Below are 55,382 nucleotides of genomic sequence, written 5' to 3'. Positions count from 1 at the left end.
TGAAGGGCCTGAAGATGCGCGTCGGAGGGTTCGCCGGCAAGGTCATGGAACGCCTCGGCGTCGTTCCGCAGCAGCTCGCCGGCGGCGACATCTATCCGGCTCTCGAAAAAGGCACGATCGACGCGGCCGAATGGGTCGGTCCCTATGACGACGAGAAGCTCGGTTTCTACAAGGTCGCGCCCTATTACTACTATCCCGGCTGGTGGGAAGGCGGTCCGACCGTGCATGCCATGTTCAACAAGGCAGCCTTCGACGGCCTGCCGAAGGCTTATCAGTCGCTCCTGCGGACGGCCTGCCAGGCGACCGACGCGAACATGCTGCAGAAGTACGACTATCTCAACCCGTCCGCGATCAAGCGCCTCGTCGCGGCGGGGGCGAAGCTGAGCCCGTTCAGCCCGGAAATCCTGTCGGCCTGCTTCGACGAGTCCAACAAGGTTTACGCGGAAATGGAAGCGTCGAACGCGCCATTTAAGAAGATCTGGGAATCGATCAAAGCCTTCCGCGCGGAGTATTTCCTCAACGCACAGATTGCGGAATACAACTACGACACCTTCATGATGATCCAGCAGCGGAACGGCAAGATCTGACGCTGCGCTGAGGGGCACTTTTTCGAAATTGCCCCTCATCCCGCTGCCGCGACCTTCTCCCCGTTTGACGGGGAGAAGGGACTAGCTGCAGGTGAGTTGCTTCCCATTAAGCCATTTGAGGACCGGAACATTGCCGCGGGTCCCCTTCGCCCCGCTTGCGTGCAGGCTCTCCGTGGTGGCCTTTTATGAAAGTGCGCCGATCCAGCTCACGCGACCTGCCGCTTCTTTCGAACAAAGTAAGCCAAGGCTGCAATCAGGACGGTGCCTACGATGAACAGGAATGCGGCGGCAGCAATGGCGGGGCTGATGTTCTCGCGGATCGTGGAGAACATCTGCCGTGCAACGGTTCTCTGGTTGGGACCCGCGACGAACAGCGTCAGCACCACCTCATCCAGCGAGGTCGCAAACGCGAAGACTGCTCCTGAAATGATTCCGGGCATGGCCAAAGGCAGTGTAACCGTCTTGAGGACGACCGTCGGCGACGCCCCGAGGCTGGCCGCAGCGTTTTCAAGGCGACGGTCTATGCCCTGTAGGGCGGCCGTGACGTTCACCACCACGAACGGGATGGCGATCACCGTATGAGCTACGATCACTCCCAAATAGGTATTCGCGAGCCCATACTGGGCGAACATCAACTGCATACCGACGCCCAGCACCACCGCTGGAACCACCATCGGAAGCAGGAACACCGTGCGGAAAAAACCGAACAGGAGCGATACGGATTTTCCGCGAAGCCCAAGCGAGGCGACCGTGCCCAGCACGGTGGCAAGCACCGTCGTTCCTGCTCCGATGATCAGGCTATTGATAATCGAGCGCCGCCAGGCGTCGGCAGTGAACAATTCATCGAACCACCTCAACGAAAAGTCAGGGATCGGATAGTTGAGGAACACGCTGTCGGTGAAGGCCAGCGGCAGGATCGCAAATAACGGGGCCATGAGAAAGATGACGACGGCCGAGCCGAATATCGCCTTGGACAGGGAAAGCGTCCTCATGCCCTTGCCTCCTCGGATGAGAGCCGCAGGTAGACGACGTAAAGGATGATCGTTGCGGTCAGGAGAACGATCCCGAGCGCGCCTGCCATGCCCCAGTTGGCCGCGCCCGTTGCATAGTAGGCGATCACGGCGCTGATCATCTGATCCTTTGCGCCGCCGATCAGTGCAGGTGTGATGTAATACCCAAGAGCGCTCATGAACACGAGCAGCGATCCGGACACGACGCCTCGCAGGCTGAGTGGCAAAAGCACCGAAAGGAATGATCGGAAAGGTGACGCGCCAAGTGAGGCCGCGGCTGGCATCAGATTCTTGGGAATGCCGATCAAAACACTGAAGATCGGCAATACCATGAAGGGAAGCAGGACATGGGTCATGGCGATGACGACGCCTAACCGATTAAAGATCAAAGGCAATGGCCCGTCCGTCAGGCCGATTGCCTGGAGCGTCATATTGATCAGACCATTGTCTTGCAGAATGATGTACCAGGCGGCCGTTCTGACGAGCAGCGATGTCCAAAGCGGGAGCAGAACCGCTCCAAGCAGGAGTTGACGCCTCCAGCCAGTGGTCGAGGCGGCCACCATCGCGAAGGGCAAGCCGATCAAAACGGTGCAGACGGTCACCATGCCCGCCATGACCATGGTGCGAAGCAGCGTTTCGCGGTTTGCCGAGGTACCGGCCGGCGCGTCGACCACATTGCCATTCTTGTCACGCGTCAGGTCGACAGCCGCAAGAAGATTTCGGTCGGTGACAGGCGAGCTTGCGGCGTCCTGGACTGCAATCCAGAATGCCGGGTCGTTCCATCGCCGATCGACGGAGGTGAGGTCACCGAGGCTAGGGTCATCGGCAACTGCCGTCCTGGTCTTGCTCATCAATGTTCGAAAACCCGACTTCGCGCTGTTCAGCCGTCGAACTAGGTCACCAAACAATTCGTCGTCCTGTATTCCCTGAATGTCTACGACCAGCGCTCTCTGCGCCTCCGCCGGCGGAGCGCTAGAGCGGTCCCATCCGTCGAGGGCAGCAGCTACGGTAGGTAGCGCGCGAGACGCGACGGGATCGGAAACGGCGGTCTTCATCATGGTTCCCAAAGGGACGACGAAAAAGAACAGAAGGAATAGCGCAAGGGGCGCAATCAGGACGAACGATTTGAAATGCTGCAGGAACCGGGAGCGTTGCTTCATGCGACGATCCAGCATTGTTCGGGTGAGAACGAGGCGACCGCCTCATCACCGATCCGAGGCGTGGTTGTTTTCCTGGTAGACTTGATGACGAGAGACCCGTTTGCCGCCTCGACGACGACCTGCAGGTGGTCACCGCGATAGACCACGTCAGACACCCTGACCTTCAATTCATTCCTCGACCCGTCGGAAGAACCGAGTTCGATGCGCTCGGGCCGGACCGAGACTTTCACGTGCTTGCCCGGTTCGTGCTTTGCGGCTGACGCGACCTGGAGTTGCTGGCCGCCATCGACCGCAATACCCAGCAAACCGTTTTCGGACGTCGTCACTTTGCCGCTGAGCAAGTTGGTTTCGCCAATGAATTCGGCGACGAATTGCGTCGTCGGACGGTCATAAATTTCGGAAGGCGTGCCGATCTGCTCGATCTTTCCGTGATTGAAAATGGCGATTCTGTCCGACATCGTCAGCGCTTCGGCCTGATCATGTGTCACGAAAACAATGGTCAGACCCAATCGATGATGGATATTGCGAATGTCCATCTGCATCTGCTCGCGAAGCTTTTTGTCCAGGGCCCCGAGCGGTTCGTCCATAAGGACCACTTCAGGTTCGAAGACGAGCGCTCGCGCCAGCGCTACACGCTGTTGCTGACCGCCCGACAGCTGGATCGGCCGCCTGTCGTGGAACGCCCCGAGTTGGACCATATCGAGAGCCTTGCCGACGCGATCGACGATTTCACCGCGGGACACCCGACGCATCTTGAGCGGAAACGCTACATTCTCCGCAACTGTCATATGGGGGAACAGAGCGTAGTTCTGGAAAACCACGCCCATGTTCCGTCTATGGGGCGGCAGTGCATCGACCCGCTTGCCCCTGACGGAAATTGACCCGCTGGTGGGGGCCTCGAAGCCGGCCAACATCATCAGAAGTGTAGTCTTGCCTGAACCGGATGGTCCGAGCATGCTGACAAACTCGCCCTTCTCGATAGCCAGGTCCAGTTTATCGACGACGGTCATGGCGCCGAACGCTTTGCTGACTTTGTCGAAGTGAATGAATGCGTTGCCCATCGTCACCTACGCAAAATGGAGGAGGGCCACCCCCCAAACGATCAAAGGGTTATGTTGCCCCATCGATCGGGGCAACAGAGCGGCGGTAAATTAACTGAGACGATCGCCTACTGAGCCAGCCAGGCGTTGAAACGCTGGGTGAGCTCTTCCGAGTTGTCTGTCCAGAAGTCTACGTCGAGAGCGACGGCACCATTCAGGTTCTCTTCCGTCGTCGGCAGCTCCTTCTGGAACTGCTCCGGGACGAGCTTGGTCGCACCAAGGTTCGGAAGCCCGTATGCGATATACTCCGGAAGCTTCGCCTGATTTTCGGCCTTGCTCGCGTAGGCGATGAAGTCCATGCCGGCGTCCTTGTTCGGGCTATCCTTCAGGATTACCCAGCTGTCGATTGCATAGACGCTGCCGGGGAAAACGAAACCGAACTTCTTGCCCTCGCTGCGATTGATCCCGCTGATGCGGCCGTTATATGCGGACGTCATGACGACCTGGCCGGAAGATAGCAGCTGGAGTGGTTGTGCCCCAGCGTCCCACCAGATGATATCCGCCTTCAGTTCATCTAGTTTCTTGAATGCGCGATCAACGCCGCCTTCGCCGCTCAGAACGTCGTAAACCTGGTCCGAAGGGACGCCATCTGCCATCAAGGCGAACTCAAGCGCATATTTGGGTCCCTTGCGCAGGCCGCGTTTACCCGGGAATTTCTTCGTGTCCCAGAAATCGGCCCAGGTCTTCGGACCTTCCGCCAGCTTGTCACCATCGTAGGACAGGCCGGTAGACCAGACGATATTGCCGACACCGCAGTCGCTGACGGCCGCCGGGAGATACGCCTCCTTCCCGCCCATCTTCTGCCAGTCGATCTTTTCGTAGATGCCGTCGGCGCAACCCAGAGCCAACTCTTCGGCTTCGACTTCGACGACATCCCAGTTCGGCACGCCGGCCTTCACCTTGGCCTGCAATACGCCGTATCCGCCCTCCCAGCTTTCATCGAGAACGGGCTTTCCAGTTTCCTTCCCGAATGTCTCGAAGAAGATTTTTCTTTGCGCGTCCTGGAAATTCCCACCCCAGGATACGACCGTCAGGTCGCGTGATTGCGCAGCGACGACGCTCGTCGTCAGGACGCTAGAGGCAATGACAGCAGCTTTAAGGATTTTCATCGAGCCCTCCCCATTAGTGTTTTCGACTGCACGATACAAAGCGGTTTTCAGGGGTTTGGGAAGGGCACTAACCGCTCTGGTCACTATTCTCACCACTCGGATCGAATGACGCCTGCGTCAATAGGTCGGCGGCGTAATCGCGCTCACTATTTCGCTCGGGCCATCGTGGACGTTGCGGAATCGATGCGGAAGCCGACTATCGAAATAGTAGCCGTCACCCGCGCCCAAGATACGCTTCTGGTTGCCCACCGTCACCTCGACGGCTCCGGACAGAACCATGCCGGCCTCCTGTGCCGCATGGGTGAATTCCTCGCCGGTATCTGCGCCGGTCGCGTAACGCTCATGGAGCATAAGCATCTGCCTGTTCGGATGGTCCAGACCAATGACGCGGTAGGAAATCGTGTCAGCCTTTCCAATCTCGATGAGGTCGGCCGAGGAATAAAACGGCGTATATGGAAGACTCGATTGCAGGTCGGAAAAGAAGCCGGGCAACGTCGTGCCCAGGGCGTCGAGGACCGCGCCGAGCGTGTCGATCGACGGGCTCATTCGGTCTCGCTCGATCAATGAGATCGTAGAATGTGAAATGCCCGACCGCGCAGCCAGTTCTCTGACACCCAAGTCTCGCCTCCGGCGCAGTTCACGAAGTTTGCTTCCGATTTTCGGCATTCGTCGATTCCTTAATCTGATCGGTTCGCCCCAGCATGGCACCCCCGGCGCGCGCTTCCTACGTCCGGAGATCGTCGGGTGCGCAAAGTGGTGAGAATACTGAACGGGTGGTTTGCGGGCAATTGCCCGTCTGCCGCGGTTCCACGATGCTGAGACACCACCGCACACAGGAGATTTTAATGACATCGCGTCTCGCCGCATTGAATGACAGGTTCATCCAGATCAAGAAGCCTACCCGTGACGCCGTCTCCGACACGGCTCCGGTCGAGAAGACGGTCAAGGATATCATCGCAAATGTGCGTGAGCGTGGTGACGCCGCTGTTCGCGAATACTCCGCAGCCTTCGATAAAGTGGAGCTTGAAAAGTTCGAAGTAAGCGAAGAAGAGAGGCTGAAGGCCGTAGCGGAACTCGATCCGCAGACCCGCGAAGACACCGAATTCGCGATCGCGAACGTCCGCGCCTTTGCCGAAGCTCAGCTCAAGACCATCCTCCCGCTTGAAATCGAGACACTGCCGGGTCTGCACCTCGGCCACCGCGTCATCCCGATCGAAGTCGTGGGGTGCTACGTGCCTGGCGGTCGTTATCCTCTCCTGTCGGCGCCGGTCATGACCATCGTACCGGCTAAGGTCGCCGGCTGCGACCAGGTAATCGCCTGCCTCCCGCCAAACGCACACCCGGCCATGATCGCCGGCTGCCATCTGTCAGGTGCCGATCGCATCTTCCGTGTAGGCGGAGCCCAGGCAATCGCAGCAATGGCATCAGGCACCGAGTCAATCCCGGCGGTCGACAAGATCGTTGGCCCCGGCAACGCATTCGTCAACGAAGCCAAGCGCCAGGTGTTTGGTCAAGTCGGCATCGACCAGCTTGCCGGCCCGAGCGAAATCTTCATCGTCGCCGACGAAACCGGCAACGCTGCTATGATCGCAACCGACCTCCTTGCGCAGGCAGAACACGATGTTCGCACCCGCGTCGGTCTGATCACGACCGACCGCAAGCTCGCGGAAGCTACCCTGGTCGAAGTCGAAAGGCAGTTGCAGGACCTCTCGACTGCCGATGTCGCGTCGGTAGCCTGGAAGGATTATGGGGAGATCACCGTCTGCGAAGACGAAGAAGCGATGATCGCCTATTCAGACTACATCGCAGCCGAGCATCTTCAGGTTCACACCCGTGATCCGCAGGCCACCGCCAAGAAGCTCCGCAACTACGGTTCACTCTTCATCGGCGAACTGGCCAGCGTGGTTTACTCCGACAAGTGCTGCGGCACCAATCACACCCTTCCGACCATGGCCGCTGGCCGGTATACGGGTGGGCTCTGGGTCGGCTCCTACGTCAAAATCTGCACGCATCAATGGTTGGATGAACGCGGCGTTGCCGCGGTCGCTCCTGCCGCTGTACGGCAGAGCGCTACAGAACGGCTCGAAGGCCATCGCCGCGCAGCTGCTCTGAGGCTCAGCCCCCGGCAATTCGCTGCCGATTGATCCGTCCTTCCAAATGGAATGATGCAAAGAAGCCACCCGGCCGGTGCCGGGTGGCTTCTTTGTATCGGTCAACGGTAAGCCGTCGGCCTGCTTGTGGAACGCACTTCAGTTGAACGACGGCGGTGCGCTGAGATCGGGGGCCGGGTTGTTCTGCTGCGGCGCCGTATTCGGTTGGGCCGGCTGCTGGCCAGCCCCGTCTAGCGGGCTGCCGCTTGGCAGCTGCAAGCCGCCGGGAAGACCGAGGCCGCCGCCGTTGTCGGGCAAGGTCAGGCCGCCTCCGCCGTTGCCGAAGCCCGGAACTTCGATCTTTATCGTCGACGGATCGACGCCGGTGCCGCTGCCTTTGTAATGCAGCACCATCTGCGGGAACATGAGTGTGAGCGCAATCATGATGATCTGTATGCCGACGAAAGGCACTGCGCCCCAATAGATCTGCCCCGTCGTCACCGGCTCCATCTTCTTGCCGGTCACCTTGTCGAGATAGGGCACCCGGGCTGCGACGGAGCGCAGGTAGAAGAGTGCGAAACCGAAGGGCGGATGCATGAAGCTCGTCTGCATGTTGATGCCGAGCAGCACGCCGAACCAGATCAGATCGATGCCCAGCTTGTCGGCCGCCGGTGCGAGCAGCGGCACGATGATGAAAGCGAGCTCGAAGAAATCGAGGAAGAACGCCAGAAAGAAGACGAGCACGTTGACGGCGATCAGGAAACCGATCTCGCCGCCCGGGAGCGCGGTCAGCAGATGTTCCACCCAGAGGTGTCCGTTGACGCCGTAGAAGGTGAGCGAAAAGACCCGGGCGCCGATCAGGATGAACAGCACGAAGGCGGAGAGCCGTGTCGTGGAGGCGAGCGCGGCGCGGACGACCTCCATGTTCAGCCGGCCCTTGGCCGCAGCCATGACAAGGGCACCGACGGCTCCCATGGCTCCGCCTTCGGTCGGGGTGGCGATGCCGAGGAATATGGTGCCGAGAACCAGGAAGATCAGGGCCAGCGGCGGGATCAGCACGATGATCACCTGCTGGGCCAGACGCGAAAGCGCATTGATCTTGAGCGCCCTGTCGGCGAGGGCGACCAGATAGATGAATATGATACCCACCGTCGCTCCGAGGATGTCCGCGTTTTCGCCCTGTGTCGGCGAAAGATAGACGTGGGCCGCATAGGCGATTGCGCAGGCGACCAGGAGCGCGATCGCAAGCGAGGTGACGCCGGACCCGAGCGTGCGCGCTTCCAAAGGCAGCGCCGGCATGGAGTGCCGCTTCACGAAGGTCATCAGCAGGATGTAGCCCATATAGAGCCCGGTCAGAACGAGACCGGGGATGAGGGCGCCGGCATACATGTCGCCGACCGAGCGGCCGAGCTGGTCGGCAAGAACGATCAGCACGAGCGACGGCGGGATGATCTGCGCGAGCGTGCCGGATGCAGCAATGACGCCGGTGGCGATGCGGCGGTCATAGCCGTAGCGCAGCATGATCGGCAGCGAGATCAGACCCATGGCGATCACGGAAGCCGCAACGACGCCGGTGGTGGCTGCAAGAAGCGCGCCCACGAAGATGACAGCATAGGCGAGCCCCCCGCGCACGGGACCGAAGAGCTGGCCGATCGTGTCGAGAAGGTCCTCGGCCATGCCCGATCGTTCGAGCACTATGCCCATGAAGGTGAAGAAGGGGATGGCGAGAAGCGTGTCGTTCGACATGACCCCCCAGAACCGTTCCGGCAGTGCGTTCAGCAGGGGCCAGGAAAGATTGATGGAATCCGACAAGGGCGCGAGTTCGACGCCGATGATGAAGAAGAGGAGACCGTTGGCGGCAAGCGAGAAGGCGACCGGATATCCGAGCAGCAGGAACACGATCAGCGACACGAACATGATCGGCGCCAGGTTTTCAGCGACGAACTCGATCATGAGCGGGCCTCCGGCGATACCGTGTCATCGAGTGGTGCATGTGCCGGAACGTAAGGCGTCGGATCGTCCATGTTTCCGGTCATGATCGCGATCTTCTTGATGATTTCGGATACGCCCTGCAGGGCGAGAAGAACGAAGCCGATCAGCAGGATCGCTTTCGCCGGCCATAGGATTAGCCCGCCGGCGCTCGAGGAAAGTTCGCCCGAAACATAGGACATCCGTACGTAGGGCACGAGGTAATAGAGCATGAGAAGCACGAAGGGCATCAGGAAGAAGACGTGTCCGAAGAGGTCGATCCAGTGCTGCACGCGGCGCGAGAACATTCCGTAGACGACATCGATGCGGATGTGCTCGTTCTGGCTCAGCGTGTAGGCGGCAGCGAACATGAAGGCGGCGCCGAAGAGATACCACTGCGCCTCCAGCCATGCATTGGACGACATGTTGAACACTTTTCGGATGACGGCGTTGCCGGCGCTCACGAGCACGGCCACCAGAATAAGCCAAGAGACCGCCTTGCCGATCTTTTCGGTAATGGCGTCGATCAATCGGCTGAAGCCGAGTAACGGTTTCATCGAGTTCCTCCCCGCAATGGTTTTTGTTTTTTTGCCAAGCACAGGCAGAGTGCCCATTTCAAGCCTGCTTTCAAGTGCGATGGCCGATTTTCCGGGATAGGGGCGGGGTCTCAGACGAAAGTCGAATACAGTCCACCGGCGAATGATCAAAACTTAGGCACGCAGGCGCGCTTCCCGCCGATGTTCCGCCGCAGCTTTCGTGGAAAATGAAGCCCACGCAGGGGATTTCAGGCGATTCGACAGGTGGCAATCTGCCGGGATGCCGGTCTGGGAACGCTGCGCGAAAGGTCTTGAAAAGACGGTGAGCTTGGGGCTGGATGCGGCACCGCGAAGAGGGAGATGCAAGAGATGAACGCGACGATCCGGAACCCGATCCTGCCCGGTTTCAATCCGGACCCGTCCATCTGTCGGGTCGGCGAAGACTATTACATCGCGACCTCGACATTCGAATGGTACCCCGGCGTGCAGATTCACCATTCGCGCGATCTCGTGAACTGGCGACTCGTGCGCCGTCCGCTCGAACGCGCAAGTCAGCTCGACATGCGCGGCAACCCCGACAGTTGCGGCGTATGGGCTCCGTGCCTGTCCTATTGCGACGGGCTGTTCTGGCTCGTCTATACCGACGTCAAACGCCTGGACGGCAACTTCAAGGATGCCCACAACTACATCGTGACTGCGGAAGCGGTCGAGGCTACCTGGTCCGATCCGGTCTATGTCAATTCGTCGGGATTCGATCCGTCGCTCTTCCATGACGACGATGGCCGCAAATGGTTTCTCAACATGAAGTGGAACCACCGCTCCGAAAGCTTCGGCGGCTCGCCCAAGAGCCCCGCTTTCGACGGTATCCTGCTGCAGGAATGGGACGAGCGAACCCGCAAGCTCGTGGGCCCGGCGAAGAACATCTTCGCCGGCAGTCCGCTCGGCCTCGTCGAAGGGCCGCATCTCTTCAGACGCGACGGTTGGTATTACCTGACGGTCGCCGAGGGAGGAACAGGTTACGACCACGCCGTGGGCATGGCGCGGTCCCGCACGATCGACGGACCTTACGAGATGCACCCGAATGTTCATCTCATCACATCCAAGGGTCACCCGGAGGCGGCTCTGCAACGCGCGGGGCACGGGCAATATGTCGAGACGCCGGACGGCCAAGCCTATCATACGCATCTTTGCGGCCGGCCGCTGCCGCCGCAGCGACGCTGCACGCTCGGCCGCGAGACTGCGCTGCAGAAATGCGTCTGGCGGGAGGACGGATGGCTCTATCTCGAAAATGGCGGCCCGGTTCCCGAGGTGACCGTGCCCGCGCCGGGAGCCGCAGGAACCGTCGCTGAGCGTGTCCTTTTTGAAACGGACTTCGACGAGCAGGTGCTTCCGCCGGAGTTCCAGTGGCTGCGCACCCCGGTCCCGGAGCGGATATTCTCGTTAACCGCCCGGACCGGGCATCTCCGGCTCTTCGGCCGCGAGAGCATCGGCAGCTGGTTCGAGCAGGCGCTGGTGGCGCGGCGGCAGGAACATCATTCCTTCCGCGCGGAAGCCGTCGTCGATTTCGCTCCTGACACCTATCAGCAGGTTGCGGGTCTCACGCATTATTATAACCGGCACAAGTTCCATGCCCTCGGCGTCACACGGCACGAAACCCTCGGACGTACCCTCACCGTACTCTCCTGTCCGGGCGATTTTCCGAACGGGCGGTTGACCTATCCGGTCGGCAGCGGTGTCGCCGTACCCGACGGTCCAGTTCATCTCGCCATGGAGGTGAGAGACAACGATCTCCAGTTCTTTTGGCGGGGGGCGGACCAGGCACAATGGCTGACCATCGGGCCGGTGCTCGACGCCGGCGTGATTTCGGACGAAGGTGGGCGCGGCGAGCACGGTTCCTTCACGGGGGCGTTCGCCGGCATCTTCGCTTTCGATATCTCGGGTTGCGCGATGCCTGCCGATTTCGACCGGTTCCGTTACCAGGCGCTTAGCGTTTGAATGCGGAAAGTTTATGAGAGAACTCTTATAAGCATCGGTAATCATTACTTATTTGTAATGTCAGGCTTCATATTCGGTTCAGGAAGGAAGGCTTAGTTTCGGGGGGTAATAACGAAAGGAAAACCCCATGAAACGCCTTCTGATCGCGCTCGTCGCCAGCTCGTTCCTCGCCACTCCGATGGCGCTTGCTCAGCCGGCCGGCTCCTTCGAGCTTGCGCAGGCGCATGATCGCAATCGCCACAGGCACATCGATCGTCATGTCGAGAAACGTGTCGACCGACACGTCGAGAAGCATGTCGAAAAGCGCGTGATCGTCAAAAAGCACCGCTGGGCGCGCGGCCACAGGCTGAGCCCGTCCGAGCGGCGCCACATGGCCTATGTCCGCGACTACCGTCGCTACAAGCTGCGGCCGCCGCCACGGGGCCAGCAATGGGTGCGCGTCGACAATGACTTTCTGCTGATCAGCCTCGCAACGGGCGTGATCGCAGGCCTCGCATCGGCCTATTGACCTTGCGTGTTCCTTTTTAAGGACCCCGATTTTTCCCTCATCCCTGTGACGAGCACAGGGATGAGGCGAGCAAACAAGCGGCGGCGGTGGCCCGAATCTCAACAGGCCTTAGCTCGCCGAAGATAGGCATTCCTTCAGCGAGACGCCGATGTTTTCCATCATCTGGAAGTAGAGATCCGGTCCGGCCTCGAGGGTGCCGGCTTCCGGATCGAGCGTGCCGGATTTCGCCGGCGTGCCTTCGATGACGACACTGACGAGCTTGGGCTCGAACTGCGGCTCGGCGAAGACGCAGGTCGCGCCCAATTCCTTGATCTTCGCGCGGATCTCGGAGAGCCGTTCCGCGCCGGGCAGCACTTCCGGGCTGACGGTGATCGAACCGGCGACGCGCACCTGGTAACGGTTCTCGAAATACTGATAGGCATCGTGGAAGACGACGAAAGGCTTGTCCTTGATTGCAGCCACCGTCTCGGCGAGACCCTTGTCGAGAGCGTCGATCCGCTCGTTGAACCTCTCCAGATTGGCCTTGTAGGTGGCGGCGTTGGACGGATCGGCCGCGGCCAAAGTCTTCTCGATCTCCGTCGCCATGGCCTTGGCGTTCATCGGATCGAGCCACATATGCATGTCGAATTCGCCTTCTGCATGATGATGATCGTCATGCTTATCGGCATGCTCGGCACCGTCCGCTTCGCCGGCATGGGCATCGCCATGATCTTCGTGGCCGGCTTCCCCGCCGTGCCCCTCTTCCCCGTGATCATGCCCCTCGAAGGCGCCGCCCTCGCGGAACTTCAGCTTCTCCAGCCCGGGAGCCTCGCCGAGTTCGACCACCTGGGCACCTGTGCCGAGCGTATCAAGCGGCTTGTCGAGGAAAGCCTCCAGGCCTGGTCCGACCCAGAACACGACCTTTGCCGCCTGCAGTGCCGCGGCGTTCGACGGCTTCATGGTGTAGGTATGAGGGGAGGCGCCGCCCTCGACGATGAGCGAGGGTTCGCCGACGCCCTGCATGATCGAGGCGACCAGCGAATGGACCGGCTTGATCGAGACGACCACATTGGGCGCCTCCGCAAATGCGGGGGAGGCAAGGAGAAGCGTCGAGGCGAACAGGAGGGCAGTCGTCGAATTCATCGTTTTCTCCGAATTGTCCGGTTGCTGCAGCCGGCGTTTACGGCCGGACATTGCTTGAAACGGCGTTGTTATGTTATTACATCAATTGCGTTATGCTATAACGTGTGCGATAGCCAGTGGCAACCACCAGCCGGAACTTTTTGATGTTGAACTTCCGATCACCAGAAACGACGCCCTTGGTCAGCCTCGCCAATGCCGGAGTGCGGCGAAACGGCAGATGGCTGGTGCGCGGCGTCGATTTTTCGATCAGCCGCGGCGAGATCGTCACCCTCATAGGGCCGAACGGGTCGGGAAAATCGACGACGGCGAAGACGGCGATCGGGGTTCTCAAGCCGGATGAGGGACACGTCGACCGGCTCGCAGGGCTGAAAGTCGGCTATGTGCCGCAGAAGCTTGCCGTCGACTGGACGCTGCCGCTGACGGTGGAGCGGCTGATGACGCTGACTGGCCCACTCAAGGGGCGAGAGATCGAAGAGTCGCTCGCAGCGACGGGCATGCTGCACATGGCGAAGGCCGAGGTGCAGCACCTTTCGGGTGGCGAGTTCCAGCGGGCGCTGCTTGCCCGCGCGATCGCCCGCAAACCCGACCTGCTGGTCCTGGACGAGCCGGTGCAGGGGGTCGATTTTTCCGGGGAGATAGCCCTCTACGAATTGATCAAGCAGATCCGCAACCGCACCGGCTGCGGTATCCTGCTCATTTCCCACGATCTCCATATCGTCATGGCGGAAACCGATACGGTCGTCTGCCTCAACGGCCACGTCTGCTGTCGCGGAACGCCGCAGGTGGTGAGCCAGAGTCCGGAATATCTCAAACTCTTCGGCCGCCGGGCCGCCGGCGCGCTTGCGGTTTACAGTCATCACCACGACCATACGCACCTCCCGGACGGGCGGGTGCTGCATGCCGACGGCAGCATCACCGAAAGCTGCTTCCCGGACGACGGCCACCATCATGACGAAGAGGCCGACAACATTCACGATCACGATCCGGACTGCGGCTGCGGCCATCACGCGCGGCTCCAGGGTTACGGGACGGAGAAGCGCGATGCTTGACGATTTCTTCATTCGCGCGCTCGTCGCCGGAATTGGCATCGCCATGGTCGCCGGGCCGCTCGGTTGCTTCGTCATCTGGCGTCGCATGGCCTATTTCGGCGATACGATGGCACATTCGGCGCTGCTCGGGGTGGCGCTCTCGCTGCTCATGGACCTCAACCTCATGGTAAGCGTGTTTATCGTCGCTTCCGTCGTCTCGGTGCTGCTTCTCTTCCTGCAGAAGCGCGGCGCGCTCTCCACCGACGCGCTGCTCGGCATTCTCTCGCACTCGGCGCTGTCGATCGGCCTCGTCATCGTCGCCTTCATGACCTGGGTCCGGATCGACCTCGTCGGCTTCCTCTTCGGCGACATCCTCGCGGTATCCCGCGCCGATATCGACATCGTCTGGGGCGGTGGCATTCTGGTGATCTTCGCGCTGGTCTATCTCTGGCGGCCGTTGCTCGCATCGACCGTCAATCCGGAACTGGCCGAAGCGGAAGGCCTCGAGCCAGAGAGGGCGCGGTTCTTCTTCATGCTGCTGATGGCTCTGGTGATTGCGATCGCCATGAAGATCGTCGGCATCCTGCTGATCACCTCGCTGCTGATCATACCGGCGGCAACCGCCCGTCGCTTCGCCTCGTCTCCGGAAGTCATGGCTGTCTACGCCTCGCTGATCGGCGCGGTCGCCGTTGCCGGCGGGCTTTTCGGCTCGCTTCACTGGGATACGCCGTCGGGACCGTCGATCGTGGTTGCCGCGCTGGTCCTTTTCGTGCTGAGTCTGCTGCCGGTCGGCCGCCGGATCGAGAGCGCCCCGCATACTTCGGATGGAGGACATCACTGATGGTTACGCCCCAACTGACCAAGAACCAGTCGCTGGTGATGGGGGCGCTGGCCCATTCGGACGGTCCGATGAGCGCTTACACCATTCTCGACAAGCTGCGCGACAATGGCTTTCGTGCACCGCTGCAGGTCTATCGCGCGCTCGACAAGCTGCTCGAGTACGGGCTGGTTCATCGGCTGGAGAGCCTCAACGCCTTCGTGGCCTGCAGCTGCCCGCATGAACACGAGCACGACCACGGTGTCACGGCCTTCACCATCTGCGAAGGCTGCGGCCAGGTGACCGAGTTTCATGACGAGGTGATCGAGGATCGGCTTTCCACGCTCGTGCGCGCGCAGGAGTTCAAGACCGAGAAGACGACGATCGAGATCCGCGGACACTGCAAGAGCTGCGCGTGAGGCCGCGTATCAATCCAGCAGCGTAAGCTGGGCGGCGTAACGCTGCCAATTCTTCACATAATGTTCGGCCGAACGCTTCAATCCCTCGACGGCGGCGTCATCGAGGGTCCGCACCATCTTGGCCGGAGCGCCGACGATGAGAGAATTGTCGGGGAATTCCTTCCCCTCGGTGACCAGCGCGTTGGCGCCGACGAGGCAATTGCGGCCGATCTTCGCGCCGTTCAATATCGTCGCTCCCATGCCGATCAGCGAATTGTCCCCGATGGTGCAGCCGTGAACGATAGCCCGGTGACCGATGGTGCAGCCTTCGCCTATGGAAACCGGGTGACCGGGATCGACATGGATGATGACGGCCTCCTGGATGTTCGTGCGCGCGCCGATGCGGATCGGCTCGTTGTCGCCGCGCAGCGTCGCGCCGAACCAGATGCCGACGTCCTCGCCGAGCTCAACCTGCCCGATGATGGTTGCGTCCGGCGCTACCCAGTAGCTGCCTTCGGTCGGCGTCTGCGGTCTGAGCGGTCCTAGAGCGTAAAGCGGCATGGCGGCTGCGTCCTTTGGTCGAAGGCGGTGAATTTCGCCCTTCCGTTTCTCAAACGATGTTGACGGAGATCGCGCCGATCCCGTCGATGCCGCAGGCCACGACATCGCCTTGCGTGACGGCACCCACACCTGACGGCGTTCCGGTCATGATGATGTCGCCCGGCGCGAGAGTGAAGAGGCGGGAAAGCTCGGCGATGATCTCGGGCACCTTCCAGATCATCTGGTCGAGGTCGCCCTGTTGGCGCAGTTCGCCATTGACCTTGAGCCATATATTGCCGCTTGCGGGATGACCGATCGCGGTGACGGGGACGATCGTGGAAACCGGCGCGGAATGCTCGAACGCCTTGGCGGCCGTCCACGGCTTGCCCGCCTTCTTGGCTTCCGCCTGCAGATCCCGGCGGGTGAAGTCGATGCCGACGGCATAACCGAAGATGTGATCGGCTGCCTGCTCGACGGGAATATCCGCGCCCCCGGTGCGCATGGCGACGACCAGCTCAACCTCGTGATGAACGTCGGAAGAGCGCGTCGGATAGGGAAAATCCTCGCCCGGCGGCAGAAGATTGTCGGCGTTTTTCTGAAAGAAGAAGGGCGCCTCACGGTCCGGGTCGTGACCCATCTCGCGGGCGTGGGCCGCATAGTTGCGGCCGACACAATAGACCCGGCGCACCGGAAACCCGACGGAGCTGCCGGAGATCGGCAGCAGGACGAGGGGCGGGGGTGTCAGGGCTGTCTGCATGATCGTCCGGCTCCATCATTCGGTCTCGGTCTGGCCCGAGCGGTTCGTTCGCAGAAATCGACGCACCAGCACCGCCCCCTAGGTCAGGGCGACGCCGAAGCGAATCTGGAGAGAAGGACGTTAGCAGCCGGACGGGCTGCTGCAATAGGCAGGGCGTGAGAATGATGCCTGAGCCGTGCTCTCGGGGTCAGGCGCAGCGCGCATAGGCCTCGAGTTGGTCACGCGTGAGGAAGCGGCCGTCGGACCGCGAGTTGAGTTCCGGATGACTGTATTCGAGGCTTGGTACCTGGGGAAGCTCAAGGGCCTGGCGCACGGTCATGATGCCGATTTCCTTCCGGCCGCTTTCGCGCCTCATGCTGACTTCGACGATACGATAGAGATTACGCTCTCTCATCATAGCTCTCCCGTATTATTTCTTATGTCCCTCTTTTGATGGGACCTTAAACATTCGATATTGGTTTTTGTAAGACGGAATAGAATATAACGCCGCCAGATGAAGCCTTCACGACAGAAATCGGGCGAATTCGCGAAGTTTTCACACTCATTTCGAGGCTGGACCGCGCGATTGCAAAGATCGCATTCTCATATTCGCGGATTAACACACGGGAACGGTTATATTAGAGGTTCCTTTGTTTTTCAAGCCGACCGGCCGGGTGTGACCGAATATTGCGCCGCACAAGAATTGTATTACCAATACAGGGGGTCCGACTGGAGGCGCCCAGCATCGATCCACCCAGGCGGCGGAAAATCGTCGCCAATCAGCTATCGTCATCGACAACCTCTATAACCGCAAGCGTAAAGGATCGATCAGTGTTGCGGTCGGTTGCCCGGTATATCGTGAGCTAAGGCCTGTTGAGAGTCGGACCGCCCGCCGCCGCCTGTTTGATTTCCTCATTCCCGTGCTCGTCACAGGGATCCAGCCAGACCAAGTCCTTGGGCTGAAAGAACCCTTCGCGCACCGCAGACGCGGCGCTGCTCTCATCCCTGTGACGAGCACCGGGATGAGGACGGAGGAGAGATTGCAGTCCTCCGATACCTTCCTGAGGCCCGTTGATATTCGGGCCGCCCGCCGCCGCCTGTTTCCCTCATTCCTGTGCTCGTCACAGGAATCCAGCCAGACCAAGTCCTTGGGCTGAAAGAACGCTTCCCGCGCCGCAGACGCGGCGCTGCTCTCATCCCTATGACGAGCAAGGGAGGAAGGACGGAGGAGAGACTGCAGTCCTCTGAACAGTTTCCTACAGCGCCGCGCGTCTTATGAGACGCGCAAAGGTCGCTGGAGCACTTTGAGCTGCGTCGCCATGCGTGCCGACAAAATCGATCAGAGCTTCAACGCCATTATCGATCTCTCAGCAGCCGTCATAAACTCAAAATGAATCTCAACAGGCCCTAGTGCGCTTTAAGACGCGCCTCCTCAGCGGCGGAAAGAAAGAGTCTGCGTGCTTCCTCGCAGGTACGACGCCCGTCGATCGCGGCGCGGCACGCGCTGCGCGCGGCGACATAGTAGGGGCCGCGATACGGCCAATGGTCTGCGAGGCAACGGAGCGCGTCGGACGGTCCCTTGACCATGCGCACGTCACCCCCGGTCATACCAAGCTCGATGGGATTGCTCCACAAGACCTGCATGCTTCTCCTCCTGGATCGCAGCGACGCGGCAATCAGGCCGCGTCAGGGTATGTTCGGTTCCAATCGGGCGACAAAGCGACGGACACCGGCTTCGATTGCCGCTTTCCCGCTCCCGGGATCATGTACAAGAACGCTGTCGGGCCTGCCGGGTTCCCTCCCGAGAAGCCCGGAGAACGAGCCGAGCGCTTCAATGTAGCTCAGGGAATCCGGTTTGTCCGCAATTTTGCTGGGACATGATTTTCCTCCTGCCCGCCGCCGCGGCCGATCAGATATCTTCGCCGCAGCGACGCTTTGCTCATGGTCGAAGGAGCCCTTATCTGGAGTTGTCCTTTCCCTCGCCACCCGTATTGCGCTGCATCCCCTCAAAAGGCGGGGTTTCAAGCACTTGGCCCCCATTCTATACCTTTTCTGCTGTTGGAGGGCTCGAATGGTGAGGGTTGCAGAGATCCGTTTGACTTGGTTGCCGCTGCAGAATGGGACTTTCTGCGCGATGCTTGGCAGACATGAAGTCGCCTTCGTCATGAAACGTCAGGCCATGAGCGATTGGGCCTGGCGCATCTCCCATTGCAACGGTACCGGTGAAACGGGCTTCCGCTACGCGCCGACGCTCGAGGGCGCCAAGGCGGAGGTTCTTGCCGGCATCCAGGAGTGGTTCCGCCAGGCGGGATTTCAATGAGCTTCGACCGCGTCTGATTGCGGCAGTAGAGCGGGATGAGGAGAAAAGTGTGCCGTTTTCCGCCCGCATCCCGCTCTAACTTCGTAGAGTCGATCACGTTCATGATGTTAGGTCGACCCGACCTGAATCACCGTGATCCAACGACTATTGCTACCGTGTCAGTCGCTCGACGTGGAAGCGGGAGTTTCGCCGCCGCCGGAGCCGCTATCCTGGCCACCGCCTGAGCCGCTGTCCTGACCGCCGCCGGAGCCTTCGCCGCCACCGGAGCCTTCGCCGCCACCGGAGCCTTCGCCGCCACCGGAGCCGCTGTCCTGACCGCCACCGGAGCCGCTGTCCTGACCGCCACCGGAGCCGCTGTCCTGACCGCCGCCTGAGCCGCTATCCTGGCCACCGCCGGAGCCGCTATCCTGACCGCCGCCGGAGCCGGTATCCTGGCCGCCGCCGGAGCCGGTATCCTGACCGCCGCCGGAACCGCTGTCCTGGCCACCGCCGGAACCGCTATCCTGACCGCCGCCGGAGCCGGTATCCTGGCCGCCGCCGGAGCCGCTGTCCTGTCCGCCGCCGGAGCCGGTATCCTGGCCGCCGCCGGAACCGGTATCCTGACCGCCGCCGGAACCGCTGTCCTGGCCGCCGCCGGAGCCGGTATCCTGACCGCCGCCGGAGCCGCTGTCCTGACCGCCACCGGAGCCCGTCTCCTGACCTCCGGCTGGCGCGCTCCCGGCGTCGGCAACGACAAGGACGTCACCATGAGGACCGGCAAGCGCTGTACTCTGACGCAGGCCGTCATCGAACGACGCGAGTGAGGCAAATGGCGTGGCAACGACATAGGCGAGACCAAGCAATGAGCCGATGATAGTTTTTCCTGTTCTACGCATTGTCCTGCTTCCTTCCCTAAAGTTTAGGACATGTTTCGAACCTCAGCCTCCAGCGCGGCGCAGGATGGCACAGAAAGTGATGTCTTACGCAAGAATATTATAACCGTCTGATCTTCAACAGAATATCCAGTTACAGCCCTCAGGAGCCGCCCGAATTTTGCCACAAGATACAATCGACAGTATTAATTGCGAAGGAACAATACATCCGAACATCTGTTTCGGATCTGTTTCTTCTATCGGTTATATTAACGATCCCTCTTTCACTCGGCGATTGTGCGCGTGATTTGCTACAAGCCTCGGACCGCTGCCGTATGTAGCAATGCGCTGACGAGACAGGATGGAATCGGTGCCACAGACGGGAAGACGGTATTTCAAGGCACCGGTCTTTGCGGTGGCCGCCGTCGCATGGAGGCCTATCCGGCAGGAAGATACGGCTGCTTCAAGTCCCCCGCGAATATCCTCGGTTCTCGCCAAGTCCTCACGGGAGAACGCGGATGACCGTCTTTCCGGCGCGTCGCTCCGTGGAATTGAAGGTGGCGATCGCATCGTCCAGACTCGAAATCTTGCCGATGTTCGTCCGCAGTCTTCCGTCCCGGACGCGCTGAACGATCTCCGAGAGCTGGCCACGATCAGCCTCTACGACGAAGTCAACCACCAGGCCATCCACAGGTCGGATATCCGTCGGTCCGACGGCTGTCACAAGCGTTCCTCCGGCCCGGATCAGCGCTACGGACCGCCTCTGAACATCGCCGCCGATAACGTCGAATATCAGATCGACGCGGCCGACGTCTTCCAGGGTGTCGTTTCCAAGATCGACGAATTCATTTGCACCGAAGTCCAGAGCTCTCTGGCGGTCAGCGGCGCGTCCGGTGCCGATGACATAGGCGCCGGCTTCCCGCGCAAGCTGCGTCACGATCGAGCCGACGGCGCCAGCTGCGCCGTGTGCGAGGACGCTCTGCCCCGCCTGCAGGCGGCCATGCTGAAACAGTCCCTGCCATGCGGTCAGGCCGGATATTGGCAGGCTTGCGCCCACCGTGAAGTCGACGTTGCCGGGCAATGGCGCGAGGTTGCGGGCCTCCATGGCGACGTACTCAGCGAGTGTGCCGTCGCGATACCAGTCCGACAGGCCGAACACCGGCTGGCCGATCGACAGCCCCGTGGTGCCATAGCCCAGCGCGGTGATCACACCGGCCAGCTCATGGCCGAGAATCGATGGCGTCCGGTCACGAAAGGCCCGATCCGTCCAGGTTGAAGGCCAATCCAGTTCGGTGTTGACGAACCCCGCCGCATGAACCTCAACGACGACGTCGTTTATCGCGGCCTGCGGCTCGGGTCGCTCCACCAGCTTCATTCCGGCTGTTCCCGCAGCCTGGTCGGTCACTACGATCGCTTTCATGGGAATTGTCTCCTCAGATATTTGTTGGCTTGTAATAATTCAGGCGTGGAAGATGTTTTCGATCTCCCGCGCAACTCGTTACCGGCTTGACGCCTTTTCAAAGACCTTGTTGTCGAGTTGCTGTGTGATGTCGCGCGGCGAGCCCGGCTTATTTCGGGTTCAACCGCGCGGAGATTGCGGCAGGACCGGGCTTAGATAGAGCCGGCCGGGGTAACGGCGGGAAAGTCCCGCTCGGGGTCGAACACGTTGTTGAAGAAGTTCGTCAGGGAGTACATGGCGACCAGCGCAACGATCTCGATGATGTTCGCATCGGTGTAGCCGACATCGCGGACGGCTTTCAGGTCTGCATCACCAACGTGCCCTCGGGCCTCGATGACTTTGCGCGCGAACTGGACTGCGGCGTCTCGTTTCGGGTCGTTTGCATGACCCTTCCGGGCGAGAATGATGTCATCCGCCGATAACTTTGCCATATGTTCCGCGGTGTAGCTGTGGACCGTCAGGCAATAATTGCAGCCATTCACCTCCGAGACGGCAAGGCCGATACTATCGCGCGTCCTCACATCGAGCGCCTTGCTGAGGGAGCCAAGCAGCGTGGCCCATGCGTTGAATGCGATCGGGCTCTGCGCGAAGGCCGCCATCATATTTGGGGTGAACCCGATGCTCTTCGTGAATGCATCGAGAGTTGGTTTCGATTCTGCCGGTACATGTTCGGGTTCCAGGGCAATAGTTCTAGACATCATACTCTCCATAAGTATCTGTTTGGACTGTGGATTATGCAAAGGACAGGACGTCGGCCACCGGCAGGCGCGGCTTCTGCGGCCAGTTGCCGGTCCGCTCCGGCCCGACGGTCAGAAGCATGACCGGCACTTCGTCCTCGATCAGGCCGAACTCGCGGTGCACGGCTTCCGCGTCGAACCCGATCATCGGCGTCGAACCCAGGCCGAGGGAGCGAGCTGCATAGATGATGGCCGCGGTGCCGAAGGTAGCGGAACGTACCGCCTCGTCGCGCTGCCGTTGGGGTTGACCGTCATACAGCCCGCGAGCGGGGATTTCCCATTCCGGCACCAGGTGCGCTGGCATGATGCCGGCTTCCACTACCGGCGCCAGGCGCTCCGGGACGGTGCTGGCATCGGCCAACCTGCCGACGATGATGAAGGTAACGGCGGCGTCGGTGATTGCGGGCTGGTTCCAGGCGATCGGACGTAGCCGTGCCTTGGCGTCAGGCGTACGGACTGCGATAAACCGCCAGTTCTGCAGGTGGAACGATGTCGGCGCGGAGGTGCCGATCCGCACCAGGTCGCGGATCTCACCATCGCTCAGGGTGGCGGCTGGGTCGTAGTACTTGGCAGCACTACGGCTCAGAATGGTTTCGATGACGGCATTCGTCGGCGTTGGCTGCGCGTGCGAATGGGACGGTTGGGGCGCGAGAGCGATTCCGGGGATCTCGGTCCGTGCGTGGATTTCGGCGTCTGTGCCGGTTGCGGTTTCGTTGGCGGCGATACTGATGCAGTTCATTGGATGGCTCCTTCATCAAGTGATGACGGAACCCAATTTACGAATGACGATGCAAACATCGAGACTGGATTGGCTCAATGTGATGCGCGAAAGGATCAAACTAGCGCATATGAGCTAAGATCGTCCTGGGGCCTACGCGCCATTGTGCGCCAGTCGGCGCCATTCCCCCGGCGTCATCCCCATCCTTTCCGCAAACACCCGTCGAAATGCGGAAACGGATTGATATCCCACCGTCTCGGCCACGGCTTCAGTGCTTATTGCCGGCTTCTTGAGTTCGTTGGCTGCCAGACTCATGCGGAGATCGGTCAACAAGTCGAGCGCGGAGCAACCTAGCCTATCTTGAAAGTGCCGCATGAACGTGGCGCGTGACATGCCGCACAAATCCGCCAGATCAGGCAGTTTCCATGGATGGGCCGGATCGCCAAGCATGGCCGCAATGGCTGGAGCAAGTCGCGGATGGCCGGCCAGGGCCAACAAGCCTTCGGGGGCTTTCTCGGATTCGCTCGCCGCTCGCAGTACCAGTGTGAACAGGGCCGAAGAAAGGGCGTTGAGAACGGCGCGTCCTCCCGCTCGGTCGCCGGCGGACTCCATACGCATCAGCCTCACCAGACTGGCCAGTTGGTTGGAAGCGGAACCGATACCATCTTCTCCACGGCTGTCCGTGGCCCGCGCCACGAGATTTGTGGGGAGGTAGTTACGGATCAGTCGATCATGAGGCGGCGCGATGAAAAATCGACCGCACAACAGATCGAGTTGCTCGCCCTGGCTATCGTTCTCGCTCAGCATCCATCCGGCAGACCTCCGGTGTTGCCGGGTATGGATAGGAGTTTGCCCGCTACCGTCGTGCAGTACATGCGCTGCACCATGAGGTAGCAGCACGATATCTCCGCTCACCAACTCCCTCGTCGTTTTCGTCTCCGGATCCTCGAAAACGGCCCGACCCTGGACGATGGCGTGGTAGGGGATTTCGTTCGCCGCAGCCCGGCCCCAGTCCACACGCCATGGCGCACCGTAGGTACAGCGGACCTCGAGCTGACCGGTTACGGTGACGATTTGCAGGAGATGGCTCAACCAATCGACTTCAGACATTGGACCTCGAGACTTTCAGGAAATCGCCATGTGATTGAAATAGTCGCGGCAGACATCCTCGACCGGGATGATCGCCTTTCTGCCCATTCCGGCACTTCGCTAGACGATGGTGCCCATGTTTTTGCTATAAGCCTCCGGCCATTTGCTACATTGTAGCAATAGCACAGCAGGAACGGGCTAAAAACGCGTCAAATGAGAGCCAACCGGACATGAAAGAAACAGCGCAAACCGCTGGTAAGCAAGATAAAAACAGGTACTTCAAGGCACCCGTCTTTGCCGTTGCGCCGATGATCGACTGGACCGATCGTCATTATCGATTTTTCGCGCGCCTGCTGTCGAGGCATGCTTTGCTCTATACGGAAATGATCGTCGCGGATGCGATTCTGCGCGGCGACCGGGAAAAGCTGCTCGGCCACGATGCCTCTGAACATCCGGTCGCCCTGCAACTTGGCGGCAGCGATCCGACGAAGATGGCGGAGGCGGCGCGGATCGCAGAAGGCTTCGGCTACGACGAGATCAACATGAATGTCGGCTGCCCGTCAGACCGGGTGCAATCGGGCACCTTCGGGGCTTGTCTGATGCAGGAGCCGGCGTTGGTCGCCGACTGCATCGCGGCGATGAGGGCGGCGGTCAAGATTCCGGTCACGGTCAAATGTCGTATCGGCGTCGACGATCAGGATCCGGAAGTCGCGCTTCGCGACCTCGTCGGGCGCGTCAAGGATGCCGGAGCGGATGCCGTGTGGGTGCATGCGCGAAAGGCATGGCTCAAAGGGCTGAGCCCGAGAGAGAACCGCGAGGTTCCGCCACTCGACTATGGCCTCGTACACCGCCTCAAGGCGGAAAATACGAATCTTTTCATCGGTCTCAATGGGGGTCTTCAAAAGCTGGATCAGGCGCTGTCCCACCTCGATCCGCGGTCGCTACCGACGGGAGGAGCCACCGGGACTGCGGCAGAGGCCGCATGCGGCGCTCCTCTCGACGGTGTGATGCTGGGCCGTGCGGCCTATCACGACAGCGGCTTGCTGACTGCCGCCGACGGCTATTTCGTCCACCCGCTGACGGGGGCCGCGCCCATGCCGATCGACCCCGACGGCTTTTCCGATCGTAATCATAATCTGTCGCTGGAATTCTGGTCCGGTATCCGCGATGCCATGGCGAACCATGCCGCTGCGCATATCGAGAATGGCGGCCGGCTGATCCACGTTACGCGGCACATGGTCGGGCTCTTCCAAGGCTGGCCCGGCGCGCGGCGCTATCGTCAGATACTCTCTGCCGACGCCACCCGCAAGGACGCCGGTCCGCAAGTCATCCACACTGCTTTCGACGCGGTGTTCGAGGCGGTAACGGCAAGGCAGGCGGCAGAGTAACGCGACTGCGCCGCCAGTCTCCTTCGCCGGCGAGGGGAAGGCGGGCGGCAGGTGGCAGGTGGGATGGGGTGCTCTCCAACGAAAAGCGGCGCCTCTTGCGAAGCGCCGCTCTTCACGCTTTGTCGAACGCCAGGCTTAGAGAGCCTGGAGGTTGACGGCCTTCGGGCCCTTGCCCATGCGATCCGGCTCCGTGTCGAAGCTGACCTCCTGGCCATCGTTCAATGTCGTGAGGCCTGCGGCCTGGACAGCGGTGATGTGGACGAAAACGTCCTTCGAACCGCCTTCCGGCGTGATGAAACCAAAACCCTTGTCCTGGTTGAAGAATTTGACGATGCCTTTGGTGGCCATGGAAGAAGTCCTTTTCCTTCAGTCTGTCTTTGCCGCAACCCTGCGCTTCAATATCACGCATCGGTTGCTTTAGGTAGTGTGTCCGCGCCCCCGGAAGGAAGCGAACGTGTCGTCTTCAGCGAAATGCGCTGAAAGGCGTCGAGTGGTCACGATATCGGGGAAAAGACGTCTACGATGCCGCTTGCGGCTGTCCCGGCGTTAAGCCAGGCTCAAAGCGAAAGTCCAGTCTCCGGGATTGAAAACGCCCGAACGGCAATAGGATTGGCAGTATTCCGTGAAAAAGGCAAGGGGAGTTCTTGCGGTCCTGCACCTGCGGGCAATGCCTTATGCCGAAGCGCCCGCGTGACCTCGCGGTGCCGTGTGTCGCGAGGCAAATGTCGTGGATTGCCTCGTTTCGACCACATTTTCGTCGCGGCACTAGGTTGAGCCTGCACTCTCCCCGTGAGCCTCGCGGGCTTGCTGCTGCCGCGGCGAACCGGTAGGTCTGTACCGGAAACGAATATGCGAGTTGACGATGAGCAGGTGGCCGGCGTGATCGATCCCTATGCCCTCCTTGGAATTGAGCGCGACGCCGACGAGCGGGCGGTCCGGACGGCCTATCGCCGGGCGGTGAAGACCGCGCATCCCGACCGCGGCGGTGATGCCGAGCAGTTCGGCAAGCTGCAGGCGGCCTACGATCTCTTGAAGGATCCGGTGCGCCGCAAAGTTTACGATGACACCGGTTACGATCCCCAGCTCGCCGACCCGAAAGACCTCAAGGGCCTCATGATGCTGGAGACCCTCGTCAACGACTTCATACTCGATGAACGCGAGCCCGGTAGTTTCGATCCGGTGGCGGCGATGCGACGCAAGCTTTCCGATGACATCGTCAAAAACCGCTTCCACATTCTGGAACTGGAACGCCACCGCTCCCGCGTGCGCAAGCATCTCGACCGCATCGGCAGGCGGCCCGAGACAGACGTGCTCGGCTCCATGCTGCGCGCCCGTAGCCAGTCGATCGCCGAGGCGATCAGGAACGCCGAAGCCCAGATCGAGGCGATCGAGCAGGCCTACTCCATGCTCGAGGGATATTCCTACGAGTTGGAAGCGGTGGAGGCGAAGGCGCGCGCCGCGGAGTAGAGCAGGTGCGGTCGTCGGTCCATGGCAGGGTGACTGCTCGTTGGAGCTGTGAAACGCGAAGCGCATAGCTCAACAAGCCCGACTTTCTCCGGAACGCGCCGGGAGCCGGACTGGCCGTGCCGGCTATGAGAGCCGGCCACGGCGCTCTCGTCATTTGCCATCGGCGCTGTCGAGCGCTCCTGCGAGCAATCCTTCAGGCGCCCGACCCGCCGTCATCGCTGTTATCGTCGTCCTGGTTAGTCCTGGTTACCTTTAAGGCCGCGATCTTGGCTGCCTTTGCCGTTGTCCTGGTTACCCTTGCCGTCGTCCTGGTTACCCTTGCCGTCGTCCTGGTTACCCTTGCCGTGGTCCTGGTTACCCTTGCCGTGGTCCTGGTTACCCTTGCCGTGGTCCTGGTTACCCTTGCCATGGTCCTGGTTACCCTTGCCGGTGTCTTGGCCACCGCCACCGCCGGGATCGCCACCGCCACCGCCGCCGCCGCCACCGCCGCCGCCGCCACCGCCGCCGCCGCCACCGCCGCCGCCGCCACCGTCATCGCCATTCAGGTTGCGAGGACCGCTGTCGGTGGAGGTCGTGGAAAATGAATTGCCGATGGCCGCCGTGGAGAGGGGCGGGCATTGCTCTATTTGCCCGGCCGTGAGGATTTCCGCTCTGTTCTGAGCCATGCAGCAAGCTTCGTAGTTGGCGTCGGTCAGAGGGCTGCACTGCTCGGCCATGAGCATGGGGCCCGTAAGGTTCTGGGCGTGCGCGGGAATCGTTGCCGAAGTTGAAAAACCGACTGACATAAGAGCCAGACCGGTGCTCGTAAGAAATACATCCAGGGTTTTCATATTTTCCTCCCTAAATTAGTGACAACTTAAATTCGTGTCGGGAAGGAAATGTTCCGTAAAAATTTAAGGGTTTCGCGGGTATGTCGGGCTAATCATTTCGGGCTACCTATAAAAAATTGGGGTAACGGTGGCGTCGTTGCACTCGTTCTGAGGTCGCTCTCGCAGCGACCGCTTTGGTTGATTCGATGTCTGGAAAGGCCTGGCAACGGCCCAGTGTCAGTCCTATCGGGATCCTTGGATCCCGATAGGGCTGGCTCAGCGTCCCGGACGCCCCGTCTTGCCCTTCGTCCGGCTCTTGCGCCGCTTTTCCTCCGCCGGCTCCTCGTAGGACCCTACGCCCGGCTTGGCGCGGGTGAGGGTCGGCTTCTCCGGTGCCGGTCCCGGTACCGGCTTCTCCGTGCGGCCGACGGTCATTTCGTCCAGGGTGTTTTTCCTGAAAAGCGACTGCCCCTCATCTGCCTTTCGGGCACCTTCTCCCCGGCCGCGGGAAGAGGGGATCGCCACGTCGCGGCCCATTTCATCGAGTTCGGGTTTGCGGAAGAGGGGACGTTCGGTGTCGGTCCCCGGGCCCATATTGTCGAGCGAGGGCTTCTGGAAGTAGGATTCTGTCTTTCCCTCCCCCTTGTGGGAAGGGTGGCCCGAAGCTCCGGGAGGGGTGTCGCCTTGCCCCTCCGCAACCCTCCCCACAAGGGGGAGGGTGTCCGTTGTGCCGGGCATGCCCTTGCTGGCCCGCTTGCTGCTCTCCTGCGATTTCGCTTCCTCTCGCGCCATCGGGTCGTCCAGCACGGCCAGTTCGGCCGCCTTGAGGCGCTTGATCTCGTCGCGCAGGCGTGCGGCCTTTTCGAAGTCGAGGTCCGCGGCGGCGTCGCGCATCTGTTTTTCCAGTGCGTTGAGGTGCGCCTGGAGATTGTTGCCGACGAGGTGGCCGCCATCGGCAAAGCCCTTGCCGGCGACGCCGGAAATATCGGCGCGGACATGGTCGCGTTCGTAGACCGAATCGAGGATGTCGGAGATCTTCGCCTTGACCGATTCGGGCGTGATGCCGTGCTCGGCATTGTAGGCCATCTGTTTCTCGCGGCGGCGGCTGGTCTCCTCCATCGCCCGCTGCATCGAGCCGGTGATCGTGTCAGCATAGAGGATGACCTTGCCGTCGACGTTACGGGCGGCGCGGCCGATCGTCTGGATGAGCGACGTTTCCGAGCGCAGGAAGCCTTCCTTGTCGGCATCGAGAATGGCGACGAAGCCGCATTCGGGAATATCGAGACCCTCGCGCAGGAGGTTGATGCCGACCAGCACGTCGAAGGCGCCGAGGCGCAGATCGCGGATGATCTCGATGCGTTCGAGCGTGTCGATGTCGGAATGCATGTAGCGCACCCGCACGCCCTGTTCGTGCAGATACTCGGTCAGGTCCTCGGCCATGCGCTTGGTGAGCACGGTGACGAGGGTGCGGTAGCCCGCGGCGGCGGTCTCGCGGATCTCGCCGAGCACGTCGTCCACCTGCGTCTTGGCGGAGCGCACCTCCACCGGCGGATCGATGAGGCCGGTCGGACGGATCACCTGTTCGGCGAAGACGCCGCCGGCCTGTTCCATCTCCCAGGCGCCGGGCGTGGCCGACACGGCGATGGTGTCGGGGCGCATTGCGTCCCATTCCTCGAAACGCAGTGGCCGGTTGTCCATGCAGGAGGGCAGGCGGAACCCGTACTCGGCGAGCGTCGCCTTGCGGCGGAAGTCGCCGCGATACATGCCGCCGATCTGCGGAATGGTGACGTGACTCTCGTCGATGAAGATCAGCGCATCGTCCGGAATATATTCGAACAGCGTCGGCGGCGGCTCGCCCGGCCTGCGGCCGGTGAGATAGCGCGAATAGTTCTCGATGCCCTGGCAGGAGCCGGTGGCTTCGAGCATCTCGATGTCGTAACGGGTGCGCTGCTCCAGCCGCTGCGCTTCCAGAAGGCGCCCGGCGCGTTCCAGTTCGGCGAGACGCTGGCTCATTTCCTCCTTGATCGCCTTGATCGCGGCGTTCAGCGTCGGCCGCGGCGTCACATAGTGCGAATTGGCGTAGATCTTCACCGACTTGAGCTCACCGGTCTTCTGGCCGGTGAGCGGATCGAACTCGGTGATCGAGTCGATCTCGTCTCCGAACATCGAGATGCGCCAGGCGGCATCCTCCAGGTGGGCGGGAAAGATTTCGATCGTGTCGCCGCGCACGCGGAAGGAGCCCCGCTGAAAGTCCATGTCGCGGCGCTTGTATTGCTGCGCGACCAGGTCGGCCAGCAACTGCCGCTGGTCGAGCCGGTCGCCGACGCTCATCTGGAAGGTCATTGCCGTATAGGTCTCGACCGAGCCGATACCGTAAATGCAGGAGACCGAGGCGACGATGATGACGTCGTCGCGTTCGAGCAGCGAACGCGTCGCCGAGTGGCGCATGCGGTCGATCTGCTCGTTGATCGACGATTCCTTCTCGATGTAGGTGTCCGAGCGCGGCACGTAGGCTTCCGGCTGGTAGTAGTCGTAATAGGAGACGAAATATTCGACCGCATTGTCCGGGAAGAAGTTCTTGAACTCGGAATAGAGCTGCGCGGCGAGCGTCTTGTTCGGAGCCAGAATGACGGCCGGGCGCTGCGTCGCCTCGATCACCTTGGCCATGGTGAAGGTTTTTCCCGAGCCGGTGACGCCGAGCAGCACCTGGTTGCGCTCGCCCGAGGTGAGGCCGTCGACCAGGTCCGCGATCGCCGTCGGCTGGTCTCCGGCCGGCTCGTAGTCCGATTGCATGCGGATCGGGATGCCGCCTTCGGACTTTTCAGGCCGGGCCGGGCGGTGCGGCGTCCAGAGCTTGCCGTCCTTGAACAGCGGATTGCCGCTCTCGATGAGCTTGGCAAGCGCCTCGACGGTGGCGGTGACGCCCGAACCGGAGGTGAGCTTGTCGGCATCCTCCAAGGCGACATCGAGCCCGGCCACGGGATTGAGCCCCGCGGCCGCACGCGTCTTCGGATCGGTCGTTCCGCCCATCGATGTGCCGCGAGCCGATTTCGACGCGGAGATCTCCACCTTCTTGCGATGCCTGCCGGCCTTGGACGCAACTTCGCGCCGGCTCTCGAAGGTGCTCGCTTCCGCTTCTGATTCGAGCTGCTTCACCCAGTCGGAGACATTGCCGGAAAGGGGCGTACCGGAAAGCGGCGCCTGCGGGGCTTCTTCGAACCCGCCGGGTGCCGACGATTTCTTGGGGGAATTCTTCGGTGATCTGGCCATGCCGGGAATATGGACAGAGTCCGGTCGAAAGTGAAGGGGGAACGAGTACAAAAGGGAAACGGAAGACCGCGATCCTCCACTCGTTTCCAGGACCTCCGAGGCGCCGGCTTAAACCGACGGTCGCATCGCTGCACCGGGAGCGGAAGGCACTTGCAACGCCGGTACTCGGCGGAGCATTCTCGGCCTGCGATTCGCGCTCTTCCCGAGGTTTCCATGCCATTTGCCATTAATCCTGCCTATGTCTGGCCGGTCATCCTGCTGCTCCTCTCCAACGTCTTCATGACCTTCGCCTGGTACGGCCACCTGAAGTTCACTTCGTCGCCGCTCTACATCGTCATCGCCGCGAGCTGGGGGATCGCCTTTTTCGAATATTGGCTGGCCGTGCCGGCGAACCGCATCGGACACTCTGTCTATTCGGCGGCGCAACTGAAGACGATGCAGGAGGTGATCACGCTCACCATTTTCGTCCTCTTCTCGATTTTCTGGCTGAAGGAACCGATCGGCTGGCATCAGTTCATCGGCTTCGCGCTGATCGCGCTCGGGGCGTCGTTCATCTTCAAGGGGTGAGACATCGCCACGAGCGGCATCTGCCCCCGTCAATCGAGAAGGTCGAAGGCGCGATACATCCATGTGAGCTGGTAAAGAACTGCGCCCACCAGAAAAGACGCATGGAAGCGCCGGTCGGGTGTGACCGCCGCGATGATGCAGAGCGCGATATAGGCCGCGTTGCGAAGCGGATATTCGATCCCGAAGGACTGGAAATAGGCCTTGCCCTTCAAGGCGGTGTCGATGAGGTCGACAGCGAATGCGATGGCGAGGAAGCCGAAGAACCAGGCGCGCCTGGACATGAAATAATGTTCGTAGCCGCTGTACTCGTCGAGAGTCGTCGGAAAGAGGAAGACGCAGAGGAGGAAGAAGACGCAGCTATAGAGGATGACGAACAGGTAGACGCTGACGTCGATCACCGCCAGCGAGTGCAGATGATACTCCCACCACCAGAAATGGACGAGGAAGAAGAACATGAACAGCACCCAGCCGAGGTGTATCCAGTAGACCTTCGTCTTGCCGGGGTGCTGCACGAAAAGCGCAACGCCGCTGAGGAGCCGCGCAAGCGAGAGGCTGATCACCATGCCCATGACGACGCGTATGTGCGAAAAGATCGCCGGATCGGGCTGCACCTGCTCCATGAACTAAGCCCTTATTGCTCGGCCGGAACCGGCGTCGGCTTGCCGGTCGAGTCGAGCGCGACCATCACGAAGATCGCGTCGGTGACCTTTTCCATGACATGCGAGAGGTAACGCTGTGCCCATGCCTCGACCTTGAGCGTCATCGACGTCCGCCCGACCGTAACGATGTCGGTATAGATGCAGAGTGTGTCGCCGATCTTCACCGGCATGGCGAAGGCCATTTCCTTTACCGCCGCAGTCACGACGCGGCCCCTGGCGCGCTCGGCGGCCCGGATGCCGCAGGAAAGGTCCATCTGCGCCATGACCCAGCCGCCGAAGATGTCCCCGGCCGCATTGGCGTCGCCGGGCATTGCGAGGGTGCGCAAGGTCAGTTCGCCATTCGGCTTGCTTGCTGCGTTCATGCGGCCTGTCTCCCTGTTGACGAACAAGGTTTAACGCACTGCCGTCAGGCGAGCAAAGAGGCGCCGGAACAATTCCACGCTGAAGGAGCAAAAGGCGGCACACGTGACGGTGTTATCGTTAATTTGATCACCCTCAAATCTAGTGAGCGTTTGTTAGGAGCTTTGCAAATAGCCGCTCATATTCTGCATGCCTCGAAATGGAGGCAGGGGATGAGAAGAATTCGAATTTCGGCGCGTCTTTACGCGCTGGTCGCGTTTGCGCTTTTGACGATGGCGGCGGCGCTGACCTTTGGACTGATCCAGGCGCAGGACAAGCTGGTTGCCGAGCGCAAGGCCATGCTCGCGGCGATGAATGAGAACGCGATCAAGGTTTTCGACGCCTATCACAGCCAGGAAAAGGCAGGCACGCTGACGCGCGAGGAGGCGCAGGGCCGCGCACTGGAGGCGATCCGGGCGATGCGCTATCAGGACAGCGGCTATTTCTGGGTGAACGATATGCATCCGAAGATGGTGATGCATCCGATCAAGCCCGAACTCGACGGCGCCGACCTGACGCAGAACAAGGATCCTAACGGCAAGTTCCTGTTCGTGGAATTCGTCAAGACGGTGCAGGCGCACGGCAAGGGCTTCGTCGATTATTACTGGCCGAAACCCGGCGCCGACCAGCCCGTGCTGAAATATTCGCACGTGGCCGGTTTCGAGCCCTGGGGATGGGTGGTCGGTACCGGTGTTTATGCCGACGACCTGGCCGCCATGTTCCGCGAGCGCGCCTGGCAGATGGCCGGCATTTTGGTCGCGGCAGCGCTCGCGATCCTCATGGCGGCACTGGCGATCGTGCGCAGCGTCGTTCGGCCCATCGAAAAGCTGAAGGTCTCGATGCGGGCGATCGCAGACGAGGACCTTTCCTCGGATGTTCCGGAAACTGATCGCGGCGACGAGATCGGGCAGATGGCACAGGTGCTCGTCGTCCTGCGCGACTCCGTCAAGGAGCGCCTCGAACTGCGATCGCGCGAGGCGGAGCAGCAGGACCGCCTGGACGCAGAACGGCGCGGCAACGAAGAGCGCCAGCGTACGACTGCCGCTACCCAGGCCGAGGCGATGGAGACGCTCGGCGGCGCGCTCGAGCGGCTGGCAAACGGCGACCTGACCGCGGCGGTCGCCCGGATCGCGCCGGAATACGCCAAGCTCAAGGACGACTTCAACACGGCGGTCGCCGCGCTTCGCGACGTCATCGGCGCCATTTCCCAATCCACCGAAATCGTCCATGGCAGTGCCGCCGACATTTCAGAGGCGGCCAACAATCTTTCGCGCCGGACCGAACAGCAGGCGGCGGCACTTGAAGAGACGGCCGCAGCTCTCGACGAGATCACCTCCACCGTACGCCAGGCGTCGGATCGTGCCCTGGAAGCGCGCGACATGGTCGACGAGACGAAGGCGAGTGCGGCGAAATCCGGTGGTATCGTGCGCAATGCGATCGATGCGATGGGGCGGATCGAAGCCTCGTCCAGCCGGATCAGCCAGATCATCGGCGTGATCGATGAGATCGCCTTCCAGACGAACCTGCTGGCGCTGAATGCAGGCGTCGAGGCGGCGCGGGCAGGGGAGGCCGGCCGCGGCTTCGCCGTGGTTGCCCAGGAGGTCCGCGAACTTGCGCAACGCTCGGCCGGCGCAGCAAAGGAGATCAAGGAGCTGATAGGCACCTCGGTGAAGGAGGTCGGCGCCGGCGTCGAACTCGTCCGCTCGACGGGCGATGCGCTGATGGAGATCGAGGCTCTGGTCAACCGCGTCAACGAGCAGGTGGCCGCAATTGCGACCGCTGCTCGGGAACAGGCGACCGGACTGCAGGAGGTCAACACGGCCGTCAACAGCATGGACCAGATGACGCAGCAGAACGCCGCAATGGTCGAGGAGACGACCGCGGCAAGCCAGACGCTGGCGCAGGAAAGTCGCGAGCTGAAGGCGCTGCTCGAACAGTTCAGGCTCGGGGAACGGGGAGCACAGCCGGCCTTTGGCAGGGCAGCCTAAGGCCTGTTGAGATCGTAGCCGATCAGTGGACAAAACATGCAGCACCACAGCGCCGCGCGTCTTATAAGATGCGCGGCGCTGTGGGAAATTTTTCGGAGGGCTGCATCTCTGTGCTTGTCACAGAGATGAGGGCAGCGCTGCGTCTGCGGCGCGGGAAGCGTTCTTTCAGCCCAAGGACTTGGTCTGGCTGGATTCCTGTGACAAGCACAGGAATGAGGAAATCAAACAAGCGGCCGCGGGCCTCTTCGTTCAACCGATGTCGTTCGGGCGGGTGAGCCTGCTCCTGTCGGTGGTGCGTGGATGGCGCATCTCGCGGGAGTTGACGCCTGGCCGTAAGACAGGCGAGATGGTGCGACGGGAGGACGGTCGCTATCGCGCGCCGATCCGGCCGCATCCGAGATGCCAGCCAAGGGGGAGACCTGTGTTGCCTTTCAAGCGTTTCATCATGAAGTCTGCCGCCATTTTCCTGGCCGCCGCCGGCTTTCTTTCTGCCTGTACCGTGGTCGTCGACGAGCCGCGCCCCGGTCCGGGACCGACCCGCCCGCCGGGTCCGCAAATGTGCACGATGGAATTCGCGCCCGTCTGCGGCGAACGCGGCAATCGCATTCGGACCTTCCCCAATGCCTGCCAGGCACGCGCCGACGGCTTCCGTGTCGTTCATCGCGGCGAGTGCCGTCCGGCATCCCGTCCGCCGGAAGAGCGGGCCTGCACGCGCGAGTTTTCGCCGGTTTGCGGCCAGCGCGGCCCGCGAAGGCAGACATTCCCAAATTCGTGCATGGCGCGCGCCGAAGGCTTCCGCGTCGTCGCTCCCGGAGAATGCCGCCGTGAGGATGATCGCCCGCAGCAGCCGCAATTCTGCACGCGCGAATTCGCGCCGGTCTGCGGCGAGCGCAATGGACGATCAAGAACGTTCCCGAATGCCTGCGAGGCACGAGCGGACGGGTTCCGCGTCGCCCATCCCGGGGAATGCCGTTAGCAGGACAAAACCCACAACGAAAATGGCCCGCACCCGTAAGGATGCGGGCCTTTTCTTTGTGCCCGCTCGCCCGATTTAGCGTGCGGCCGGCAAGGCTTCGTTTACCACGTTTGCTTAAATTGCTTTGCAAAGCCGACTTTCTCGACCGAGCGCCCGTTTGGCGACATTCCGCATGTTCATTCTCGGCTGTGGGCAGGCGGCGCACGGACAAGGCCGAAGCTTTGTCATGGATGAAGGCGGCAATCAGTATGGCGTATGTTTCTCTTCTTCATCGTCCATTGGCGGCGCTGCTGTTGTCCATTCCGCTCGTTGCCTGCACGACCGACGTGCTTGCGCCACCGGCCCGAATCGACGGGAGCTCCCGTGTCGGCGCGATCAGGCCGGCGCCTGCAGCCATGCCGGAGCAGGAAGTCGCTGCCTATCCGTCGTCAGAGCCGGTCGCCATGGCCAGCCAGACCTCCGTTGCCCCGGTTTCCAGTAATGCGGCCCTAGCACCGCAGGGCCAGGTCGCCGCGGCCGGATCGATGACGGTTCCGCCCGAGGGGGTGAATATGGACGCCATGCTCGGCGTCGAACCGGTGGTCGGCCTGGCGCAGGAGCAGGCCGGTGAGATCGCCGAGGGGAATACGACGCAGCCGGTCGTGGCCGGTATCGGCGACAGCGATGTGCGCCAGCTTGCCGGAGCGCCGCAGCCTATGCCGATGCCTGAGGCGATTCCCGGCTATGATCCCGACCTGCCGCCCCTTGCGCCCGCGCAGAGCGCGGCCGAGGAAGTGAATAGAAGGCGTGTTCTCGAGCCGCAGCGGGCGACGCGCACTGAGCAGCCGCAGCAGATCGCTTTCATACCGCGCGCCCGCAGCCCCCTGTCCACGCCGGAATACACCGGCGAAATGCCGGGCTCGGAGGTCGCGTGCCGGCAGCGGTTGAAGAAGCTCGGCGTCGTCTTCCGCGACGTTCCGCGAGTCCGTAACGGACCGTCCTGTGGCATCGACTACCCGATCGAGCTCAGCGGCCTGTCCGGCGACATCGCCGTCAGACCTGCGGTGAAGCTGAATTGCCAGGTAACGGAAGCCTTCGCCAAGTGGGTGAAATACGAGCTGGCGCCGTCGTCGCGCTATCGTTACTGGTCGGGCGTCAAGACGATCAAGCCCCTCGGCGGCTATTCCTGCCGGACGATGAACTCCCGCCGCGGCAATCCCATGTCGGAACATGCGCGCGGCAACGCGATAGACGTCGGCAAGTTCGTGCTGAAAAACGGCAAGGAAATCGATGTGCGCAAGAAGGGCTTCTTCGCTTTCCGTGAGCGGGGGCTCCTGAAAGCGGTGCGCACGGACAGCTGCAAGTATTTCCACACGGTGCTCGGACCAGGCAGCGATCCTTTCCACAAGGACCATTTCCACTTCGATCTGCGCACGCGCAAGACCGGTTACCGGCACTGCGATTAGCACGCTGCACAAGCGGACCATCGGTTGGACGGCCCGGCTGACGCCGCGATGGCCTCATGTCGGGGGAGGAGTCGACGATGTCGGTGCAGGTGTTCAGGGGTATCCGGCTTCTCCCGGTCGGAAAACGCCCGCAAGCGAACGCGGTGGACGACGCCGAACGCGCGGCCGTTCCATTTTATCGCTGCAAATAACGCTGCACGCCAATTGTTGACATAAAAAATCAAGTTATCTAACACCGGTTTTGTACCGGCGTGCTCGGCTCGTTGCAAAGCGAGTCGGCCGTCTCGGTCGATGTTCTTAGAGGGGTATCTATGGAACTGCGTGTTGGACTGCTGGCTGTCCTGCTGGCAACGGTGAGCCGTGCCGCTTTGGCACAAGATGCGACGGTACTGGATCGCATCGAGGTGAGGGGCACCTCGACTGCGACGATAGGCACGGAACCGGAAGACTATGCCGGAGGGCAGGTAGCGCGCGGTGGTCGCGTCGGTTTGCTCGGCAACCGGGACTTCATGGACACGCCGTTCAACATAACCAGCTATACCGCGGCGACGATCGAGAATCAGAATGCGAAGACTGTAGCCGACGTTCTGGCCAACGATCCGTCGGTCAGGAGCACTCACGCCTCCGGCGGAATGCTGGATTCCTTCTACATCAGGGGGTTTCCGCTCAACGAGGGGAATTTTGGCGAAGTCTCCTTCGACGGGGTCTTCGGCGTCGCTCCCACCTTTCGCCTGTTCACCGACTATGCCGAACGTGTGGAGGTGATCAAGGGACCGACGGCACTCCTTTACGGCATCTCTCCGAACAGCAGCGTCGGCGGCAGTATCAATATCGTGCCGAAACGCGCGCCCGAGATTGATCTGACTCGCGTGACGACCGACTATGCCTCCGATCTTTACGGCGGCGGACATCTGGATGTCAGTCGCCGCTTCGGCGACCAGCGCCAGTTCGGCGTCCGCTTCAATGGCAGTTATCGCGGCGGCGACACCGCCATCGACAACCAGTCACTCGACGTCGGTGTCGGCGCAATCGCGCTCGACTACGAGGGCGAAGGCATCCGGGCGACCCTGGACGTCATCGGGCAACGGCAGGACGTCGACGCCCCGCTGCGCCCATTCTTCCCCTTTGGGAATTTCGAAATTCCCGAGGCGCCGGGTGGCCGATCCAATATCCAGGAACCCTGGGAATGGGCGACGACGGAGGACCTGTCCTGGTTGGGGCGGGTTGAATATGACCTGAGCGACGCGGTCACCGTCTTCGCGGCCGTCGGCGGCGGGAATTCGCGGGTCGAGCGCCTCTTTGGCACTCCGCTGCTTCTTAACTCTGCCGGCGACGCCAGTGTCACCCCGCAGAATTTCGTCTTCGATGTCGACCGTCTGACGGCGGAGGCGGGCGTTCGCGCCGAGTTCGAGACGGCGGCCATCGATCACTCGGTCACATTCCAGGTCAGCGGGCTTCAGCAACGTCTCGCGCGCGGCTCTAACTCTGGAATCGCGCAGCCAACCAATATTTTCGATCCGCTTCCTCGTCCTGAGCAGGAGGTGCCGCAGCCGACCCATGTGCCAAGAGCTTCGGCGAATATCTTCCATGGTTTCGCGCTTTCCGACACCATGTCGATGTTCGATGAGCGCGTGCAACTGACCTTGGGTGGGCGCTGGCAGCATATCGATACCGAAAACTACAGCCCTGCCACGGGCGTGATCACCGCATCTTCCGACGAGAGCGCTCTGACGCCGCTCGCTGGCATCGTCTTCAAGCCGTGGGAAAGCGTCGCGCTTTATGCCAATTACGTTGAGGGTCTCAGCGTCGGCGACACGGCCCCGGCGACCGCCGTCAATTCGGGCGAGACGCTTGCGCCCTACCGATCAAGGCAATACGAGATCGGCACCAAAGTCGATCTCGGACGCGTGGCGGTGACCGCCAGCGTGTTTCAGATCGAAAAGCCGTTCGGCGTGCTGGAGACGCAGGGCGGCGGCCTGGTCTTCGCGGAAGGCGGCGAACAGCGCAACCGCGGCGTCGAGTTGAACGTCTTCGGCGAGGTGACACCCGAAATCCGGGTTCTCGGTGGTGTCGCCTTCATCCACGGCGAAATCACGAAAACGAGCGATGACGCGGCGCGTGGCAATACCCCGATCGGGGTGCCTTCTCTGCAGGTCAATCTGGGGGCGGAGTGGGATACGCCCTTCTTGCCTGGACTGACGCTCACCGGCAATGTCATCCACACGGACGAGCAGTTTGTGAACACCGCAAACACCCAGGAAATTCCCTCCTGGACCCGGCTTGATCTCGGCGCCCGCTACTTGACCGCGATCAACGAGAGGCCGGTCACGTTCCGCGCCAATGTCGAGAATGTCTTCGACCTTGACTACTGGTCCGGCGTTGCAAGTTACGGCACCCTGTCGCAGGGTGCGCCGCTGACGGTGAAGGTCTCCATGACGACCGACCTCTGATTTCACCGAGTATGCCCATGGAGGAGCCGTCGGGCGCCTCCGGCCGTCGGGCGTGCGGTCGAACCGGATCCGCAACCTGTGGATGCAGGCGTGACCGCGTACCTCACGACCGCAGAAAAGCGAAGGCGAGACACTCCGTGGAGAGCCTCACGCGCTTGAATCACCAGGCTGTGGCCGATCAGTCAGTGCTGTCGACGAGGCTGACGGCATAGCCGGGACGATAGGGAATGGGCAGAAAACGCCGGTGATATTCGGCAAATGTCGCGTCCGGATCGAGGCTGGCAAAGAGCTCCGGGTGGAGCCATTTCGCCAGTTGCTGGACGGCGAAGAATTCATAGGGGCTGTTGTAGAACTGGTGCCAGATGCCGTGGAAGTTCCGGCTCTTCTGGGCTGCGATGTCCGTGTAGGCGCTGCGGGTGGTGAACCATTCGAGCTTCTGCCGGGTCACCGTCTCATCCGCGCCAGGCCCCAGGGGGATCCAGTGCCCGCCCGGCACATAGGCCTCCCAGTCGGCGCTGGTGACGACGACGTGCTCGGGATTGGCGGCGATCACCTGCTCGGGATTGAGCTGTCCGAACGTGGATGGAAGAATGTCGCTGCCGATGTTGAGACCGCCGGCGAGTTCGACATACTTGCCGAAGTTTTCCGCCCCGAAGGTAAGGCAGCAATCGTCGGCATAGCCGCCGATCCTCTCGATGAACACCCTCGGGCGCTCGGGCTTTGACGTGCCGATGACGTCGGTCACTCGTGCCATCGCTTCACGGCGGAATGCGATGATCTCTTCCGCGCGCGCCTCGCGCTCCATGATCTTCCCGAGCAGACGGATTGTAGGCTCGGTGTTCTTCAGCGGATGATGGCGGAAATCGATATAGAGGACCGGAATCTGGAGCTCCGCGAGCTTCTCGATATATTTGGCATCCTCGTTCGCACGCATGGCCTCGAGATTGAGCAGCACCACGTCGGGTTTCAGGACGATTGTCGATTCTATGTCGATCAGACCGTTTTCCTTTCCAGGAAATGCCGGAAGCTCCGCCAATCTGGGAAAGGCTTCGAGGTACTGCCTGTATGTCGCCGGATCGGCCTCGATCAGATCGTTGCGCCATGCGACGACGCGAGCCAAGGGATCTTCCGGCTCGAGCGACGCGACGAGGTAGAGTTGCCGTCCCTCACCAAGCAGTACGCGCCTGACCGGCGTATTTACCGTCACCTCGCGGCCGGCGATATCGGTGACCGTGATCGGTGCAGGCTTCTCCGCCTCTGTACGCTCCCCGGCGAACGTAACCGCCGGAACCATCAGGACCAGAAAGGCGATCGCGGCGCAAAGCACCGAATGTTTTCTCCTCACGACAATTCTCCTCCCTCGAATGATTGACGCGGCCCGTTCCGCAGACAGAGCGCCGACCCGTTCGGTTTATCTCGTGGCCGAAATCGATCGCGCTGGCGAGAGAGACCATTGTTCGGGCGGCGGGCCCTCATGCACGCTTTTGCATCGCATATATATCTTGATGACCGCAATCAAGTTAGGCAGCGCTCGAGATTGTTCGGCATCGTTACGACGCGGCGCGACGCGAGAAAGATTTCTATCGGCTCGCCGAGGAAAGGCGGCACGGCTGGTGTCCGCACTCCAAGAGATTCTACTGCCGCACGGGCGGCAGCCGGTAAGCGGAGCGGCGGCCCTTGACGGAGCGTCAACGTAAATTTGGCTTGGACGGGCTGCAAATCCATGTGAATCGGCCCATATAGAGCAGCACCCTGCCGTCTTTGCACCTCTTCCCGGATATGTTTCATGGCGCCAATCGTTTCCATCTCCAATCTGTCGAAGACCTATGCCTCGGGGTTTCAGGCCCTGAAGGGCGTCAGCCTCGATATCGAAGAGGGCGAAATTCTTGCCCTCCTCGGTCCGAATGGTGCCGGCAAGACGACGCTCATCTCGATCGTCTGCGGTATTGTCAATGCGACGGGCGGCCAGGTTACCGTCGGCGGCAACGACGTCGTGCGCGACTTCCGCCAGACACGGGCGATGATAGGCCTTGTGCCGCAGGAACTGACGACCGATGCTTTCGAGACGGTGTGGAACACCGTTTCCTTCTCGCGCGGGCTTCACGGCAGGAAGCCGGATCCGGCGCATATCGAAAAGGTACTGAAGGACCTCTCGCTCTGGAACAAGAAGGACAGCACGCTGCGCGAGCTTTCCGGGGGCATGAAGCGGCGCGTGCTGATCGCCAAGGCGCTCTCGCACGAGCCGCGCGTCCTTTTCCTCGACGAGCCGACGGCCGGTGTCGACGTCAGCCTGCGAAAGAGCATGTGGGAGGTCGTCCAGCGGCTGCGCGCTTCGGGCGTGACGATCATCCTCACGACCCACTACATCGAGGAAGCGGAGGAGATCGCCGACCGGATCGCGGTGATCAACAGCGGCGAGATACTGCTCGTCGAAGACAAGAATGCGCTGATGACGAAACTCGGACGCAAGCAGCTGCGCGTCGATCTGGCCCAACCTCTGGAGCGGGTTCCCGATTCTCTTGCCTCCTACAATTTGTTGCTGGAGGGCGAAGGCGAACGCCTGATCTATGAATACGACACGAGCGCTGATCGGACGGGCATCACGTCGCTGCTCGCGGCGCTGGCCGAGGCGGGCATCAGGCTCCGGGACATTTCCACGAGGCAGAGTTCGCTCGAGGATATTTTCGTTGAGATCGTGGAGGCGGGGCGATGAACATAGAAGCAGTCAAATCCATCTATTTCTTCGAAATGGCGCGCACACGCCGCACGCTTCTGCAAAGCGTCGTGTCGCCCGTCATCTCCACTTCGCTCTATTTCATCGTTTTCGGCGCCGCCATCGGTGGACGCATCCAGGAAATCGACGGAATTTCCTACGGTGCCTTCATCACGCCCGGATTGATGATGCTGACGCTTCTGACGCAGTGCATCGGCAACGGCTCATTCGGTATCTATTTCCCGAAATTCACCGGCACGATCTATGAGGTGCTGTCGTCACCGATATCCATGCTGGAGATTGTGCTCGGTTATGTGGGAGCAGCGGCGACAAAGGGGATGATGATCGGCACGATCATCCTCATCACGGCCTCGCTGTTCGTCGATTCTCAGCATCGCCCATCCCTTCGTGATGCTTTTCTTTTTCGTTCTGACGGCGGTGACCTTCAGCCTGTTCGGTTTCCTGATCGGCATCTGGGCGAAGGATTTCGAGCAGCTCAACCTCATTCCGATGCTGGTGGTCCCGCCGCTCGTCTTCCTCGGCGGCAGCTTCTATTCGATCGACATGCTGCCGCCATTCTGGCGGGCAGTAAGCCACTTCAACCCGGTCCTTTATCTGATCAGCGGATTCCGCTGGAGCTTCTTCGAGATCTCCGACGTAAATCCGCTCGCCAGCGCGGCAATCATTCTCGTCTTTCTCGCCCTCTGCATGTCCGCACTGACATGGATATTCCGGACCGGGTACAAGTTGCGCAACTGAGGTTGGATCGGCGGGCTCAGTCCCTGAGCCGGAGCTCGCCGCTGCGCATCTGCAGGAAGTCGAGGGTCGAGAGGAAGCTCATGCCGAGCAGGCTGCTGTCCAGCCGCCCCTCGGCCGCGACCATGGCGCGGATATTCGTCCGCCGAATCGGTCCGATCGCGATCTCCGGCAGGATGACCGGTGCCGCAAGCGCCGGCCCGTTCGCGGTCATGACAGTGATCGTGTAGCCGAGATCGGCGACGTCGAGACCGACCATCGCCGCGTCCTCATGGGTGAGCACGATACTGCTCGCGCCGGTGTCCACAAGCATGCTGACCTCACGCCCGTTGATTGTCGCATCGGCGGCAAAGTGGCCGTCGATCCGCTTGTGAAGCACCACCTCCTGCTGACCCTCGCTGTCGGTGATGACCATGGCCCTGCCGGGCATAAGTCCTGCCAGCACCCGGTCGCCGACGGACCGAAGGTCGAAGCGGTAGACATAGAGTGCAACTAGGACGAACGCAATCAGCAGCCAGATCGCAATCTGTGTCAGGCCTTCGCCCAGCGTTCGGCGGCTTCTGACGATACCGGCGGCGAAAAGCGTTCCCAGCGCGCCGAGGGCTACGAGCTGTCCGAAATCGTCGTTGTTCATGCCGAACGTTCGGCCGGAATCGTGATTGATGATCAGCAGTACGAGGCCGATGCCGAGTATTGCGAGGAGGACGATCAGTCTGCTCATGAGCCGTTTTGTTCTCGCGCCATGCGCGACCGGCGCGTCTCCCGCCGCGGTTTGCGCTCGACCGTTTCCAGTCGCGCCGGCAAGGCCTGCATGATCGTGTGCCGTTCGGTATCGGTGTAGAGCGTCCAGGCGCCGATCTCCTGACGTGTGCGCCCGCAGCCGAAACAGTAACCGGTCCTATCGTCGATCGTGCAGACGAGAATGCAGGGAGATTCCATGATCGGGACGATGCTCTGCTGTTTCGTTCGAAAAATATATCGGCCTTTCAGATGGCCAGTGCAAGAGCGCCCAGAACGGCGATCTCCGTCAGTTGCTGGATGGCGCCGATGGTGTCGCCGGTATGGCCGCCGACCTTGCGTAAGGCAATCCGCGTGAAGCCTGGCACCGCAAGCCCGAAGGCAGCGAGCGAAAGCAGGACGGCGACGGTCGGGATGTCGGCCAGGAAAAACAGCACGAGCGCGAGGAGCACGCCCGAGCCGAGCGCAACCGATGTCGCCTGCGGCTCGGGTAAACCGGCCGAGGCGGCGACCCCGCCGCGGCGGGCAGGCGGGAGGCGGGACCAGTGCCAGACCATCGCGGCGCGGCTCAGCGCAGCGGTGGCAAGCAGCGCAATTCCGCCGCCTGTCGGCGTCAGCAGCGGCAGGAAGGCAGCCAGGGCCGAGACGCGAAGGCCGAAGGAAAGAATGAGGGCAACCGCGCCATAGGTGCCGATCCGACTGTCCTTCATGATCTCCAGGGCGTTTTCCCGATCGCGCCCGCCGCCGAAACCATCGGCCGTATCCCCAAGGCCGTCCTCATGCAGGGCGCCGGTGACCATCGCCTGCACCGCGACGACGAGGGAGGCGTTGAAGAGCGAGCTCGCGTGAAGCGCGCCCAGAAGGACCGCTATCACGGCGGCAGGAAGGGCGATCAGGATACCCGCAAGAGGGAAGGCGCGCACGGCGCGGCCGAGCCCGCCGTCATAGCCGCGGAAATATCGATCCGGCACGGGAATGCGGCTCAAAAAGGCAACCGACCGTGCGACGTCGTCCCAGAGCTCGCGAATATCTGCCATCTCGTCTCCCGCATCCCGAATCGCCCGGCGTTCCGCGGGATCATGCGAGACGACGGCAAATGGCGCAAATGCCGTTGCCGCGGGCGGCATCACACTCTATGACGAGCCCCGAACGAGTTTCACGTTGCAAGGATGATCCATGAGCGCCAGCGGCCTGCCGTTTGATGATTTCCGCGAACTACTGCGCAACCTGCCGGGGCCGGATACGGCGGCACTCGTTGCGGCGCGCGAGCGGGACGGGCAATTGACGAAGCCGCCCGGCGCTCTCGGGCGCCTCGAGGAAATCGCCTTCTGGCTTGCCGCCTGGACGGGACGTCCGCCGGCGGTCAACCGACCGCTCGTCGCGATCTTCGCCGGCAATCACGGCGTGACCCGTCAGGGAGTGACGCCCTTTCCCGCTTCGGTGACGGCGCAGATGGTCGAGAACTTCGCCGCCGGCGGTGCTGCCATCAACCAGATCTGCGTGGCACACGATCTCGGCCTCAAAGTCTTCGATCTGGCGCTCGACTATCCGACCGGTGATATCACCGAGGAACCGGCTCTCTCCGAGCGCGACTGCGCCGCCACCATGGCTTTCGGCATGGAAGCGATTGCCGGCGGCACGGATCTGCTGTGCATCGGCGAAATGGGCATCGGCAACACGACGATCGCGGCCGCCATCAACCTCGGCCTCTATGGCGGCACGGCAGAGGAATGGGTCGGTCCCGGCACCGGTTCGGAAGGCGAGGTGCTCGCGCGCAAGATCGCCGCCGTCGAAAAGGCCGTGGCGCTGCACCGCGATCACTTGTCCGATCCGCTCGAAGTCATGCGGCGGCTCGGCGGCCGCGAGATCGCGGCGATGGCGGGCGCAATTCTCGCGGCGCGGATGCAGAAGGTGCCCGTCATCATCGACGGCTACGTCGCGACCGCGGCCGCGGCGATCCTCAAGGCCGCCAACCCGGCGGCGCTCGACCATTGCCTGATTGGCCATGTTTCAAGCGAGCCCGGTCACATGCGGGCGATCGAGAAACTCGGCAAGACACCGCTCCTGGCTCTCGGCATGCGGCTTGGCGAAGGCACGGGCGCGGCTCTTGCAGCAGGCATCGTCAAGGCGGCGGCTGCCTGCCACAGCGGCATGGCGACCTTTGCGCAGGCTGGCGTAAGCAACAAGGAGTAAGGCAGGCCCGGCCCGCCCACGCGCGTCAGCACGCTCGGAGCTTGCTGTCGATCGGCCGTCATGCGTGCTATGCTCGTGCCGTGCAGCTATTGATGCGGGGCGGCTTCTCGCATATCGGGGATAAGTCGGGTCATTCGGTTCGGGTGGCCTCGCAATGCGGCATTGCCACCGCCTTTGATTCGCCTCAATAGGAACGTCGAAGCTGTGCCCTCTCCCAACCCGCGAGAAGAAATGGACGTCAAGAACACTACCTCCCGCAACGGCGCCACCGCGCCCGTTCAGAAGCATCGTGGCTTCCGGCACCTTTTCGCGGCGGCCAGCTATTCCTTCGGCGGTGCGAAGCGCCTGATCGGCGAGGCGGCCTTTCGGCACGAACTCATCGCCTTCGCCGTCGCGATGGTCGCGTTCACGATCGTCGGCGCGAACCTGTTCCAGTATGTCGCGATGGCAATCCTGTTTCTGCTGATGATGGCCTTTGAGGCGATCAACACCGCGATCGAGGAGATTGTTGACCGCGTCTCGCCGGAGATCTCGGAGATGGGCAGGAACGCCAAGGATCTCGGCTCCTTCGCGTGCCTTTGCCTCATTCTCGCCAATGCGGCTTATGCGCTGTACGTGATATTTCTCGCTCGCTTCCTGGGCTGATCCGCGACGCCGGCACCACCCTCATTTCCGTGACAGGCACGGGAATGAAGAAGTGGAGCACGCCCGGCAAGCGTTTACGCGAAGCTCCTTCGCCGGCGGGTGAGGGACGGGACGTCCTCGACCGGGGGCAAGCTCTGCAGAACGCGACGCGGCGGCAGGATAGCGATCGCCTCGGTACCTTCGCGGAGTTTCGAGCGCAGGATGAACTGGCCGCCATGCTTGGCGAGGATCGCCTGGACGATCGGCAGACCGAGGCCGGTGCCCTGTTCGGCGCTCTTGATGGCGATCGAACCCTGGCCGAAAGCGGAAAGGACGATCGGGATCTCCTCTTCCGGAATGCCGGGGCCGTTGTCTCTGATCGAAAGATATTGCCCGCCGCCGGCGGTCCAGCCGACCTTTACGCTGACCTCACCGCCCGACGGGGTGAACTTGACGGCATTCGAAAGAAGGTTGAGGGTCACCTGGCGCATGGCTTTCTCGTCCGCCCAGACGGACGGCATCGCCTGTTCGAACTGATGGGCCATGGTTATGTTCTTGCCGCGCGCACGGAGCTGAACCATGCCGATGCAATCCTCCACGATCTCCGCCAGGTTTACCGCGTCCTCGCTGAGCTCGTACTTGCCGGCTTCGATACGCGAAAGATCGAGAATTTCGTTGATGAGATTCAAGAGGTGCTCGCCGGAGCGATGGATGTCCAGCGTGTATTCCTTATAGGTCGGGTTGGCGAGCGGTCCGAGCACCTCTGTCGACATGACCTCCGAAAAGCCGAGGATGGCATTGAGCGGCGTGCGCAGCTCGTGCGACATCGAGGCCAGGAAACGGGATTTGGCGAGATTCGCCTCTTCGGCGCGGCGGCGAGCCTCGTCCGACATGGACTTCGCCACCTCGAGTTCGGCGATGAGATCGTCCTTCTCGGACTGTACCGAAAGGATATGAACGTTGGCGCGGTTCATCCTGTCGGTCATGAACGCCAGAAAGACAAGCGAGAGCGCCAGAATGCCCGTGAGGCCGACATCGACCGCATCACCGGTCGTGAGTGAGGAGAAGCCGAGCGCGGCCATGACAGGCAGAAACGTGTAATAGAGGGCGTTCCGCAACAGAAAAGTGCCCATGGCGGTGACCGCAAGGGCAATGAAGAGCACCGTTCCCTCGAACAGACCGGAAGCGATCTCGCCGCAGGACGCACAATCCGGGAGCGTGAAGATCGCCCAGCAAAGGCCGGTCAGCATCTGGCCGGCGAGGAAGCGGCGGCGCCAGACGGACACTTTCTCGGCGACCACATCCTCGCGCTTGGCCTTTCGCGCGAGAAAGATGGTGACCGCATGCGCGGAAAGCGCCAACAAGGCCCAGGCGAGAAAATGCGGGTCGCCCGAGAGGTAGATGCCGCTGGCGGCGATCAGGATCACGAGGAGGGGCAGGGCCATCGCGCCGTGGAGCACGGACTCGATGTGTAGCAGGAGCATTTCCCGTTCGAAGCCGGAGGGTGCCGAGGAACCGGTCTGCAGCCGCTGACGCGTCGCGCGAACGGTCTTCGAAACAGCCTTGTTTCGATGGCTCCGCGACTTGTCCACGATGATCTTGTCGGTCGATGTGCTGGCGGCGATGCTCATGCTTCTGGTCAGGATTGGGTTCAGCTTGCACTCTAGGATGCAATCCTTAAGAAGTTGCTGCCCCCATGAAGGATTCGGCAACCATTGTGGCGCGATTGCGGTTTTCGAGGCCGGGATGGGCAGGAAGAACAACACGAGGAGGCGTGGGGCGTGAAGTCGGAAAACCGCAGATTCCGGATCGTCGGCGGCAGCGGCGCAGGCCCGGGCTCTTCCGGAAGGCGCTTTGGATTTGGTCGCTCCGGGTTTCCCGAGCGGCGCAGGAGGCCGTCCGGCAGCGGCGGGATGGCCGGCGGTTGGATTTTCCTGATCCTGCTCGGCATCGGCGCCTACATAGCCGCGCAGCTGCCGCCGTCGGAACGGCCCGTGACCGGCGAGTTGCGCGGCTCGGCGTCGGTGAGCGATGGCGACAGCCTGCGGCTCGACGGACGCCGCATACGCATCGAAGGCATCGATGCCCCGGAGATCGGCCAGATGTGTCGACGCGGGGAAACCGCGTGGGACTGCGGCGCCCAGGCGCGGCAACGGTTGATTGCTCTCATCGCGGGAACGACGACCGTCTGCCGGCTCCATGGCCATGATCGCTATGGTCGGGAACTCGGTGTCTGCGCGGCTGGCGGGACGGACCTCGGAAGAGAAATGGTCCTCTCCGGTCATGCGGTCAGCTATGGGCTCTACCGTGCGGAAGAGGAAACGGCGCGAACGGGCCGGCGAGGGCTCTGGGGCGGCGATTTCGTCAGGCCGCAGGAGTGGCGGCGTTCGAACGGCGGTGCGGAGGAGACCCCGCACCGGGCGGGTGACTGGTTGGAGACCATTATTCAATGGCTTCAGGAGTATTCGAGCGCGATCATGGCGAGGATCGGCGGTGACTGAGGAGCGGCTGCAGGCGTTGAGGGCGACGATCTCGATCTGTCGCCGGTGCCGTGACGAGCCGGCGCGCGGCGAAGACCACCGGCTGCCGCACGAGCCGAGGCCGGTGGCGGTGCTTTCCGCGTCGGCGCGGATTCTGATCGCCGGGCAGGCACCCGGATTGCGGGTCCATGAAAGCGGCCTTCCCTTCAACGATGCCTCTGGCGATCGGCTGCGGCAATGGCTGTCGGTGGACCGGGCGGCATTCTACGATCCGCAAAATTTCGCCATCGTGCCGATGGGTTTCTGTTTCCCCGGCTACGACAGCCACGGCAGCGACCTGCCGCCGAGAAGCGAATGCGCGCCGCTGTGGCGGCAGAAGGCGATGGACGCGATGCCGCAGATCGAGCTGGTGCTTGCGGTCGGTCATTATGCGCAGCGCTGGCATCTTGGAAGGGACTGTCCCAAATCCATGACAGAAACCGTGCGCAACTGGCAACGCTACGCGAAACGCAATTCCGGCGTCTGCGTACTGCCGCTGCCGCATCCGAGCTGGCGCAATACCGGCTGGCTCCGGCGTCATCCCTGGTTTGAGGCCGAGTTGCTGCCCTTCCTGCGTGAACGGGTGAGGGCGCTGACGGCGTGAAACAATTTTCTTTATTTTCACAATTACCGCGCTATAGAGGGAAAAATATTCGAGAGGATTTTCCATGGATCGCCTAGACCGCAAGATCCTGCGGCTGTTGCAGGAAGACTCGACCTTGGCCGTAGCCGACCTCGCCAAGAAGGTCGGGCTTTCCACGACGCCGTGCTGGCGGCGCATCCAGAAGATGGAAGAGGAAGGTGTGATCCGCCGCCGTGTCGCGCTTCTCGATCCGGTGAAGGTCAACACCAAGGTCACCGTATTCGTTTCCGTGCGCACCAATTCGCATTCGATGGAGTGGCTGCGGCGGTTCTCCGAAGTCGTGGCGGATTTTCCGGAAGTGGTGGAATTCTATCGCATGAGCGGCGACGTGGATTATCTCCTGCGCGTGGTCGTGCCGGATATCGCCGCCTATGATGCCTTCTACAAGCGTCTGATCGCCAAGATCGAGATCCGCGACGTTTCCTCGGCCTTCGCCATGGAACAGATCAAGTATACGACGCAACTGCCGCTCGATTACATGGTCATCGACCAGGCGAAGTCGAGCGAGGACTAGACGACCAGGTCGTTATCGCCGGGTCAAGCCGTGTCTGACGCGGAGGGATGCTGCGATGCGTCCTCGAGACATGCGGCTGCCCAGCCGCGTGCAATGCCGATCTCGACGCGTTTCTGTCCGAATTCCGCATAGCGATTGCGCCCATAGACGATAACCTTGCCCGTGCCGCCATGAGGGCGCGTCTGGATTACTGTAAGGGAATTGGCATGCGCGGCGGCCCTTCGGCGATTGCTTCGCCTATGCCCTGGCCAAACGGCATTCCGCTCCTCTTCTCTACGTTGGCGACGATTTCGCGCTGACCGACGTTCAATCTGGACTGGCGCGCTAGACGCAGAGAGTCCGGGTGGAGATGAAGAATGGCGAGGCCTCGAAGAACGAGGTTTGTCAGGCTCGGTTAAACTCGGGCTTGACTTGAGAAACCATTCGCGAGCCGCTGGAAAGCCGCTGGCGGACCCTGCTGTTCGTCAGTTCGCGCAACGCGTCCTTGCCCGTCCATCGTGCCGTACGGTCGGTGCTCGCCGCGAGCTTTTGCGCGAGCGCCAGGGCCGGTCCGTGGCAGGCGGGGCTGCGCTTGCCGATCTGCCTGAGTGCCCAATTCACCGACTTCTTCACGAAGTTGCGCTCGTCGGCGGCGTGAGTCTCGATCAGCGGCAGCCAGGCAAGCAGCGTCGAATCAGGCTCCTTCTTGAGATGCACGGCGGCTGTTGCGATCATCGCGAAGGCCAGGCGGCGGACGAATTCCCGCTCATCGGCGGCGAATTCAGGGATGAGCACTTGCTCGAGGCGCGCACCGACGAAGAGGTCGGCAACGGTATCGACCACCTCCCAGGAGTCGCAGGCATTCGCCCATTGCCGCGCTTCAGCGAGCGTCAGCGCCTTCGGGTCCGCGGTGAATGCTGCCAGCAGGCGTGCTTCGCGGATGCCGGAGGTCCAGAGGTCGAGCGCACGGGCATGGTCGGTCTTTACCGTGCGCGCGACGCGACGAAGCTCGACGTTCGAAACGCCCAGGGCGGTTTCGGTCGCAATGCCGAAGCGCGCTATGCCTGCGATGTTTTCGTCCGAGCCGAGGGCGCGGAGATATTCGATGATCTCTTCCGCCGTCGACGCCGGGGCCATCGTCATTTTTCGAGCCGGGCGAGCAGGGAAGACGTATCCCAGCGATTGCCGCCGAGCGCCTGGATGTCGCCGTAGAACTGGTCGACGAGGGCGGTCACCGGAAGCTTGGCGCCATTGCGCCTGGCCTCGGCAAGGACGATGTCCAGATCCTTGCGCATCCAGTCGACCGCGAAGCCGAAGTCATATTTACCTTCGTTCATGGTCTTGTGGCGATTTTCCATCTGCCAGGAACCGGCCGCTCCCTTGGAGATGACCTCGATCACCTTCTCGATGTCGAGCCCTGCTTTCTTGCCGAAGTGGATTCCCTCTGCGAGCCCCTGGACGAGGCCGGCGATACAGATTTGATTGATCATTTTGGTCAGCTGGCCGGCGCCGGCGGGGCCCATCAAGCCGACCATCCGGGCATAGGCGTCGATGACGGGCCTGGCCTTGTCGAAAGCCCCCGCATCGCCCCCGCACATGACGGTGAGCACGCCGTTTTCCGCTCCGGCCTGCCCGCCGGAGACGGGCGCGTCGATGAAATGCGCACCCTTCGCCGCCGCCGCGGCGTAGAGCTCGCGGGCAACCGCGGCCGATGCCGTGGTGTTGTCGATGAAGATCGACCCGGGTGCCATCGTTTCGAAGGCGCCGTTCTCTCCCGTCGTGACGGAGCGGAGGTCGTCGTCATTGCCGACGCAGGCGAAGACGAAATCCTGGCCCTTGGCCGCTTCGGCCGGCGTTGCGGCGGTCCGGCCGCCGAATGCGGCTGCCCATTGCTCCGCCTTGGCTGCAGTCCGGTTATAGACCGTCACATCGTGCCCGCCGCGGGCCTTGAGATGACCGGCCATCGGATACCCCATGACGCCGAGACCGATGAATGCGACTTTGGCCATTTCCTTGAGACTCCCTTATCGATAGCGTGTTTGCGGCCGACGATAGCCGCGGCCGCAGCAGCCTGCAATCAGGGTTTGAAGCGGGCGGTCACCAATTGGCCGGCTATCGGCTCGCCTTCCTCCATGCGCACCGTGATGTCGGTGATGTCGACGATCTCGAACCCGGTCGCCGCCAGGCGCTCGCGCAGGTAGGTTTCCGAGTGGGCGAAGCGCTGGTGCGGTCCGACGGCGAAGCCTTGTCCCGCCGGGGTTTCGCCCGGCAGGCTCTCGCTCGAGAAGATCAGGAGCCCGCCCGGCACCAGATTGTCGACTGCGCCGAAGAACAGCGGCTCCAAGGCGCCGATATAGGGCAGGACGTCGGTTGCGGCGATCAGGTCGAACGGTTCGTCGTCATTGTCGTCGAGGAAATCGACCGCCTCTGCGACATAGAGCGTCTCGTAGAGGTCCTTCTCATGGGCGATTTCAACCATGTTTTCCGAAAGGTCCACGCCGGTTATATCTTCCGCCATGTCGCGTAGCGCGCCTCCGGTCAGCCCGGTGCCGCAGCCGAGATCGAGAATCCGCTTGAACGGTCCGAGCCCGAGCGCCTGAAGCCGCTGGCGCACGAGCAGTGGCACGCAATAGTGGAGCTGGTCGACGAGAACATTGTCGAAGACGTCGGCGTGCTGATCGAAGAGCGTTGCCACATAGGCGTCCGCAGCCTTGAGCGGCGTCTCGCCGCGCCCCATCGATGCAAGCCGAACGGCGGCGCCGCCGTGGTCCTCCGGGTCGATTTCCAGGACTTCCCGATATGCGGCGGCCGCCGCGTCGAAATGCCCGGACTTCTCCAAGGCAAGCGCGCGGTTATAGGCCTCTGCGAGGGCCTCCTCGTCGATCTTCTTGATTTTCTGCGTCATGGGCGCTTCATACGACCCCCGGCGGCCTTTGACAATCGCCGGTCGCGGCCGTCCCTGTCACTGGCCGTTTCAGCTCGATAATAAACTGTTCTTTGGCGGAACGGCGACGGTTTCCGTCAATGTGGGATTAAACCACCTTGCGGCCCGAGGAGAGGTCCCGCCGAGGCGGCGATGGGAACATTCGCCTGCGGTAAAGATTTTGACCAGGTCGGGGACGCGCGCCATTTGACCTTGATCGAAAAGGAGTCATCATTCCTAAAAGAATGAAAAATCGGGAGGAATGCCGATGTCTGCCGAATTGAGCCCGTTGACATTGGAAACGGAGATACCGGAGCGGCAAACGCCGCCTCTGCCGCAGACACCGCAGGAGACGATCAACGCGATCATCCACTATTATCGCGGCGAAATCGGGCGGATGGCCGGTTGGCGGGACCGCATAGACCGAACATCGAACTGGGCGATCACCGTGGTCGCAGCGATGCTTTCGGTCTCGCTCTCGACGCCGTCATCCCATCACGGTGTTCTTCTCTTTGCCATGCTGCTTATCAGCCTGTTGCTGCTGATCGAAGCGCGGCGTTACCGTTTCTTCGACGTCTATCGCGCCCGCGTGCGCCAGATGGAACGCGGCTACTTCGCGCAAATTTTGTGCCCTGAAGGCACGCCGAGCTTCAAATGGTCGGTGTCGATCGCCAAGAGCCTGCGCCAGCCGGCTTTCCTGATGGGCTACAGGGAGGCCCTCTGCCGGCGGTTACAGCGCAATTATTGCTGGATGTACCTGATCCTGCTCCTGGCATGGGCGCTGAAGATTTCCTCCCCGAAGATTTCGAGCACGGGAGAGCCTTTCGGCCATGTCCGTTCCTGGGCCGATGTTGCCGAGAACGCCGCTCTTGGCCCCGTGCCTGGCCTTGCCGTGGCGATCGGCGTCGCGCTCTTCTATGCGGTCGTGCTCTACGGTTCGCTCCACAGGGCGACAGGCGCCGGCGAATTGGCGCATGGCGAGGTTCATGTCTGAGACCTGCGTGCACCGCTGCGCCGCATCGCTGATCCCGCCTTCAGAAATTCTCAGTTGATGCGGGCGCGCAGGCCTGCTTCAACTGCGCTTCTCTCGGTCATGCCAAAAGGAGCACAAGATGAGCGAACAGAAGGTGGCGATCGTCACGGCCGGCGGTTCCGGCATGGGGGCCGAGGCGGCAAGGAGGATGGCGGCAGAGGGTTACAGGGTTGCCGTCCTTTCTTCGTCCGGCAAGGGCGAGGCGCTCGCCAAGGAACTCGGCGGAATCGGCGTTACCGGATCGAACCAGTCGAACGACGATCTGAAGCGGCTCGTCGACGCAGCCTATGATGCCTGGGGGCGCGTGGATGCGCTGATCAATTCGGCAGGGCACGGCCCGCGGGCTCCGGTGCTCGAACTCACCGACGAGGAATGGCACCGGGGTATGGATGTCTATTTCCTCAATGTCGTGCGGCCAACCCGGCTGGTGACGCCGATCATGGTGGAGCAGAAATCCGGCAGCATCGTCAATATTTCCACCTACGCCGCCTTCGAACCCGACCCCTTGTTTCCGACGTCGGGGGTCTTCCGTTCCGGGCTTGCGGCTTTCACCAAACTGTTCGCCGATCGGTATGCCGCCGACAATGTCCGCATGAACAATGTTCTGCCCGGCTTTATTGACAGTCTGCCCGAAACGGAGGAACGGCGTCAGCGGATTCCGATGGGACGTTACGGCGCATCGGAGGAGGTGGCCGAGTTGATCGCGCTGCTCGCAAGCGATCGCGGAGGCTATATCACCGGCCAGAACATCCGGATCGACGGCGGCATCACCCGATCCGTCTGACACATCCGACAACGACCTGCGCCGGAACCTAATGGACGATAAACTCTCCCTGGAGAGCCCGCCATTCGGAGGCCGAAATCAGCTTTCGGTGCACATAGCGTACCGAATGCAGCGGGCCGTCCAGCTTCTCCTGCCAGAATTTGAGGAAGCTGTGCATTTCCGGAAAGTCCGGCGCGATGTCGTAGTGTTGCCAGATGTATGTCTGCAGGAAAGCCGGGTGATCGGGCATCCGATAAAGTATCTGAGCCGTCGTCAGCCCGTAACCCTTGAGCTGCAGTTCCATGTCGTTCGTCATGCGGACCTCACTTCTCACAAAGGTTGGTCTCTATGATGGAGCGCTTAATTGCTTAATCAAGCCTTAATATAGGTGAGTAAAGCGAGAAATCACTTACAAAACAAACGCTTGGCAGCAGGCGACGGCGAGTGCTGCCAAGCCGGCCACCGGGATCCGGCTTGCGGCCCGAGGCGCGTTCAGCGCTTCAGATGGCGGGTCAGGCGGGCTTCGAGCCAGCCCCAGATGTTGCGCAGCAACTCCACCATCAGCAGATAGAGGATCGCGGCCCAGATATACATCTGGTAGTCGAAGGTCCGGGAAAAGGCGCGCCGAGTCTCACCCATGAGGTCGAAGACTGTGACGATCGCCACGATTGCCGAGCCCTTGATCATC

Annotated in this window: 55 protein-coding genes and 1 pseudogene (2 of these 56 only partly in view); 24 read left to right on the top strand and 32 right to left on the bottom strand. The window is 61.7% G+C overall.

Annotation, left to right across the window (positions count from 1 at the left end; translation table 11 throughout):
• On the top strand, positions 1-587 hold the 3' portion of the coding sequence (locus AC5J09_RS21975) for a TRAP transporter substrate-binding protein (RefSeq protein ID WP_100673719.1). The gene continues 520 nt to the left of window position 1, outside the view; only the last 587 of its 1,107 coding nucleotides appear in the window; its start codon lies off the left edge, out of view; the stop codon is at positions 585-587.
• Positions 588-793: 206 nt separating this feature from the next.
• Here the strand turns inward: AC5J09_RS21975 and AC5J09_RS21970 are convergent, their stop codons facing one another.
• The 5 genes from AC5J09_RS21970 to AC5J09_RS21950 form a co-directional block, all read right to left on the bottom strand.
• The gene (locus AC5J09_RS21970) at positions 794-1,579 is read right to left on the bottom strand and encodes an ABC transporter permease (RefSeq protein WP_494298478.1); all 786 of its coding nucleotides are present in this window, start codon (positions 1,577-1,579) and stop codon (positions 794-796) included.
• Positions 1,576-2,757 (bottom strand): ABC transporter permease, encoded by a 1,182-nt coding sequence (locus AC5J09_RS21965; protein WP_494298477.1) that lies wholly within the window; start codon positions 2,755-2,757, stop codon positions 1,576-1,578. The genes AC5J09_RS21970 and AC5J09_RS21965 overlap by 4 nt, the downstream gene beginning before the upstream one ends.
• A complete protein-coding gene (locus tag AC5J09_RS21960; protein ID WP_494298476.1) occupies positions 2,754-3,818 on the bottom strand; it encodes an ABC transporter ATP-binding protein in 1,065 nt (354 codons plus the stop codon). Before AC5J09_RS21960 ends, AC5J09_RS21965 begins: the two co-directional genes overlap by 4 nt.
• A 107-nt stretch (positions 3,819-3,925) precedes the next feature.
• Entirely contained in the window at positions 3,926-4,966 is a 1,041-nt protein-coding gene (locus AC5J09_RS21955; RefSeq protein ID WP_494298475.1) for an ABC transporter substrate-binding protein, read from the bottom strand.
• A gap of 117 nt (positions 4,967-5,083) precedes the next feature.
• Positions 5,084-5,632 (bottom strand): cupin domain-containing protein, encoded by a 549-nt coding sequence (locus AC5J09_RS21950; protein WP_275597786.1) that lies wholly within the window; start codon positions 5,630-5,632, stop codon positions 5,084-5,086.
• Positions 5,633-5,811: 179 nt separating this feature from the next.
• Here AC5J09_RS21950 and hisD point away from each other — a divergent pair, with 179 nt between their 5' ends.
• Positions 5,812-7,110: a histidinol dehydrogenase gene (hisD, locus tag AC5J09_RS21945; RefSeq protein ID WP_494298474.1), complete on the top strand. Its 1,299-nt coding sequence runs from the start codon at positions 5,812-5,814 to the stop codon at positions 7,108-7,110.
• 105 nt (positions 7,111-7,215) lie between these two features.
• Here hisD and AC5J09_RS21940 read toward each other — a convergent pair whose 3' ends face one another.
• Together AC5J09_RS21940 and AC5J09_RS21935 are read right to left on the bottom strand one after the other, a co-directional pair.
• Positions 7,216-9,009, bottom strand: coding sequence for a TRAP transporter large permease (locus tag AC5J09_RS21940; RefSeq protein ID WP_100673714.1), 1,794 nt, complete (start codon positions 9,007-9,009; stop codon positions 7,216-7,218).
• Entirely contained in the window at positions 9,006-9,581 is a 576-nt protein-coding gene (locus tag AC5J09_RS21935; RefSeq protein ID WP_100673713.1) for a TRAP transporter small permease subunit, read from the bottom strand. Before AC5J09_RS21935 ends, AC5J09_RS21940 begins: the two co-directional genes overlap by 4 nt.
• Before the next feature lie 348 nt (positions 9,582-9,929).
• Here AC5J09_RS21935 and AC5J09_RS21930 point away from each other — a divergent pair, with 348 nt between their 5' ends.
• Together AC5J09_RS21930 and AC5J09_RS21925 are read left to right on the top strand one after the other, a co-directional pair.
• Positions 9,930-11,555 (top strand): glycoside hydrolase family 43 protein, encoded by a 1,626-nt coding sequence (locus AC5J09_RS21930; RefSeq protein ID WP_494298473.1) that lies wholly within the window; start codon positions 9,930-9,932, stop codon positions 11,553-11,555.
• Positions 11,556-11,682: 127 nt separating this feature from the next.
• A complete protein-coding gene (locus tag AC5J09_RS21925) occupies positions 11,683-12,063 on the top strand; it encodes an RcnB family protein (protein ID WP_275597788.1) in 381 nt (126 codons plus the stop codon).
• Between the two features lie 108 nt (positions 12,064-12,171).
• Here AC5J09_RS21925 and znuA read toward each other — a convergent pair whose 3' ends face one another.
• On the bottom strand, positions 12,172-13,185 hold the full coding sequence (znuA, locus tag AC5J09_RS21920; protein ID WP_338283564.1) for a zinc ABC transporter substrate-binding protein ZnuA: 1,014 nt from the start codon (positions 13,183-13,185) through the stop codon (positions 12,172-12,174).
• A gap of 143 nt (positions 13,186-13,328) precedes the next feature.
• Here znuA and AC5J09_RS21915 point away from each other — a divergent pair, with 143 nt between their 5' ends.
• The 3 genes from AC5J09_RS21915 to AC5J09_RS21905 are packed head-to-tail and all read left to right on the top strand — an operon-like array spanning position 13,329 to position 15,449.
• On the top strand, positions 13,329-14,234 hold the full coding sequence (locus tag AC5J09_RS21915) for a metal ABC transporter ATP-binding protein (protein WP_018095205.1): 906 nt from the start codon (positions 13,329-13,331) through the stop codon (positions 14,232-14,234).
• Positions 14,227-15,054 carry a zinc ABC transporter permease subunit ZnuB gene (gene znuB, locus AC5J09_RS21910; RefSeq protein WP_275597790.1) on the top strand — a complete coding sequence of 276 codons (828 nt, stop codon included), beginning with the start codon at positions 14,227-14,229 and terminating at the stop codon, positions 15,052-15,054. Before AC5J09_RS21915 ends, znuB begins: the two co-directional genes overlap by 8 nt.
• Positions 15,054-15,449: a Fur family transcriptional regulator gene (locus AC5J09_RS21905; protein WP_003536852.1), complete on the top strand. Its 396-nt coding sequence runs from the start codon at positions 15,054-15,056 to the stop codon at positions 15,447-15,449. The genes znuB and AC5J09_RS21905 overlap by 1 nt, the downstream gene beginning before the upstream one ends.
• A gap of 9 nt (positions 15,450-15,458) precedes the next feature.
• Here AC5J09_RS21905 and AC5J09_RS21900 read toward each other — a convergent pair whose 3' ends face one another.
• From AC5J09_RS21900 to AC5J09_RS21885, 4 genes are all read right to left on the bottom strand, one after another.
• A complete protein-coding gene (locus AC5J09_RS21900; RefSeq protein WP_127712763.1) occupies positions 15,459-15,989 on the bottom strand; it encodes a gamma carbonic anhydrase family protein in 531 nt (176 codons plus the stop codon).
• A gap of 49 nt (positions 15,990-16,038) precedes the next feature.
• Entirely contained in the window at positions 16,039-16,725 is a 687-nt protein-coding gene (locus tag AC5J09_RS21895) for a fumarylacetoacetate hydrolase family protein (RefSeq protein WP_494298472.1), read from the bottom strand.
• 187 nt (positions 16,726-16,912) lie between these two features.
• Positions 16,913-17,122 (bottom strand): hypothetical protein, encoded by a 210-nt coding sequence (locus tag AC5J09_RS21890; protein WP_100673707.1) that lies wholly within the window; start codon positions 17,120-17,122, stop codon positions 16,913-16,915.
• A 989-nt stretch (positions 17,123-18,111) separates the two neighbouring features.
• Positions 18,112-18,348, bottom strand: coding sequence for a DUF982 domain-containing protein (locus AC5J09_RS21885; protein ID WP_003536844.1), 237 nt, complete (start codon positions 18,346-18,348; stop codon positions 18,112-18,114).
• A 427-nt stretch (positions 18,349-18,775) separates the two neighbouring features.
• Here AC5J09_RS21885 and AC5J09_RS21880 point away from each other — a divergent pair, with 427 nt between their 5' ends.
• A complete protein-coding gene (locus AC5J09_RS21880; protein ID WP_100673706.1) occupies positions 18,776-19,024 on the top strand; it encodes a hypothetical protein in 249 nt (82 codons plus the stop codon).
• Between the two features lie 158 nt (positions 19,025-19,182).
• Here AC5J09_RS21880 and AC5J09_RS21875 read toward each other — a convergent pair whose 3' ends face one another.
• The 5 genes from AC5J09_RS21875 to AC5J09_RS21855 all read right to left on the bottom strand — a co-directional run bounded on the left by AC5J09_RS21875 (position 19,183) and on the right by AC5J09_RS21855 (position 23,899).
• Positions 19,183-19,899: a hypothetical protein gene (locus AC5J09_RS21875; protein ID WP_494298471.1), complete on the bottom strand. Its 717-nt coding sequence runs from the start codon at positions 19,897-19,899 to the stop codon at positions 19,183-19,185.
• Between the two features lie 478 nt (positions 19,900-20,377).
• Complete coding sequence (locus AC5J09_RS21870; RefSeq protein WP_494298470.1) at positions 20,378-21,295, bottom strand: NADP-dependent oxidoreductase; 918 nt, start codon at positions 21,293-21,295, stop codon at positions 20,378-20,380.
• A gap of 191 nt (positions 21,296-21,486) precedes the next feature.
• Positions 21,487-22,032 (bottom strand): carboxymuconolactone decarboxylase family protein, encoded by a 546-nt coding sequence (locus tag AC5J09_RS21865; RefSeq protein WP_494298469.1) that lies wholly within the window; start codon positions 22,030-22,032, stop codon positions 21,487-21,489.
• Positions 22,033-22,066: 34 nt separating this feature from the next.
• Positions 22,067-22,810, bottom strand: a complete 744-nt coding sequence (locus tag AC5J09_RS21860) for a nitroreductase family protein (protein ID WP_494298468.1) — start codon at positions 22,808-22,810, stop codon at positions 22,067-22,069.
• A 132-nt stretch (positions 22,811-22,942) separates the two neighbouring features.
• Positions 22,943-23,899: a cupin domain-containing protein gene (locus tag AC5J09_RS21855; RefSeq protein ID WP_494298467.1), complete on the bottom strand. Its 957-nt coding sequence runs from the start codon at positions 23,897-23,899 to the stop codon at positions 22,943-22,945.
• 209 nt (positions 23,900-24,108) lie between these two features.
• Between AC5J09_RS21855 and dusA the strand changes: the two genes are divergently transcribed.
• The gene (gene dusA / locus AC5J09_RS21850; RefSeq protein ID WP_494298466.1) at positions 24,109-25,266 is read left to right on the top strand and encodes a tRNA dihydrouridine(20/20a) synthase DusA; all 1,158 of its coding nucleotides are present in this window, start codon (positions 24,109-24,111) and stop codon (positions 25,264-25,266) included.
• 135 nt (positions 25,267-25,401) lie between these two features.
• Here the strand turns inward: dusA and AC5J09_RS21845 are convergent, their stop codons facing one another.
• Entirely contained in the window at positions 25,402-25,614 is a 213-nt protein-coding gene (locus tag AC5J09_RS21845) for a cold-shock protein (RefSeq protein WP_003535347.1), read from the bottom strand.
• 501 nt (positions 25,615-26,115) lie between these two features.
• Between AC5J09_RS21845 and AC5J09_RS21840 the strand changes: the two genes are divergently transcribed.
• On the top strand, positions 26,116-26,733 hold the full coding sequence (locus AC5J09_RS21840) for a J domain-containing protein (protein WP_018095192.1): 618 nt from the start codon (positions 26,116-26,118) through the stop codon (positions 26,731-26,733).
• A 236-nt stretch (positions 26,734-26,969) separates the two neighbouring features.
• On the opposite strand, the gene AC5J09_RS21835 is transcribed toward AC5J09_RS21840, so the two are convergent.
• Positions 26,970-27,563: a hypothetical protein gene (locus AC5J09_RS21835; protein ID WP_494298465.1), complete on the bottom strand. Its 594-nt coding sequence runs from the start codon at positions 27,561-27,563 to the stop codon at positions 26,970-26,972.
• 255 nt (positions 27,564-27,818) lie between these two features.
• A complete protein-coding gene (uvrB, locus tag AC5J09_RS21830; protein ID WP_494298464.1) occupies positions 27,819-30,812 on the bottom strand; it encodes an excinuclease ABC subunit UvrB in 2,994 nt (997 codons plus the stop codon).
• 213 nt (positions 30,813-31,025) lie between these two features.
• Between uvrB and AC5J09_RS21825 the strand changes: the two genes are divergently transcribed.
• Positions 31,026-31,379, top strand: a complete 354-nt coding sequence (locus tag AC5J09_RS21825) for a DMT family protein (RefSeq protein ID WP_100673067.1) — start codon at positions 31,026-31,028, stop codon at positions 31,377-31,379.
• Positions 31,380-31,408: 29 nt separating this feature from the next.
• Here AC5J09_RS21825 and AC5J09_RS21820 read toward each other — a convergent pair whose 3' ends face one another.
• A complete protein-coding gene (locus AC5J09_RS21820) occupies positions 31,409-31,999 on the bottom strand; it encodes a hypothetical protein (RefSeq protein ID WP_018095188.1) in 591 nt (196 codons plus the stop codon).
• Between the two features lie 11 nt (positions 32,000-32,010).
• Positions 32,011-32,400 carry an acyl-CoA thioesterase gene (locus tag AC5J09_RS21815; protein WP_029956838.1) on the bottom strand — a complete coding sequence of 130 codons (390 nt, stop codon included), beginning with the start codon at positions 32,398-32,400 and terminating at the stop codon, positions 32,011-32,013.
• 210 nt (positions 32,401-32,610) lie between these two features.
• Here AC5J09_RS21815 and AC5J09_RS21810 point away from each other — a divergent pair, with 210 nt between their 5' ends.
• From AC5J09_RS21810 to AC5J09_RS21795, 4 genes are all read left to right on the top strand, one after another.
• Complete coding sequence (locus AC5J09_RS21810; RefSeq protein WP_324761887.1) at positions 32,611-34,425, top strand: methyl-accepting chemotaxis protein; 1,815 nt, start codon at positions 32,611-32,613, stop codon at positions 34,423-34,425.
• Between the two features lie 421 nt (positions 34,426-34,846).
• Positions 34,847-35,401: a Kazal-type serine protease inhibitor domain-containing protein gene (locus AC5J09_RS21805; RefSeq protein WP_324761886.1), complete on the top strand. Its 555-nt coding sequence runs from the start codon at positions 34,847-34,849 to the stop codon at positions 35,399-35,401.
• A gap of 248 nt (positions 35,402-35,649) precedes the next feature.
• A complete protein-coding gene (locus AC5J09_RS21800) occupies positions 35,650-36,846 on the top strand; it encodes an extensin family protein (protein WP_324761885.1) in 1,197 nt (398 codons plus the stop codon).
• Between the two features lie 311 nt (positions 36,847-37,157).
• Complete coding sequence (locus tag AC5J09_RS21795; RefSeq protein WP_494298463.1) at positions 37,158-39,296, top strand: TonB-dependent receptor; 2,139 nt, start codon at positions 37,158-37,160, stop codon at positions 39,294-39,296.
• Between the two features lie 178 nt (positions 39,297-39,474).
• On the opposite strand, the gene AC5J09_RS21790 is transcribed toward AC5J09_RS21795, so the two are convergent.
• Entirely contained in the window at positions 39,475-40,590 is a 1,116-nt protein-coding gene (locus tag AC5J09_RS21790) for an ABC transporter substrate-binding protein (protein ID WP_379943088.1), read from the bottom strand.
• A 492-nt stretch (positions 40,591-41,082) separates the two neighbouring features.
• On the opposite strand from AC5J09_RS21790, the gene AC5J09_RS21785 reads away from it, so the two are divergent.
• Both AC5J09_RS21785 and AC5J09_RS21780 read left to right on the top strand, forming a co-directional pair.
• Positions 41,083-42,009 (top strand): ABC transporter ATP-binding protein, encoded by a 927-nt coding sequence (locus AC5J09_RS21785; RefSeq protein ID WP_275597802.1) that lies wholly within the window; start codon positions 41,083-41,085, stop codon positions 42,007-42,009.
• Positions 42,006-42,768, top strand: a pseudogene (locus AC5J09_RS21780) (ABC transporter permease). The gene AC5J09_RS21785 and the pseudogene AC5J09_RS21780 overlap by 4 nt, the downstream one beginning before the upstream one ends.
• A 16-nt stretch (positions 42,769-42,784) precedes the next feature.
• On the opposite strand, the gene AC5J09_RS21775 reads toward AC5J09_RS21780, so the two are convergent.
• From AC5J09_RS21775 to AC5J09_RS21765, 3 genes are read right to left on the bottom strand one after another with little or no spacing between them, the layout of a single operon-like run.
• On the bottom strand, positions 42,785-43,486 hold the full coding sequence (locus tag AC5J09_RS21775) for a TIGR02281 family clan AA aspartic protease (protein WP_494298462.1): 702 nt from the start codon (positions 43,484-43,486) through the stop codon (positions 42,785-42,787).
• Entirely contained in the window at positions 43,483-43,704 is a 222-nt protein-coding gene (locus AC5J09_RS21770) for a DUF1289 domain-containing protein (protein WP_020487477.1), read from the bottom strand. Before AC5J09_RS21770 ends, AC5J09_RS21775 begins: the two co-directional genes overlap by 4 nt.
• A 47-nt stretch (positions 43,705-43,751) precedes the next feature.
• Positions 43,752-44,540, bottom strand: a complete 789-nt coding sequence (locus tag AC5J09_RS21765; RefSeq protein WP_494298461.1) for an adenosylcobinamide-GDP ribazoletransferase — start codon at positions 44,538-44,540, stop codon at positions 43,752-43,754.
• Positions 44,541-44,679: 139 nt separating this feature from the next.
• On the opposite strand from AC5J09_RS21765, the gene cobT reads away from it, so the two are divergent.
• Together cobT and AC5J09_RS21755 are read left to right on the top strand one after the other, a co-directional pair.
• Complete coding sequence (cobT, locus tag AC5J09_RS21760; protein ID WP_018095176.1) at positions 44,680-45,696, top strand: nicotinate-nucleotide--dimethylbenzimidazole phosphoribosyltransferase; 1,017 nt, start codon at positions 44,680-44,682, stop codon at positions 45,694-45,696.
• 231 nt (positions 45,697-45,927) lie between these two features.
• Complete coding sequence (locus AC5J09_RS21755) at positions 45,928-46,341, top strand: diacylglycerol kinase (RefSeq protein WP_100673072.1); 414 nt, start codon at positions 45,928-45,930, stop codon at positions 46,339-46,341.
• Between the two features lie 74 nt (positions 46,342-46,415).
• Here the strand turns inward: AC5J09_RS21755 and AC5J09_RS21750 are convergent, their stop codons facing one another.
• Positions 46,416-47,951 carry a sensor histidine kinase gene (locus AC5J09_RS21750; protein ID WP_100673073.1) on the bottom strand — a complete coding sequence of 512 codons (1,536 nt, stop codon included), beginning with the start codon at positions 47,949-47,951 and terminating at the stop codon, positions 46,416-46,418.
• A gap of 150 nt (positions 47,952-48,101) precedes the next feature.
• Here AC5J09_RS21750 and AC5J09_RS21745 point away from each other — a divergent pair, with 150 nt between their 5' ends.
• From AC5J09_RS21745 to AC5J09_RS21735, 3 genes are all read left to right on the top strand, one after another.
• On the top strand, positions 48,102-48,821 hold the full coding sequence (locus AC5J09_RS21745; protein ID WP_494298460.1) for a thermonuclease family protein: 720 nt from the start codon (positions 48,102-48,104) through the stop codon (positions 48,819-48,821).
• Positions 48,814-49,443: a uracil-DNA glycosylase family protein gene (locus AC5J09_RS21740; protein WP_494298459.1), complete on the top strand. Its 630-nt coding sequence runs from the start codon at positions 48,814-48,816 to the stop codon at positions 49,441-49,443. Before AC5J09_RS21745 ends, AC5J09_RS21740 begins: the two co-directional genes overlap by 8 nt.
• Before the next feature lie 64 nt (positions 49,444-49,507).
• The gene (locus tag AC5J09_RS21735; RefSeq protein WP_003535303.1) at positions 49,508-49,996 is read left to right on the top strand and encodes an Lrp/AsnC family transcriptional regulator; all 489 of its coding nucleotides are present in this window, start codon (positions 49,508-49,510) and stop codon (positions 49,994-49,996) included.
• A 384-nt stretch (positions 49,997-50,380) separates the two neighbouring features.
• On the opposite strand, the gene AC5J09_RS21730 is transcribed toward AC5J09_RS21735, so the two are convergent.
• From AC5J09_RS21730 to AC5J09_RS21720, 3 genes are all read right to left on the bottom strand, one after another.
• The gene (locus AC5J09_RS21730) at positions 50,381-51,118 is read right to left on the bottom strand and encodes a DNA alkylation repair protein (protein ID WP_494298458.1); all 738 of its coding nucleotides are present in this window, start codon (positions 51,116-51,118) and stop codon (positions 50,381-50,383) included.
• A complete protein-coding gene (locus AC5J09_RS21725; RefSeq protein WP_494298457.1) occupies positions 51,115-51,984 on the bottom strand; it encodes an NAD(P)-dependent oxidoreductase in 870 nt (289 codons plus the stop codon). Before AC5J09_RS21725 ends, AC5J09_RS21730 begins: the two co-directional genes overlap by 4 nt.
• Positions 51,985-52,052: 68 nt before the next feature.
• Positions 52,053-52,880, bottom strand: a complete 828-nt coding sequence (locus AC5J09_RS21720; RefSeq protein ID WP_494298456.1) for a class I SAM-dependent DNA methyltransferase — start codon at positions 52,878-52,880, stop codon at positions 52,053-52,055.
• Positions 52,881-53,166: 286 nt separating this feature from the next.
• Here AC5J09_RS21720 and AC5J09_RS21715 point away from each other — a divergent pair, with 286 nt between their 5' ends.
• Together AC5J09_RS21715 and AC5J09_RS21710 are read left to right on the top strand one after the other, a co-directional pair.
• The gene (locus AC5J09_RS21715; protein WP_198516786.1) at positions 53,167-53,892 is read left to right on the top strand and encodes a DUF2270 domain-containing protein; all 726 of its coding nucleotides are present in this window, start codon (positions 53,167-53,169) and stop codon (positions 53,890-53,892) included.
• 118 nt (positions 53,893-54,010) lie between these two features.
• On the top strand, positions 54,011-54,715 hold the full coding sequence (locus AC5J09_RS21710) for an SDR family oxidoreductase (RefSeq protein ID WP_018095165.1): 705 nt from the start codon (positions 54,011-54,013) through the stop codon (positions 54,713-54,715).
• A gap of 28 nt (positions 54,716-54,743) precedes the next feature.
• On the opposite strand, the gene AC5J09_RS21705 is transcribed toward AC5J09_RS21710, so the two are convergent.
• Positions 54,744-55,010 carry an usg protein gene (locus tag AC5J09_RS21705; RefSeq protein ID WP_026168618.1) on the bottom strand — a complete coding sequence of 89 codons (267 nt, stop codon included), beginning with the start codon at positions 55,008-55,010 and terminating at the stop codon, positions 54,744-54,746.
• Positions 55,011-55,186: 176 nt separating this feature from the next.
• Positions 55,187-55,382, bottom strand: the 3' portion of a protein-coding gene (locus AC5J09_RS21700; RefSeq protein ID WP_018095163.1) for an ABC transporter permease. 635 nt of this gene lie beyond the right edge of the window; the window shows 196 of its 831 coding nt (coding positions 636-831); the start codon falls outside the window, past its right edge — the gene reads right to left on this strand; its stop codon occupies positions 55,187-55,189.

It is taken from the genome of Sinorhizobium sp. (assembly GCF_059070375.1).
Note: the sequence above shows the minus strand (reverse complement) of the source record. Positions and strands in the feature narration are given on the sequence as shown.

Excerpts from the sequence above, each read along its gene's own strand:
- AC5J09_RS21860 (WP_494298468.1), bottom strand. The coding sequence starts at position 22,810 with ATGAACTGCATCAGTATCGCCGCCAACGAAACCGCAACCGGCACAGAC.
- AC5J09_RS21845 (WP_003535347.1), bottom strand. The coding sequence starts at position 25,614 with ATGGCCACCAAAGGCATCGTCAAATTCTTCAACCAGGACAAGGGTTTT.
- AC5J09_RS21915 (WP_018095205.1), top strand. The coding sequence starts at position 13,329 with ATGTTGAACTTCCGATCACCAGAAACGACGCCCTTGGTCAGCCTCGCC.
- AC5J09_RS21865 (WP_494298469.1), bottom strand. The coding sequence starts at position 22,032 with ATGTCTAGAACTATTGCCCTGGAACCCGAACATGTACCGGCAGAATCG.
- AC5J09_RS21725 (WP_494298457.1), bottom strand. The coding sequence starts at position 51,984 with ATGGCCAAAGTCGCATTCATCGGTCTCGGCGTCATGGGGTATCCGATG.
- AC5J09_RS21855 (WP_494298467.1), bottom strand. The coding sequence starts at position 23,899 with ATGTCTGAAGTCGATTGGTTGAGCCATCTCCTGCAAATCGTCACCGTA.
- uvrB (WP_494298464.1), bottom strand. The coding sequence starts at position 30,812 with ATGGCCAGATCACCGAAGAATTCCCCCAAGAAATCGTCGGCACCCGGC.
- AC5J09_RS21735 (WP_003535303.1), top strand. The coding sequence starts at position 49,508 with ATGGATCGCCTAGACCGCAAGATCCTGCGGCTGTTGCAGGAAGACTCG.
- AC5J09_RS21710 (WP_018095165.1), top strand. The coding sequence starts at position 54,011 with ATGAGCGAACAGAAGGTGGCGATCGTCACGGCCGGCGGTTCCGGCATG.
- AC5J09_RS21750 (WP_100673073.1), bottom strand. The coding sequence starts at position 47,951 with ATGAGCATCGCCGCCAGCACATCGACCGACAAGATCATCGTGGACAAG.
- AC5J09_RS21870 (WP_494298470.1), bottom strand. The coding sequence starts at position 21,295 with ATGAAAGCGATCGTAGTGACCGACCAGGCTGCGGGAACAGCCGGAATG.
- AC5J09_RS21900 (WP_127712763.1), bottom strand. The coding sequence starts at position 15,989 with ATGCCGCTTTACGCTCTAGGACCGCTCAGACCGCAGACGCCGACCGAA.
- AC5J09_RS21875 (WP_494298471.1), bottom strand. The coding sequence starts at position 19,899 with ATGCGTAGAACAGGAAAAACTATCATCGGCTCATTGCTTGGTCTCGCC.
- AC5J09_RS21895 (WP_494298472.1), bottom strand. The coding sequence starts at position 16,725 with ATGCAGACAGCCCTGACACCCCCGCCCCTCGTCCTGCTGCCGATCTCC.
- AC5J09_RS21755 (WP_100673072.1), top strand. The coding sequence starts at position 45,928 with ATGGACGTCAAGAACACTACCTCCCGCAACGGCGCCACCGCGCCCGTT.
- cobT (WP_018095176.1), top strand. The coding sequence starts at position 44,680 with ATGAGCGCCAGCGGCCTGCCGTTTGATGATTTCCGCGAACTACTGCGC.
- AC5J09_RS21885 (WP_003536844.1), bottom strand. The coding sequence starts at position 18,348 with ATGCAGGTCTTGTGGAGCAATCCCATCGAGCTTGGTATGACCGGGGGT.
- AC5J09_RS21810 (WP_324761887.1), top strand. The coding sequence starts at position 32,611 with ATGAGAAGAATTCGAATTTCGGCGCGTCTTTACGCGCTGGTCGCGTTT.
- AC5J09_RS21765 (WP_494298461.1), bottom strand. The coding sequence starts at position 44,540 with ATGGCAGATATTCGCGAGCTCTGGGACGACGTCGCACGGTCGGTTGCC.
- znuB (WP_275597790.1), top strand. The coding sequence starts at position 14,227 with ATGCTTGACGATTTCTTCATTCGCGCGCTCGTCGCCGGAATTGGCATC.
- AC5J09_RS21940 (WP_100673714.1), bottom strand. The coding sequence starts at position 9,009 with ATGATCGAGTTCGTCGCTGAAAACCTGGCGCCGATCATGTTCGTGTCG.
- AC5J09_RS21825 (WP_100673067.1), top strand. The coding sequence starts at position 31,026 with ATGCCATTTGCCATTAATCCTGCCTATGTCTGGCCGGTCATCCTGCTG.
- AC5J09_RS21925 (WP_275597788.1), top strand. The coding sequence starts at position 11,683 with ATGAAACGCCTTCTGATCGCGCTCGTCGCCAGCTCGTTCCTCGCCACT.
- AC5J09_RS21705 (WP_026168618.1), bottom strand. The coding sequence starts at position 55,010 with ATGACGAACGACATGGAACTGCAGCTCAAGGGTTACGGGCTGACGACG.
- AC5J09_RS21970 (WP_494298478.1), bottom strand. The coding sequence starts at position 1,579 with ATGAGGACGCTTTCCCTGTCCAAGGCGATATTCGGCTCGGCCGTCGTC.
- AC5J09_RS21960 (WP_494298476.1), bottom strand. The coding sequence starts at position 3,818 with ATGGGCAACGCATTCATTCACTTCGACAAAGTCAGCAAAGCGTTCGGC.
- AC5J09_RS21835 (WP_494298465.1), bottom strand. The coding sequence starts at position 27,563 with ATGAAAACCCTGGATGTATTTCTTACGAGCACCGGTCTGGCTCTTATG.
- znuA (WP_338283564.1), bottom strand. The coding sequence starts at position 13,185 with ATGAATTCGACGACTGCCCTCCTGTTCGCCTCGACGCTTCTCCTTGCC.
- AC5J09_RS21890 (WP_100673707.1), bottom strand. The coding sequence starts at position 17,122 with ATGATGAGAGAGCGTAATCTCTATCGTATCGTCGAAGTCAGCATGAGG.
- AC5J09_RS21840 (WP_018095192.1), top strand. The coding sequence starts at position 26,116 with ATGCGAGTTGACGATGAGCAGGTGGCCGGCGTGATCGATCCCTATGCC.
- AC5J09_RS21715 (WP_198516786.1), top strand. The coding sequence starts at position 53,167 with ATGTCTGCCGAATTGAGCCCGTTGACATTGGAAACGGAGATACCGGAG.
- AC5J09_RS21720 (WP_494298456.1), bottom strand. The coding sequence starts at position 52,880 with ATGACGCAGAAAATCAAGAAGATCGACGAGGAGGCCCTCGCAGAGGCC.
- AC5J09_RS21880 (WP_100673706.1), top strand. The coding sequence starts at position 18,776 with ATGGTGAGGGTTGCAGAGATCCGTTTGACTTGGTTGCCGCTGCAGAAT.
- AC5J09_RS21785 (WP_275597802.1), top strand. The coding sequence starts at position 41,083 with ATGGCGCCAATCGTTTCCATCTCCAATCTGTCGAAGACCTATGCCTCG.
- AC5J09_RS21955 (WP_494298475.1), bottom strand. The coding sequence starts at position 4,966 with ATGAAAATCCTTAAAGCTGCTGTCATTGCCTCTAGCGTCCTGACGACG.
- AC5J09_RS21790 (WP_379943088.1), bottom strand. The coding sequence starts at position 40,590 with ATGGTTCCGGCGGTTACGTTCGCCGGGGAGCGTACAGAGGCGGAGAAG.
- AC5J09_RS21815 (WP_029956838.1), bottom strand. The coding sequence starts at position 32,400 with ATGAACGCAGCAAGCAAGCCGAATGGCGAACTGACCTTGCGCACCCTC.
- AC5J09_RS21820 (WP_018095188.1), bottom strand. The coding sequence starts at position 31,999 with ATGGAGCAGGTGCAGCCCGATCCGGCGATCTTTTCGCACATACGCGTC.
- AC5J09_RS21800 (WP_324761885.1), top strand. The coding sequence starts at position 35,650 with ATGGCGTATGTTTCTCTTCTTCATCGTCCATTGGCGGCGCTGCTGTTG.
- AC5J09_RS21965 (WP_494298477.1), bottom strand. The coding sequence starts at position 2,757 with ATGAAGCAACGCTCCCGGTTCCTGCAGCATTTCAAATCGTTCGTCCTG.
- AC5J09_RS21935 (WP_100673713.1), bottom strand. The coding sequence starts at position 9,581 with ATGAAACCGTTACTCGGCTTCAGCCGATTGATCGACGCCATTACCGAA.
- AC5J09_RS21775 (WP_494298462.1), bottom strand. The coding sequence starts at position 43,486 with ATGAGCAGACTGATCGTCCTCCTCGCAATACTCGGCATCGGCCTCGTA.
- AC5J09_RS21950 (WP_275597786.1), bottom strand. The coding sequence starts at position 5,632 with ATGCCGAAAATCGGAAGCAAACTTCGTGAACTGCGCCGGAGGCGAGAC.
- AC5J09_RS21905 (WP_003536852.1), top strand. The coding sequence starts at position 15,054 with ATGGTTACGCCCCAACTGACCAAGAACCAGTCGCTGGTGATGGGGGCG.
- AC5J09_RS21795 (WP_494298463.1), top strand. The coding sequence starts at position 37,158 with ATGGAACTGCGTGTTGGACTGCTGGCTGTCCTGCTGGCAACGGTGAGC.
- hisD (WP_494298474.1), top strand. The coding sequence starts at position 5,812 with ATGACATCGCGTCTCGCCGCATTGAATGACAGGTTCATCCAGATCAAG.
- dusA (WP_494298466.1), top strand. The coding sequence starts at position 24,109 with ATGAAAGAAACAGCGCAAACCGCTGGTAAGCAAGATAAAAACAGGTAC.
- AC5J09_RS21730 (WP_494298458.1), bottom strand. The coding sequence starts at position 51,118 with ATGACGATGGCCCCGGCGTCGACGGCGGAAGAGATCATCGAATATCTC.
- AC5J09_RS21930 (WP_494298473.1), top strand. The coding sequence starts at position 9,930 with ATGAACGCGACGATCCGGAACCCGATCCTGCCCGGTTTCAATCCGGAC.
- AC5J09_RS21770 (WP_020487477.1), bottom strand. The coding sequence starts at position 43,704 with ATGGAATCTCCCTGCATTCTCGTCTGCACGATCGACGATAGGACCGGT.